Consider the following 56,423-nt stretch of genomic DNA (forward strand, 5'->3'; position numbering starts at 1 on the left):
TGTTTGAACAGTATCGCTAAGATTGATGGTTGTATTATCTACTGTTTGGAGAGGTTGGTCTGTATTTGCTTTTTTACCAGTACAGGCTACAACTCCAAACAAGAATAGGATGCTTATGGTTTTTATCAATTGTTTCATACGCAAATATAAGTATTAATTTTAGATAGGTATATGTGTAATAAAGAAAGTTGTTATTTAGTAGGATCCTATCTTGGGGTAAATTTGTGTACTACTGATGGAAATAAACAATTCTTATTCAGCTCATGTTCTATAAATGTACACTAACTAAAAAAGTAAAATTATGGACAAGTTGCAATTAAAAGGAAAATGGAATCAGTTGAAGGGTGCTGTTAAGCAGGAATGGGCTGATTTAACAGACGATGATTTACTGTATGTTGAAGGTAAAGAGGATGAACTACTGGGTAGAATCCAGGAGAAAACCGGAAAGGCAAAAGAGGAGCTACTTACCTGGCTCGATAAAAAGATAAAGGATCTCGATTAAATGAAATTTGTCTTTTCTCAATGAAAACTAGCTTAATAAAAGAGAGTCTAACTTGTTGGATTCTCTTTTTTATTGGGGTGTATTCCTCCAAAAGTATTTTTTATATGCAACATTTTCATTTATAAAGCCATCTATATATATAACTATGAAAGAGAGTGAAGAGTTAATTGTTGATGATTCTTCCGGACATTCAAATATTCTGAAAGTGAAAATGAATTGCAAATCCGAAAAAATTGTTGTTGCCAGGTTATTGCAAGTATGGTGGTAAATTAAAAAGATACGTAGATTATTTATAAAAAAAAGAATTATAAAACGTATACGGTTACTTTTTTTTATGAAGGTTTGAGTACTCAATATAGTTTCGAGGACATGAAGCTTCAGCAAGATAAGTATCCTGTATTTTTTGAACGAAACGGAGATAAGGTGATTATGGATTGGGTCAGTGGAAATATTGGTTACGCTATTCTTGGTATGGCTGCATCTCCGGAAGAGTATCCAACTGCACAGAGTGCCGACGGGGTGATTGGCAAGTGCCTGAAGCTTTCTACCCGTAGTACCGGAGGAATGGGGGCAATGATGAATATGCCTATGGCGGCCGAAAACCTTTTTATTGGGACTTTCGATACCATGAGTGCGTTAAGTGATCCCCTTAAAGCCACCCAGTTTGGTCTTCCTTTCGATTTACTTAAATCTGAGTTTTGGGTATACGTTTTGATGTTTTCGAATATGATATTTAAATAGTTTTTACTTTTTCAATATATTTATGTAAGTTTGTGGAATCACTGTTAGGGGTGCTCTTTTATTAAAAGAGCTGAGATAATACCCTTGAACCTGATATGTTGTAATCGACATCGGAGGGAAACGGGAAGAAAAAATATGAACTGGTAATATCTATATATTATTATTCAAGCCGTTTCGTTTTATGCGAGACGGCTTTTTTTGTTGATAAACATCTTATTAATGTGGCATTTGTGCTAATAAAAAATGAAACTATGATTGATATATCTGCAATTGGAAGAGACTTGCGCCTGATTAAGGAGAGGTCTCCCTTGGTTCATAATATCACAAACTTTGTGGTGATGAACAATACGGCTAATGCCTTATTGGCTATTGGGGCTTCTCCGGTAATGGCTCATGCTATTGAAGAGGTGGAGGAGATGGCTGGTATCGCATCTTCGCTGGTACTTAATATCGGTACCCTTGAACCCCGCTGGGTGGATGCTATGATGCTTGCCGGAAAGATCGCTTTGAAACGAAATATCCCCATTGTTTTTGATCCGGTGGGAGTAGGTGCTACATCGTATCGGTCCGAGGTATGTAAACAAATCATCAGCGAATGTAAGCCTTCAATAATAAGGGGTAATGCTTCTGAAATAATTGCTTTATGTAATGAGAATGTGAAGACTAAAGGGGTGGATAGTACGGAATCGTCTGATTCGGCCTTGAGTTGGGCTATGCAGCTTGCCAGGGAAGTGAATGCTGTGGTTGTAATAAGCGGACAGACGGACTATATTACGGATGGAGAGCTGGTTGAAATGATATACAACGGGAGTACGATGATGGAAAAAGTTACCGGAATGGGATGTACTGCTACAGCGGTACTGGGGGCTTTTGCTGCTGTAAATCCTTCCATGTTCGATGCGGCCATTCATGGTATGGCTGTTATGGGAATTGCCGGCGAGATTGCGGCTTCTGCATCGAAAGGAAATGGTAGTCTGCAGGTGAATTTCCTGGATGAACTGTATGCAATGGATGAGGAGGTGTTATGCAGAACGTTCAGACAATGAATCATTTTGACTTGAGTTTGTATCTGGTGACCGACCGTTCGCTTGCTTTGAACAGGTCTCTTGAATATGTTGTGAAAGAGGCGGCCGAAGGTGGGGTTACCATGGTTCAGTTGAGGGAGAAGGATTGCTCGTCTAAAGAGTTTCTGAATTTGGCTATTCAGCTCAAAAGATGTTTGAAATCCTTTGCTATCCCGCTTATCATAAACGACCGGTTGGATATTGCACTTGCCTGTGATGCCGACGGACTGCATATTGGCCAGAACGATATTCCCTATGAGATTGCCCGCAGGCTGTTGGGAAAGGATAAAATTATCGGTTTATCTGTCGAAAATGTAAGGGATGTTATCGAAGCCAACAAGCTGGATGTCGATTATATTGGTATTTCTCCGGTTTTCAGTACTCCTACGAAAACTGATACTGCTGAAGCTTTAGGATTGGACGGAGTTCGTGAAATAACAAAATTATCGGAGCATCCCAGTGTGGGCATCGGAGGAATTAATCTGAGTAATGCCCACGAAGTGATTGCTGCCGGGGCGGATGGTATATCTGTGGTGTCTGCAATCATGTCTCACCCAGATCCGAGGCTTTCGGCCTTACAGTTGAAGAATATAGTTGTCAAAAATAAATTAAAATGATACAAATGAAATGGAGTGAGAAGGCCTGGAAGACGATTGAACCGATATATGAAAAGACGGTAACGTTACCTTTTATCCAGGAGTTGACTAACGGTAAGCTGGACAGAGAGAAGTTTATTTTTTATATTCAGCAGGATGCCATGTACCTTTCTGATTACGGAAGTGTAATTACGGGGATTGCATCCAAATTAAAAGATCCGGCACACACGGAATCGTTCATCCGTTTTGCAGGAGATAGTATTGTCGTTGAGAGGGCTTTGCACGAGTCATTTATCCATGGAATTAATGAAAAGGACCGTTTAAAACCATCACCTGCTTGTTTGCTTTACACTTCGTATTTGTGGCGTCAATTAGCTAATGCTCCGATTGAGGTTAGTGTTGCCGCCGTGTTGCCCTGTTTCTGGATATACAAGGCCGTGGGTGATTATATCTTGGCAAATCAGACGAATGAGGAGAATCCATATCAGACCTGGATTAATACGTATGGAGGGGATGATTTTTCCAGATCTGTGAGCCGGGCCATTGAGATATGTGATGAGTTGGCCGAAAGCTGTACCGAGAGCCGGCAAAAAGAGATGTTGGAGGCTTTTGTTGTCTGCTCTAAAATGGAATACCTGTTTTGGGATTCGGCCCATAATTTGGAACAATGGAAAATATAGAAAATAAAAACGATGAAAAAATATAGAATTGCTTTAAGCATTGCCGGAAGTGATCCGAGTGGGGGAGCTGGTATACAGGCGGATCTGAAGACTTTTTCGGCTTGTGGCTGCTATGGTGCAACGGCTATTGTTGCTGTGGTGGACGAAAATACGGTTGGAGTAACGGGGGTTCATCCCGTTCCGGTTTCATTTGTAACGGGACAGATAAAATCTGTTCTGGATGATATCGGAGCAGATGCGATTAAGATTGGAATGCTGCATTCCTCCGAATTGATAGTTGCAGTGAGAGATACGTTATCTAAATATAAGATTCGGAATATTGTATTTGATCCGGTTATGGTGGCTACCTCGGGCGATAAGCTTTTACAGGATGAGGCAATTACGACATTGAAAAATGAGCTGATTCCTTTTGTGAGGGTTATTACGCCCAATATACCGGAGGCCGAAATCTTATTGGGTAAGAAGATTGCCACACAGGAGGATCTGCCTCTGGTCGTAAAATCGTTGTCGGTTGGCGGTACTGTATCTGTATTGCTGAAAGCCGGACATTTATCGAACGAAGAGCTGACGGACGTATTTTATAATGCTGAGACGGATGAAATCATAAAACTAAGTTCAAAAAGAGTACATACGAAGAATACACATGGTACAGGTTGTACATTCTCCTCTGCCATTACTGCTTTTCTGGCTCATGATAAGCCGTTGAATGAGTCGATCCGGCTGGCCAAAGAGTATATAAACCAAACAATTGTAACCGGTGCTGCATACGAAATTGGCAAAGGACACGGCCCGGTACATCATTTTTTTAATTTTTGGGAATAAGAGATAAAGATGATTGACATTAAATAAATCGTAAGGAGCAACTCTCCTTACGATTTTATATGCTGTTTTAGTTTTTTTATGGCCCAATCATAATGGCTGGAAGTGGAAGATACTGCATAGCTTCCCAGACTGGTTGTCCCTGTCCAAGAATAATACTTTTTTGTAAATAATTCCTCATTTGTAAAAGATTCAATTAATTTCAGTACTTCTCTGTGACTTTCTTTTAGAAGTGTAGTAGCACTTTCAAGAGAGGTTTTCTGATGTTTCTCCCAGAATCCGATATTCATTTGAGGATATGTTTTCCAGTTATACGGATCAGGAAGAAAGTTGACCGGCTTTCCTGAAATATTGGATTGAGCCCATTTAATAAACAGTTGATGCCATTCGTAAAGATGAATCAAGACATCCCGCAGATTCTTATCTCGATCTTCGAATGAAAATGTAGCGTGTTGCTTTTCTTCAGACATGGACCCGATGAGTATCCAAAGCTTATCAAACTGGCTATTAGCTGCAATGATCAGTTCCTGTTTATTTGTTGCTCTTGCCATAATACCGTTTTTGTAGGTTGAGTTACAAAAGTACATATTTTAGATGTATAATGCTTATACATTTTCAGAGCCTTTTAAGAATTCAAAGTTTGATTCGTGCCATGATCTTTTTACTAACTTTGCATGTAGTAATTATCGGTTGTATTGGATGGCATTATGAATAAAGAGAAGAGCTGTGTTGAAGTTGTTGCGGCCGTTATTCAGAGTCGTGACAAATATCTTTGTGTGCAACGGGGACTGACAAAGTTTCCTTATACTTCATTCAAGTTTGAATTTCCAGGTGGTAAGGTTGAAGGTAATGAATCTTTGCCGGAGGCCCTGGAAAGAGAGATTAGAGAGGAATTAGAATGTGCAATTATAGTTGGAGAACTGTTGCTTACAGTTGATCACTCGTATCCTGATTTTAATATTCGGATGCATTGTTTCTTGTGTTCTGCATCGGATAAGAAATTTACCCTAAATGAGCACATTAATGCCCGGTGGCTCACCCCGCAAGAAATGATTGACCTGGATTGGGCTGAAGCTGATAAGCCGATAGTGAGGTTGCTGACGAAATGAAAAACCTTGAGGACATAACACCTAGTTTAATTTGGGAACTTTAAGGGGTAATTGATTGTTTTACTAACATATAAAAACATAAATTAAATTAGTATGAAGAAGAAACTATTCAGAAATTGCCACTGGTTTTCGCTTACAATTTGTTTGTCTTCTCTTTTGTTTTGTGCGAATCCCATCGTTGCTCAGAACAGTTTGTCGGAAGATGTATCTGTACAGAACGCCAGGGCTGAGACAGACCGGTATAAGTCTGTATTAAATCTCTCCGACGGGAAATATAAGGATGTGTATGATATTAATCTGAAGTATGCCAAGGAGCAAAACAGTATTCAAAATCTGGATAAGAGCCGTAAATCCACATTGAATGCCATTATGAAGTCTGATAAGAAAAAAGCAAAGGAGCTGAAGACGGTACTTGACAAAGATCAGTATAAAGAATACAGCAAATGGTTGAAGGAAGAAAATGAAAAAAGAAAAGTAGAGATTGCTTCAATTGACGCAAAGGAGAAGGCTGCCAAAGCTGAGCTTAAATCTACAAAAGCAAGAGAAAAAGCTGAAAAGGCAAGAGAAAAGGCCGAAAAAGCAAGGGATAAAGCAAATAAAGCAGTTACCAAACACCGGGAATCAAGATAGGACTTAGGGCTGAATTAGATATCCTAAATAAAAGAGACAGTTAATATAATACTGTCTCTTTTATTTAAGCTATGATACCTGTATCAGAATATTTCGAAATCTACATTATAAGTGATTCCTTTCCTCGTTTTAGAAGGTATTCTATCATAATAGATGTATTCGTAGAAACCACCATCACTAAAGAATATTTTGGTGCGTGAGGGTCTCATGCGGGGGTTGTAATCCAAGTCGTTGAACATGTTATTTATCAATGGATCACAATCGCCTTTTCTTTGTTCAAGCAGATTTAAAAGGGTAAGCTGGCTGAATGGAATTCCTTCTCCCATGCGGGGCAAATATTCATCTGAATCGTCAACAACAAGAACATCACCATAAAATGAAATAGGTACATGTAGCTGGTCGTAACCCGAAATTTCTCCTCCTTGATTTAGGTACTCTGTTATTGCGACAGTAGACACTTCCGTAGAATTGTTGAACCTGATGAAATAATTCCAAACATCTTGTTGGTCAGGTGTTAAACTTTGATAAACAGCTTCTGAATCGACGTGTTCCGTTTTTGAACAGGATAGAAGTAATAAAGAAAAAAGCAAATAAACAGTAATTTTCATTTGATTTATTTGTTGAGATGAAGGATTCATTTTATTTTTAAATTTTGTTAAGAGCCTCTTGTCATTTTGAGGAAACAAAGATACAAATTGATTATCAATTATTGTTTTGATGTGAGGATTTGTTTGCAGTCGCCATTGTCCGACAAAAGCAACAATGTAAGGTTGCTGTTGGATAAGAGCTTGCTGCAATGGGTATAACACTCCTGTAACAGATAAGGGAAGAGCTTTTCTTGTTCTTCTTCAGGTATTATCCATAATTCACGGGCAAGTGTCAGTTGGTGTATCAGTTGTTCCGTTTCTTTGTTACAGCCCGACTGTTGAGCAGCCCGGATCAGGAAGTCTTTGTTCATAGTTACCTTCTTGCTGTGAGTATCCATATATCCTTCTGCCAGTTTTACAGCTTTGCCCAGCATGATGCCCATGCTGATGTGCGGCATTTTCAGTTCATTAGCGATTAAGAGTGTTTCGCCAATAAAATTGCCGAAATGAACAAATGCCTGAGGGGGCAATTCCGGGTAGTGTTCCTTTACGTATCTTTCACTCTTTGCTCCGGAATTGATAACCAGATGTTCTATCCCCAAGGCTTTGGCAACCTCAATTTCCTTGCGTATGGAACGAATAAATGCTTCGGAGGAGAAGGGTTTTACAATTCCGGATGTACCAATAATTGAGATACCTCCAACTACCCCAAGCTTTGGGTTAAACGTACGTTTGGCTATGGTTTCTCCTTCGGGTACCGAAATAGTAACGCTTAATCCGCCACAGTAAAGCGATGTAAGTTCGTTGGTTATCATTTTCCGGGGTGTGGCATTGATAGCAGGTCCTCCGATTTCGAGTCCCAGACCGGGAAGTGTTACTTTTCCCACTCCTTTTCCTGCAAGGAATTGGATTCCTGTCTGTTTGCTATATGCTACTGTTGCGTTGATTGTACAACCGTTGGTAACATCGGGGTCGTCGCCCGCATCTTTAACGACAGAACAAGTGGCCGAATCGTTCCGGACGTCGGTTTGAATAACGGGGAGTGTGATACATTCGCCGGAAGGAAGTGAAATAATAGATGAATTTTGTTCTTTACCAGTCAAAAGGGCCATAAGTGCGGCCTTTGAAGCCGCCGTAGCGCAAGTGCCGGTTGTAAACCCACTGCGTAAGGGAAAGAATCCCGGGGCTGACTTTTCCATGGCTTTACGCAAACCCAGCAGTCCGGTTACGGTTATAAAGCTGTCCGGTAATATAGGCCTTTTAATAGCAAAGATAGGAATCCCAAACTTTCTGGCAGCTTCGGTTTTTTGTATAAAGTATCCGCTTTGGCCACTTTCCTTGGTTAGAATGGCATTGGGGTTAAGTTTTTGTAGAAGATATGACTCGTCTTCTCCGGGAGTGTAGTAAAGAATTCTTTCGGAAGGGAATCCCTGTGCGGTTGCCAGAAGATGAGACTCTTCCCTGTCTAATATCCGGAACCAGCATTCATGGTCTTGCCAGTAGGAGCGAAGTTTCTGTATGGTTTGTACTCCGGTAAGTGCCAATAGCTTTTCAATTTGATACTTTTTGAGTTGAGAGATTGCCTCATCATAAGAAGAACACCAGATAATATCCGGATCGCGAGGAGGATAAACCCGTTCGTATCTGATAACCGGAATATGTAAATTTTCGGCTACTTCACTAACCGTCTGATGTAACAATTCTGCAAAGGGATGAGCTGCATCAATCAGAAGACTGATTTTATGTTTTTCACAAAATCCGGTCATCTGATTTTCATTCATTCCTCCTGTTATACGTATTCCGTTTTTACAAATGATCTCCTGCTTATCTCCCTTTGTGGAGTAATAGAATGGATGTCCGGCCTCGTCAAGGATGCGGACTACCTCTTTGCCTTCGGTTGTTCCTCCCAGTACAAGTATCATTTGCGAAATAGATGATGAAAGTTAGATGAATAGAGTTTGGATAATCCCTCTCGATTGTCGATGGCTTCGCCTACTACAATCATGGTGGTCAAGGTGAGGTTGTTTTCTTTTACAATCTTTACCAGGTTCTGCAACTCACTGCGGTATATCCGTTCGTCTTTCCATGTTAAATGGTAGCAAGCGGCAACAGGGGTCGTAGGTGGATAGTGTTGGAGCAGTTCTTCCTGTACCTGTTCTACCACTCCGGCACTCAGAAAAATACACATGGTACTTTGTGATTTGGCCAGCAAATGTAGTTTTTCTTTTTCTGGCATAGGAGTACGACCTTCTCCTCTGGTGAGAATAATGGTTTGTACCCTCTCCGGGATGGTGAACTGTGATTGGAGTGCTGCTGCTGCTGCTTGAAAAGAGGATATGCCGGGAGTAATATGGTAGCTCATTCCGTAGGTGTCAAAAAAGGCCATCTGTTCTTGTATAGCTCCATAGATACAGGGATCTCCGGTATGTAGGCGTACAACGAATAATCCTTTGTCGTAAAATTGCTTCATTAATTCAAACTGTTCTTCCAGATTAAGGGCGGCCGAACTTCTTACTATGGCTCCTGGTTTAGCACAGTGAGTCAGTTCTTCCGGGACAAGGCTTCCGGCATATAGTATAAGATCGGCTTCTTCCAGCATGCGACGACCTCTGACTGAGATTAATTCCGGATCACCCGGACCGGCTCCTACGATTTCTATATGCCCTTTTCTTAACGAAGTAACGTCTTGAGCCAGGGCAAAGGTAAAATCGTTTCCCTCTTTCAGCATTCCTTTTTGTTTTTCAATTAGAAGAGGGCCGCTTCCTGCACTTTTCCTTGCAGAACTTTCTGCAATGCCATACACTCCGGTTACTTCAAAAACTTTCTCGGAGGGATTGGGGATGTTTATATCCTTTAATTCGTCTGCCTGGTAGATGTGTATTTCAGAGTCCGGGAAGTATGCTTGAAGTTCCTGTAATAGAGGTTCATCTTTTTTCAGTTCAATGGTTGAGATGCTTCGAATGGAAAGGGGACTGAGCTGTTGTTGTATTATTACACTTTCAATGTATTGGCTAATACCTTGTGGAAAACAGTTTTTACGGCATCCGATTCCTACATGAAATACTTGCGGATGAAAATGGAGTGTAGGAATAGCCGGGTTGTACAGGTGGGGGGTAACAGCAATAAGTATGGCAAAGTTCTGCTGAGGAATTTCTTCGTATCTGTAGAATATGCTTACATGATCGGGCTTAGTACGTTCGAGATAACTGGTGCCTTGGTCTCTTACTTCCAGTAAGAGAGCTACCGGGTTTTTGTTAACAAAGGACGCAATCAGTTTATTCATGGTTGCATTATGTACTGTTTCTTTCCATTGGTAAGTTTTACCAAGGGTGTCCAGCGCCCAAAGATCTGTATTATCACTTTGGGTAGTAATAACTGCCTGTCCACCTGTAATGCGTGCGATTTGTTTGGTAAGGCTGTTTGCCCCGCCGATGTGTCCGGACAAGACGGATACAATGTATTTGCCGGTGCTGTCTATATTTACGATGGCAGGATCTGTATGTTTGTCCGTTATAAATGGCGCAAGGGAACGGACGCAAATGCCTAATGATCCTACAAATACAAATGCTTCGAACCTGTTGAAATGTTCCTTTAAAAAAATTGCAATGGATGGAATAGTGTCCGTGAATATTGATTCAAAACTTGAATATAGATTCGATCCTGGAAGATGTTTTGCAATTGTTAGGGAAAGCTGGAGGCTGCTTTCTGAAACTACTAGTATGGCTATACCTGTTTTCATAAGGATTATATTATTGAGTGATTGTCCGTTGTCTTAAACCTGGCGGCCAACACATGGATTGTATTGTAATTATCTATTGTAATGCTTGTTTTTCCTGTAGGTTCCATCTCAGCCTGTTTGATCCCTTCGAGAAAGAGTGTTTCACTGTCCGAAGATACGGCGTTAAAAACGATGATTCCATCAGGGGTGAGAAAACGACTTACTTTCTTGAGTATGGAGTGCATTTCACCGCCGTGTCCACCTATAAAAACAGCATCAGGGAGAGGCAGATCGCTTAGGTCTGCTTCCATGAAATTTCCTATAATGGAAGTGATCCCCGGAGTTCCGAATTTCCGGCTATTGATTTCCATTAGCTCTTTTCCTTCTTCTCTTTGCTCGAAGGCTATTATCTTCAGATGAGGAAATTGCATTTTAGCTTCAATGGAAACGGAGCCTGTGCAAAAGCCGATATCCCATAAAACATGTCGGTGGCGGAGGTCAAGCATGCTTAATGTAAGTAATCTGACGGGCATTTTCGTAATCATTTTTTTACGTCCGTTCAGTAAATGAAAGTCTTCTTCATTGATCCCGAAGGGGCGTGAGCGTAACCCGGTTCGTTCCATGATAAGGCAATTGGGGAAACGAAAAGTCTCGTTTGCCAATTCATCTACGGAAAAAGTCCGGATGCTTTCAGTATTATTGCCGAGATGTTCTCCAACTGTTATCTGATAATTTGTGTAGCCGTAGTGTAGCATGCGGACAGCGATTGCTGCGGGAGTTTTCTCCCGGTCGGTCAGTATGCCTATTTTTCCATGACCTTCAATCAATGCCTGATCCAGGGCATCCCATGGACGCCCTGTTAGTGAGACTATTTGCATGTCGTGATAAGGTAAAACCATACAGTGGGCCAACATCTGTAGTGAATTGAATGCCGGAAACAGAACAATGTCTGCGTCTGGCAATTTGTTCTGTATTGTATTGGCAAAACCATAGAATAAAGGGTCGCCGGAAGCGAAGACCACAATTTCCGGATGTTCCAAATATTGTTGAAATACATGTTCCAACGGTACGGTAATATCTATCCATTGAGTATGAGAAGGAAGAAATCCCTCTACAATCCCGTGGTGACGAATTCCTCCGGAGAATACTTTTCCCGAACGGATTACAGAATGGACTTCGTCAGTAAACTGCGGACTTGGATTGTCGTTGATTCCTATTATATAAAACTTCATAGATTATACGTCCCTCCCCGGACGAAGTTGTTCTGCATCATTATAACTGAGAATAGCATTAACCAATGTGGCGGCCAGATTGCTCCCCCCTTTTCGCCCTTCTACGATGATTTTGGGTATCTCGTGAAATGGTTTTATCCTATGTTTGGATTCTTCTACGTTGACAAAACCTACCGGTGCTGCGATGACCCCTATAGGGGCGGCTTTGTTTTTCCTGATAAGATCGCATAATTCCATCAGGGCGGTAGGGGCATTTCCAAATACAAAGAGCGCATCCGGATGTTCGGCTACGGCAAGTCTGATACCTGCTTGGGTACGGGTAATACCTTTTTCGGCAGCAATTGGTACGATCCGCTGGTCGGACAAATAGCATTTTACTTCAATACCCATCCGCTGTAAAGCTGCCTTGCGTATACCGGCTGCTGCCATGGTAACATCCGTAACAATGGTGACAGATTTACCAGCGTTCAGCTTCTTATATAGCAAGGCAACTGCACCGGGATCAATATAAAGGAGTTGCTCCATTTCAAAATCGGCAGTGGTATGGATGGCATGAAGCAGGGCCCATTTGTGATCCAAAGGGATATTTTTGTTTTGCAATTCTTTTTCGATTGTCTGGAAACTGCGAATCATGATTTCTTGTCCGATGCCAGCCTCGATCGGGGTTTTGTCGCGGAAATATCCACGAGGTGTGACCATTTTGCCGTCAAATGATTTGGTTTGAGAATTGCCTATTATGACAACGGTAAACATATCCACTTGTTCCGGATTAAAGGATTCCAGTGTAGTCATGGAAATTTCTTGTTCTTCTCTGCCAGCCTGACGAACAAATCCGACCGGTGTTAATGGGGATCGGTCTTGCAGAAATAGCTCCCTAAGCCGGTGCAATTGCCAATACCTCCCTTCGCTTCGCGGGTTGTAAACAGCTGTTACAAAGTCGGCCGTAGCTGCTGCCACTATTCTTTTTTCAATCTTTTCCCAAGGAGTCATCAGATCCGAAAGTGAGATGATGCAGAAATCGTGACCTATGGGAGCTCCCAGTATGGCGGCGGCTTTCTGAAAGGCACTTATTCCGGGCAGCACTTCCACCGAAATGTTGCTTTTGCGTTCTTCTTTCATTTCAAAAATTAGAGGAGCCATCCCATAAATCCCTGCATCACCGGAACTTATCACACAAACCGATTTTCCTTCTTCTGCATAATTGAAGGCCTCTTCAGCTCTTGCTTTTTCCCGTTTCATTCCTGTATCAACACAGTGAGTCCCTGGAGTGATAAGAGTGGAAATAAACTGAAAGTAATATTTATATCCTACAACAACATCCGCACTGCTAATGGCTGTCCGAACAGCGGGAGTAATATCAAGTATATCTCCCGGTCCAATTCCGGCTACGACTATTTTTCCTTGTTTCATTTGGATTGTTTCTTCTTATTCATACAAACGTATGGATTATTTATTTAATTTTTTTTGTTTTCGCAGATTCAATCTTCTTATTTTACGTATTACATATCTTGCTCCAAGTACGACTCCGGATACCGAAACAACGGTTCCTCCTAACATAAGTATCCATAGAACGGTTAACCGGAGTAGTGGCCTGGTAACCAGAAATTGGAAGGTAAGACCGTGCATTCCTTTATATAACCAGAAGTCCCACCGTTTACGGTTATTGTAATATCTGTATTGACCGTTTTTGGGATTTACATAGTAGCAGCTATTGTCTGCGTCTGCTATCTCAGATTTGTAAACCGGTAACGGTAGATGGCCTGATTTTGCAAGGTAGTAGGTATCGTATTCTTTTAAGAAAGTTGTTTTTGTACTACCTTTTCCATGGATACTTTCAATTGCCTTTGTTATCTCTTTCTCCTTAAGATTTAAGGGTAGGATTTTGTTAGAAGAGGCATCCAACGTTATTTTTTTACTTGTAGTTACAATATGATATAAAGGTTTGTCGTAGAATCGTCCCCATTCTATTTTCTTAACAGTACCGGAGAGCTGACTTATCACCTCTCTATAGTCCAGTGAATACAGCTCCGGATGAATAGCATCTCCTTCCAGTATCTTTTCAATTGGGTAATGCTCTTTTTTCTTGATTATCCAATTGGGAGTTTCCGTTACCGACATCATACCGCTGAATATCCAGGTCAGGACAAACAGTCCGAATATAAGTCCCGTTATATGATGTAGCAAATACCATCTTTTTTTATAGGGAGATTTGAAACTACATTTGTTTTTCCGGCATTGTACGTATGCATGAATTCCAACGTACAATCCGGCCAAAGTCATTATAATTCCCAATGCGGATAAAAAGATAATTGACTTTGTCCAAAGAGCCTGATCTTGCCGCAGGCTGGTGAAATATACCCAATGAGGAATCGCCCCCATCCAGGACCAGAAACGTTCTTTTTGTGTCGTGTACTGCAGTACTTCTCCTGTTTGTGATGAGATGTATAATTCATGTTTTTTGTTATCAGAAAAGTAAAATTTTATAAATGGAAGTTCTTTTTTAAGTTCTTCAAACGGGGTCCATTGATCAAGTTTGTGCAATGTGTCAATCCTGTTGATTGAGGAGCTGTTCCATTTCTGAGCAATCTGATAGATTCTTTTACTGCTTATATCCTGCAACTGTTCAGTTGAATCGGCAGGTAAGAAATAAACATGTTTGTTGGTTTGAATCCGGAATACAGTCTGATTTAAAAATCGACTTACTTCAATGTTATTAATTTTCTCGTCCGATGGAATGCGGCCTGCTATTGTTTCAATGGGTGGGAGAAGAGAATCCAGTATTTCTGTTTTTTGCAACTTCTCTTTATCCCATACCTTTGGGAAGGTATGATACATCATAACTAACCCTGAAAGAAACCACATTAGAAACAGGATACTGAGGAAAGTCCCCAGTATCCTGTGAATTGTATATATGGATCGGGTTATGATCTGTCTAATTCCCTTCGTTTGCATATCGTTTCTTCTTATCAAGAATCTTTACCATTTTGTAGTTGCAGGCGAAACGTGCATGTTCAATAAATTGATCTTGAATCATAGGAATTTCGCCCAATCCTCTTAAATTGGTATTTACCCTGAATCCCTCTTTTTCAAGTGCACTTTTCCATTCGGTATCAATATCATTAACGGCATGGTCGCCGGCAACAAACATAAAAGGAACCAGCGTAACTTGTTTATTCTGATCAGATTTTAGCCGACGTAATACCGTTTCAAACGAAGGATAACCCTCTATTGTGCCTATATGCATCTGGCTAAATCCTTTATCCTTCAACATATAGTCTAACATGGCATAGCATGCTGTTGCCGGAGTATATGTGCCGTGACCAACAAACAGGGTCGTATTACTTCCCTTATATTCTGCACTGAGAACATCTACCACTTTTTCGTAATCCTCCACTGTGTACAGTAGTGGATTTCCGATACGGATATCTTTGAATTGCGATTCCATGTTTTCGACTTCACGACGTAATGCTTCCATCTCTATCCCTTCGATTATATTGCTTGATTGCACTATAATATGCGTATACCCTTCTTCTTTTAAAGAAAATAATACGTCGGAGGGCGTTTGTTTGATTATGTTCTTTTGCTTCAGTCGGTTAATTACAATCCGGGAAGTGTAAGCCTCACGAATACTAACATCAGGAAATGCTGATTTCATTTTATTGTTTATCACCTCTATTGTACGTTTTCTGGTAAGATCGTGCGTAGTGCCGAAATGAACAACCAATAATGCAGCTTTGTCTCCTGGCTGCATTGTTTCGAACAGATTTGATTCTTCAAAATTATCCCCGTTGCTTGCCTTACATACTAAGCTTATTAATAGGGCAAGGCATATGATTGTATATTTCATTACTTACGAAATTTAAGAAGTAAACTTACATAGAAGGTGCGGCCGGGCGACAGAGTGGCATAATTACTGTTGTAAGGCCGGTCGTCACGATAATTAAAAATGTTTTCGACACCGATACCGGGCTCAAGTATAAAATTTGCCAGGTTGTTGAATGTATGTCGAGTAGATAGATTCCATAGCTGATAACCTGGTGCATTCCCATACGTGCCGGTTTCAAATCGTTCACTTTGAAGTCTGCCTGCGAGATTAACATTTAATGTGTAAAAGTCCCAGACTTTGTTCCAATTGCTGTTTATACTTCCGGAATGCTTTATACTACGAGGTAAACGTGAATCCGTATTCGTGTCTTTTGCATCCGCAAAACTGTACGAACCACCCAGTGAAATTCCATATCCCAGATAGCTGTTTATTGAAATATCGACTCCTTTTACTCGAGCCTTATCAACATTCTGGTATTCCATACGTTTGGTTATACTGTTAGCAATGTCTGTTTCGGTAAGGGCAACTTGTTTACTGGTGATAAGATTGTCTAAATTGTTAATGTAGGCAGTCGCAGAAATCGAAAACAGCCTGCTCAAGAATTCGCCGTTTAATGCATAATAATTGCTTTTTTCGGGCTTAAGGTTAATGTTTCCGGCACTCAGCGTTCCGTTTTTCTCTTTGTTGTAATAGAGTTCTTCCAACGAAGGAGCTCTGAACCCACTGGAGTGGGTTGCTCTGAAATTAAATGCTCCGGGTGAATACATAAGTGACAGCTTGGGAGTAAACCTATTCTTGAATGTTTCATGGTAAATATATCTCAACCCAACGATCGCCTGAAAATTCTGTAAAAATTTGATTTCATCTTGTGTATACAAAGCCATCGTGTACGCTTGTTTGTCTCCCGCAAGTGCTTCCGGATTCTTCAGTTTGTCAGTAACGTATTCGGAACCTATTGTGATTTTATTGAAGTCTCCAGCCATAAATACACTTTTTAGATTGGCATTGTAATAGTGTTGGCGTTTACTTAATGCCGATGTTCCATTCTTTATGGTAATATTTCCCTTTTTATCTTTTACATCCTTGATATATTCTTTGGTCCCTTCAAAATTGTCATTGTACAAATCCAGACTGATATAGGATGCATTTCCTAAAAGAAACTTACTTCCAAGTGCCAGGCTATAATCATTGTATGCCAGGTTATAGTCGTATTCCGAGACTGGACGGTCGTTCTCTTTATTATACATACTGCCCCGGGCATAGAACGATAGAGCTTTCGTTGCAGAATAGGTGAAGTGCTGGGTCAGAATATTGGAGTAAAATTTATCAGAAGCTTTCTTGTTTGTTTCAGTCAGCTTCTCGTTTCCCTTTGAGTCGTATGTGATGGCTTGATTGTTTAGCTGCCAGCCATCCGATTGTCGTCTGTTGTAGGTTGTAAATGAACCGAATTTTCCGGTGTTGATATCCAGATTGATTGTCTGATCGAATTGATTTTCTTCAGCAAAGCGGGTTTCGGAGGTAACATTGACCAGGTTTTTAGGTTGATCGGTAATTATGTTTATGACACCACCCATTGCTTCCGATCCGTAAAGAGATGAAGCTGCTCCTTTCAGTATTTCAATTCGTTTGACATTGCTAAGATTAATACGGGAAAGATCAACATTTCCGGATACATCTCCGGCAAGCTTCTGTCCGTTAATAAGAACCAGAATATGCTTATTCCCCAGACCGTTTAATGTCATATAACTGGCCATAGCCGTGGTGGAAAATGAAAAAGAGGGATTCAGCATGTTTAATGCATCTTTGAAATTTGTAATACCAGCCCTTTTTAAATCATTCCCGTTGATTATTTCCACAGGGACAGGGCTGTCTTGTATCCTGCGATGGGTTCCGGTTCCAGTAATTACAACATGATCCAGATTTATGCCTGAATTTTCCATTTCAATAAGCATGTTCAATTGTGTTCCGTGGATTTTCTTTTCTACAGGAATGTAATTCAGGCAACTGGCCCGAAGTGTGAATGATTCATCGGGAACATTTTTAAGTATAAATTCACCTTTACTATTGGTTGCGCAACCAATGGTGGTTTGTTCGAGCCGGACGTTAACTCCTTCAATGGGTTTTCCGTTTTTTACGTTAACAACTTTTCCGCTTAACGTGACTTGCGCTAACGAACAAATTACAACACACCCCCACAACAGGGTTGTTAGTAAACCTTTTCTTTTCATGTTTGAGAAATAATAGTTAATAAATGGTATCCTTTAACCCGAGGACGCGGAATTTATTTATCGACTGGCAGGTTTCCTGACTATGTCCAGAAAGCGACCTTCCCATTTCTCTCGAAACAGTGGTGTGAGCTTGCTTTCTTTTATTACTTTCAACTTTTGAAAGTAAGGACTTTACAGTAGCGGGTACTGTTCCGGATTCAAACCGGATTCCCTTTTATACAAATCGCAGAATGCGATCGTATCACCAAATCAGGGGCAAAGTTAAGATGTTTATTTATATTTGCACAATAAAATTAAGATTTAATTATTTATGAAACCTCAATTGTTGGTAGGGGCTGCCTCTTCAGGAAGCGGTAAAACTACTTTTACTCTCGGACTGTTAAGGGCATTGAAGAATCGGAGTTTGAAGGCGCAACCCTTTAAATGCGGTCCCGACTACATTGATACTAAATATCATTTGCTAGCCGCAGGTGAAGAGTCGGTTAATCTTGATTTATTTTTATCCTCTGAATCGCATATCCGAAATTTATATGCTAAATATGGTACCAATGCGGATGTCTGTATTACAGAGGGAGTTATGGGCCTTTATGACGGATACGACGGTATGAAGGGTAGCAGCGCTAAATTGGCAGAGTTGCTTGGAATCCCTGTTGTGTTGATTCTAAATGCCAAATCAATGGCTTATTCGGCAGCTCCTGTTTTATTTGGTTATAAACATTTTAATAAAAACATAAACATTGCAGGAGTTGTCTTTAACCGGGTGTCTTCAGAGACTCATTATGCTTATTTACAACAAGCCTGTAAGGATACAGGGGTTGAGTGTTTGGGCTACATCCCGAACAAAAAAGAGCTTGAAGTTCCTTCCAGACACTTAGGCTTGTCAATTGACAATTCTTTTTGTATGGATGATTTCGCAAACAGAGCGGCAGAGATTATAGAGGAGTTTGTTGATTTGGATCGTTTGCTTAAAATATCAAACATGCCTTTTTGCCTGCCTGATAAGTCTGAGCAGAACGAGTTGGATATAAGAGGTGACATTAAGATTGCAGTTGCTTACGACAATGCTTTTAATTTTATTTACAGAGAAAATCTGGCTCAATTAAAACGGTTGGGAGAAGTTGTCTTTTTTAGTCCTCTTGATGATGCTAAATTACCTTCTGCCGATTTGGTATATCTGCCAGGAGGTTATCCGGAATTGTATTTGGACAAGCTGACAGAAAATAAAACAATGCTTCACTCCATAAAAGCCTATGCAGAGAATGGAGGTAATCTTTTAGCCGAATGCGGAGGAATGATGTATTTAAGTAAGGTGATTGTTGGAATGGATGGCAACCTTTATTCGATGGTTGGTGTTTTTGACCAGGAAGCTACCATGCAAGATATGAAACTTACCCTTGGTTACCGTACATTTACATATAATGGAATTGAGAATATACGGGGACATGAATTTCATTATTCTCGGATTAAAGATCCTCAAACGGATTCTATATCAGATATTTCTATATATAATGCGAAGGGAGTGAGAACAAAAACAAATTTATTTCGTTATAAGAATACAATAGCAGGTTATACTCATCTATATTGGGGCGAGCTCGATTTGATGAATCTGTGGAATCATAAATGTTAGTTATATGAAGATTTATACAAAAGGAGGCGATAAAGGTCGTACTGGTATTTTTGGCGGCGAGAGGGTGGATAAGGATGATATCCGGATTGAAGCCAATGGCTGCTTGGATGAATTAAATTCAACCATAGGGGTTGTGAGATCGCTTTTGCCGGAAAACCACGAATGGCATTCGTTCTTGTTTACTATCCAGGTGGAGCTCATGGTTGCTATGTCTGAAGTTGCTACACCGTCGGCCTTGAGGGATAAAAATCCCAATAAGATAAAGGAGGATATGGATCTTTACTGTGAAAAGGAGATCGATCGGATTACGGCTGCCATTTCTGAAAGTGAATATTTTATTCTTCCCGGAGGTACACCGGTCTCAGCTCATTGCCAACTTGCCCGCACGGTTGCCCGTAGAGCAGAAAGACGATTGTGGACATTACATAAGCAAGATCCGCTTCCCGAAACCGTACTTCGCTTTGTAAACAGATTATCTGATTTGTTTTTTACGATGGCCAGGTATGATATGTATGTGAATGGTAGTGCTGAAGAACGCTGGAAACTATTTTTATACAAGAGATAAATAAATCACAGGGGTGTTGATGTACTTGACAGGTTACAACACCCCTGTAAATGTATATAATCAATCGCCTAATGGTTTGTCGATTGTACCACCCCAGTTGGTGCTGACTGGATATAATGTAAATGTATCGTTGCTTAACCTTGATTCGTATAACTTTCCCGAATATCGTACCATTTTATTGCTTTCTGGTGTTACGGAAGCAATGTGATAGTCTCTGAGTAATTGCCCGGCATGGTTGGTCGACTTTATCTTTGCCGACATCGGTTTTCCGGTTTCGGGAATAAATGTGAGCAAGGAATGGCTCTGATTTATTTTTCCAATATCTTCAGGAGAAAAAAGATGGGTAAAGGCTTTTGTGTCTGAGGATGCAGTTGCGATTCCGGTCAGTATGTTGAGCTTGTCGGGATATCCGGAGAGTTTGATTTCAAATTGCTTGAGACCCGAATGAACACTGTCGGTTGCAAAGAACTCAAGTTTCCCAACGATTCGTTCAATATTTATATCCTGTATAATCTCTTCTCCCGATCCTACTTCAAGTGTTATCTGTTTGTAAAATGTATCGGTTGTTTCCTGAAAAGTAAGTATGTTATTGTTCAGGGAATCGGTTACGGAGCTATGTGCAAGCAGACAGATTTTGTAGCTCCCCATGGGTAGTTGATCGTAAATGATTCCAAAATCCTGAGAGCCGGTACTACTGTAATGCTGTTTCCTGAAGGGAACGGTAGTGTTGTCTGCCTTATAGACTACATATTCAATTTTGGTGCAGATTGATTCCAATGTCCCTGGTGCAGGTTCGGTAATTTCGTCTGCTTTAGTTTGTGGTTCCGGAATGATTCCCGTTGGATAACCTTTGGTCGTAACGTATGGCAATACCTCTTTGCTGAGTTGGACGCTAAATTGAACAGGATAGGTTTTGGAGTCCGGTTTTTCTTCTTCAATTAAAGGATTGCTGCAGTTGCAGAACAAAATCAGACACGCAAGAATAGAAAATTCTGTTTTACTCATCATAGTTGAGGTTTTAATGGTTAACACTGTGGTTTGAGTCGGATTAATATATTCCGACTTCCAGTCCACAAAGAAAACCTTATTATTTGATATTAAAAATAAATAATGAATAAATAATAGCATCACTCATTTTTTTTCTTAGATTTGTTCCATAACTTTTGTAAAAACCATAGTACGATATTGTTATGAAACAAAAAATTAAAATGGGAATGATAGGTGGAGGCAACGGTTCTTTTATTGGAGCTGTACACCGTATTGCGGCTAATCTGGATGGACAGATAGACCTGGTGTGTGGATGCTTTAGTGGCACACCCTCTGTTTCAGTCGCTTCCGGACGTAGCCTTTTCTTGCCGGAAGACCGGATTTACAATTCTTATCAGGAGATGATCGAAGAGGAAGCCAAGCTTCCGGAAGCTGAACGGATGGATTTCGTTTCTATCGTTACACCCAATCATGTGCATTTCGAACCGGCTATGATGGCCTTGAAGCATGGATTCCATGTTGTACTGGACAAGCCGGTTACCTATACGCTGGAGGAGGCTAAGGCATTACGAGAACAGGTGAAAGTTTCCGGAAAATTATTTGCACTTACACATACCTATACGGGTTACCCCATGGTGAAAGAGGCTCGGACAAGGGTTTTGCGTGGTGATATAGGAAAAGTGCGCCGTATTTATGTGGAATATCCCCAAGGCTGGTTGTATAGTGATTGTGCTGGTGTAAATAAGCAGGCTGCATGGCGAGTAGATCCTAAGCGATCGGGTAAAGCAGGGTGTATGGGTGATATCGGCACACATGCTTTTAATTTAGTTGAATATATTACCGGGCTTAAAGCAATAGAATTATGTGCGGAGCTGAATACGTTTGTTCCCGGACGTTTATTGGATGATGACGGAGCAATGCTGATCAGATACGAAGGGGATGCAAAAGGTGTGCTGACTGCATCGCAAATTGCTGTTGGTGAAGAAAACGCGCTAAAAATTCGTATCTACGGAACAAAAGGTGGTTTGGAGTGGTGTCAGGAAGAGCCCAATACCATGTGGATGAAGTGGCCTGATCGTCCGAGAGAAATGATTCGGACATCGAATGGGTATATGTCTGAGATGGCTGCTCATAATTCGCGTACCCCGGGTGGTCATCCGGAGGGATACATTGAGGCTTTCGCAAATATTTACAGAAATTTTGCACTAACGTTGCAGGCAATGAAAGAGGGAAAAGAACCTTCTTCCTTATGTCTGGATTTCCCTTCAGTACAGGAAGGGGTGAGGGGTATGCAGTTTATTGAAACTGTGGTAGCTTCCAGTAACAGTGATAAGAAATGGGTGAAAATGGTTGATTAAATATTTATAGTATGGCTAGACCGGTTACGTTATATACTTTGCAATGGGGAGACTTACCTTTGCAGACAGTTTGTGAGAAGGCTAAGGCTTTTGGTTACGACGGGTTGGAATTAGGCTTGCCCGATCATTTGGATGTTCGTCGATCTGACAAAGAATATTATATGCAGATTAAAGATTTGTTATCGTTTTATGGAATGCAATTATACACGATTTCTACCCATCTGATAGGTCAGGCCGTGTGCGATCGGATTGATGAGCGCCATAAAAGTATCCTGCCCGATTATATTTGGGGTGATGGTGACCCGGAAGGTGTTAGTCAGAGAGCAGCCGAAGAGCTGATTCGTACGGCACATGCCGCCAAAGCCCTTGGTGTTGATACGGTGGTAGGTTTTACAGGAAGTTCCATCTGGCATTATTTGTATTCGTTTCCTCCGGTAACGGAAGAGATGGTGAATGAGGGATATGCCGATTTTGCACGAAGATTTACTCCTATATTAGATGCTTATCAGGAGTTAGGGGTTCGTTTTGCGTTGGAAGTACATCCTACTGAAATAGCTTTCGATACAGTTACAGCGAAAAGAGCTTTGGAAGCTGTTAATTATCACCCTTCGTTCGGGTTCAACTATGATCCAAGTCATTTAGGTTATCAGGGGGTTGATTATGTTGATTTCATATATCAGTTCCCGGAAAGGATTTTCCATGTGCACATGAAAGATGTTTACTGGAGTGATACCCCTAAGCAGGTGGGTGTTTTTGGTGGTTATGTAACCTTTGGAGATCCACGTCGTTTTTGGAACTTCAGAAGCTTGGGAAGAGGAAAAATTAAATTTGAGGAGATTATCCGGGCACTTAATCATATTGGATATTCCGGTCCGCTTTCGGTGGAATGGGAAGATAGTGCCATGGACAGGGAACAAGGAGCAGAAGAATCGTGCCGTTTAGTGAAGCACTTTGACTTTATGCCTTCGTCAAGAGCGTTTGATGCAGGTTTTGAAAAGAAATAAGAGAATAATATAGTACAGTTGTTATTTGGGTGGCCCGGACTGCTAATAAAAAGTCTGGGCTATCTTGTTGTATCTCCCTATATTATGATTAACTTTGCAGCCTAAATAGAAAGAAATTAATAAACGCATGAAAAAGATTAGAGCAGCCATTGTGGGATATGGCAATATTGGAAAATATGTTTTAGAGGCTTTGGAAGCTGCACCCGATTTTGAGGTTGCAGGCGTTGTTCGTCGCAATCCATCAGAGGTTCCGGTCGAGCTTAAGGAATATAAGGTGGTTAGTAAAATCACCGAACTTGAAAAGGTAGATGTTGCTGTGCTTTGTACCCCAACCCGTAGCGTAGAATCTTATGCGAAGGAAATTCTTTCATTGGGTATCAATACGGTGGACAGCTACGATATTCATGGAGGAATTGTTGCTCTGCGCCGCTCTCTTAATGCTGTAGCAAAAGCTCACAATGCTGTATCTGTGATTTCTGCAGGATGGGATCCGGGAAGCGACTCGGTTGTTCGTGCACTACTTGAGGCGATGGTGCCTAAAGGCATTACATATACGAACTTTGGCCCAGGTATGAGTATGGGACATACTGTTGCAGTAAAAGCCATTGAAGGTGTAAAGGCCGCGTTAAGTATGACTATTCCAACAGGAACCGGTATTCACCGCAGAATGGTGTATATTGAAGTTAAAGATGGATATGATTTTGCTAAGGTTGCTGCAGCAATTAAAGCCGACGAATATTTTGCCCACGACGAGACACATGTAATGCAGGTGGAATGTGTGGATAATTTGCTGGATATGGGTCATGGAGTTCAGCTTACGCGTAAAGGAGTATCTGGAAAGACACAGAATCAGTTGGTTGATTTCAATATGAAAATCAACAACCCGGCGCTTACAGCTCAGATTTTAGTGTCTGTTGCCCGTGCTTCGTTTAAGCAACAGCCGGGTGCTTACACCATGATTGAATTGCCGGTGATCGATATGCTTTATGGCGATAAGGAAGATTTAATAAGAAGACTGGTATAATACCAGTCTTCCTTACGGATAAAATATAAATACTATGTTATCATTTATTACCTGGACAGCAGATCCTGCTATCTTTTCCATTGGTTCACGAGAAATACGTTGGTACGGACTTGCTTTTGCATTCGGTTTCCTAATTGGTTACAAGATTGTGGAACGTATGTGGAAAAATGAGAAACTGGATCCTGCCTGGTTGGATCAGTTGTTGATCTATACCATGATTGGAACGGTAGTTGGTGCTCGTTTAGGTCATTGCCTTTTGTATGCCCCTCAGTATTATTTATCCAATCCTATCGAGATATTAAAGATTTGGGAGGGTGGTCTGGCCAGTCACGGAGGCACATTGGGTATTATGATTGCTATCTATTTCTATTCGAAGAAGATCAGTCATAAAAGTATCATGTGGGCTTTTGATAAGCTGGTGGTACCTACCGGACTTGTAGCTGCAATGATTCGTCTGGGTAATTTAATGAATCATGAGATTTATGGTCATGCAACGGATGCTCCCTGGGGATTCCGTTTTATTGACAACTTGCATCAATGGAAAATGGGGGCTGCTCCGGTATTTACAGCACCAAGTCATCCAACCCAACTTTATGAGGCGTTGTGTTATCTGATAACATTCGCTCTTTGTATGTGGTTGTACTTCCGAAAAGAGGCTTTCAAAAAAGAGGGTCTTCTCTTTGGTATTTTTATGATTTGTATATTTGCTTCCCGCTTTTTTATTGAGTTTTTAAAGAATGATCAGGAAGAATTTGAAGCTTCTATGTTGATTAATATGGGACAAGTGCTCAGCATTCCTTTCGTTTTGGCAGGATGCTGGTTCGTTTATCGGGCACTGCAAAAAAAGAATTAAACTATGTATAAACTGACAAGTATTGCGGATAAGGTATATTACGTAGGAGTAAACGACCGTCAGAAGGCCCTCTTTGAGAACCTGTGGCCGCTGCCGTACGGAGTCTCTTATAACTCGTATTTGATAGTAGATGAAAAAACAGTTCTGATAGATACAGTGGATGTATGCTATTCGGATGCTTTTCTCAGAAAAATTGCAGATGCGCTGGAAGGTAAATCTTTGGATTACCTGATTGTGAATCATATGGAGCCGGATCATGCCGGCAGCATTAGATTACTCCGTCAGCAATATCCTGATGTGCAGATTATCGGGAACAAAACCACCTTCGGCATGTTGGAAGGATATCATGGTATTACTACAGGCTTGTACGAAGTGAAGGAGGGAGATACGCTATCATTGGGTAAACGTCAGCTGATGTTTGTTATGGCCCCGATGGTTCATTGGCCTGAAGTTATGTTTACGTATGAAACAACGGATAAAATATTATTTTCTGCAGATGCATTCGGTACTTTCGGAGCGCTTTCAGGAGCTGTTATTGATGAGGATATGAATGTTGACAGATTTTGGGATGAGATGGTTCGCTATTATGCCAATATCGTTGGAAAATATGGTAATCCGGTTCAGCGGGCTTTAAAGAAACTTGACACAATTGAAGTAAACACCATTTGTTCTACGCATGGACCTGTTTGGCGGAAATATAAAGATAAAGCAATCGAGATTTATGATAAGATGAGTCGCTACGAAGGCGAAGATGGCGTTTGTATCATATATGGCAGCATGTACGGAAATACGGAACAGATGGCTGAAGCGATTGCCGCCTCATTGGCTGAGAACGGAGTCAAGAATATTGTAATGCACAATGTATCCAAATCGCATGCATCGAATGTGCTGATGGATGTATTTAAGTACAAAGGACTGATTGTGGGAAGTCCTACATACAGTAATGCTCTTTTCCCCGAAGTAGATTCGATTTTGTCAAAGATTGAAATCCGGGAAGTTAAGAAACGCTGTTTTGGCTATTTTGGTAATTTTACATGGTCTGGTGCCGCTTGTAAAAGATTAGCTGCTTTTGGTGAAAAAATGAACTGGGAATTTATAGGAGCTACCGCCGAAGAGAAGATGAGTCTGAAAGAAGACATGTATGAACAGTGTATTACTTTAGGTAAAGCAATGGCAAACGCATTGAATGAATCTAAACAATCGATTTAAATATAAAAAACTATGAGATTAATTATTGAGCCTAATTACGATCAATTGTCGAAATGGGCTGCTAACTATGTTGCTTCGCGTATTCAAAAAGCCAATCCAACGGCTGAAAAACCTTTTGTCCTCGGATTGCCAACAGGTTCTTCACCCCTTGGTATGTACAAAAATCTTATTGAATTGAACAAAAAGGGAGTTGTCTCTTTCAAGCATGTGATCACATTCAATATGGATGAATACGTAGGATTGCCAAAGGAACATTCGGAAAGTTATCATTCCTTTATGTGGAATAACTTTTTCAGTCATATTGACATCAATCCCGAAAATACAAACCTTTTGAATGGTAATGCTGCCGATCTGGAAGCTGAATGTGCTGCTTATGAAGCTAAGATGAAAGCTGTTGGTGGGGTAGATTTGTTTTTAGGTGGTATCGGTCCTGATGGTCACATCGCATTTAACGAACCAGGGTCATCTCTGTCGTCTCGTACCCGCATCAAGACTTTGACAACGGATACGATTATTGCCAATTCGAGATTTTTTGACAACGACGTAAATAAAGTTCCCAAGACTGCGGTTACTGTGGGTGTGGGTACTGTTTTAGATGCAAAAGAGGTTTTGATTATGGTGAATGGACACAACAAAGCTCGTGCATTGGCTCAGGTGGTTGAAGGTTCTATCAATCAGATGTGGACTATCACAGCACTGCAGCTACATCCGAAGGGAATTATCGTTTGCGATGAATCAGCCTGTGCAGAGTTGAAAGTTGGTACCTATAATTACTTTAAGGATATTGAAAAGGATCATCTTTGTCCGGATTCTTTAATTTAATTGTTTAAATGATATTGGCAGGCTCCACTTTATTTATTGAATGTGTGGAGTCCTGTTTTTGAGCAAGTACTTGTGAAAAAACATGTACTTGCTTTTTTATTTATCGAACGGAATATTTTATATTTTGCACGCTGATTATAATAATAACAATAGGTGATATTATGAAAAAGAAACTTTGTATACTGCTTTCTTCCTTGATGGTTTCGTGTGTTGTGTTCTCGTCTCCCGATGGTCGCGACCTTGTTCCTGAAGGTACATTTACGTCGGGTATCGAAGGCCCCGCAGTAGATGCCGCAGGTAATTTATATGCTGTCAATTATGCAACTAAGGGTACAATCGGACTAATCAAGTCTTCGGGTGAACACGGCCTATTTGTTACCTTACCCGACGGATCGGTTGGAAATGGAATTCGTTTTAATGCTGAAGGGATGATGTTTGTGGCGGATTATACCAATCATAACATACTTTGTGTTGATCCGAAAACAAAAGTTATTTCAGTTTTCGCTCATGAACCGGCTATGAATCAACCCAATGATATATCTATTGCTCCTAATGGGTCGATTTATGCAAGTGACCCCGCCTGGTCTGATAACACTGGTAAATTATGGAGAATATCGACGAAGGGCGAAGTGGTATTGTTGGAAGATTCCATGGGAACGACCAATGGAGTGGAAGTGAGTCCCGACGGACGTTTATTATATGTGAATGAATCAGTGCAGCGGAACGTTTGGGTATACGATATTGAGCCGAACGGAAATCTATCCAACAAGCGTCTTTTTCATCGTTTTGCCGATTATGGAATGGATGGAATGCGTTGCGATGTAAATGGCAATCTTTATATATGCAGGTACGACAAAGGAACTGTCGTAGTTCTCTCGCCTGAGGGAAAAATCCTGTATGAGTATTCCTGTAAAGGGAAGAAGCCGTCGAATATCACTTTTGGAGGTAAAGAATTGAGGCAAATTTATATCACATTGCAAGATAGAGGATGTATTGAAGTTTTTGATGCGTTGAACCCTGGCGCTTCACTTTTTGTGAATCCCCGACCAGCTTTCTAAATAAAGAGGCTTTATAATATACGCTTTTGCGTACTTTTGCGTTATAAACAAACATTTAACTGGTTAGACGCAAAATGATTGAATATTTAAGAGGTGATATAATTGAGCTTACTCCAGCCCGAATGGTTATGGAGTGTGGTGGTGTAGGGTATGAATTGAATATCTCATTAACGACTTATAGTGCATATAGCGCTCAGCATCAGGGGAAAATATATGTTTACGAAGTAATTCGTGAAGATGCCCACCTGCTGTTTGGCTTTTCTGGTAAAGAAGAACGCGAATTGTTTTTGTTGTTGACAAGTGTTTCGGGTGTTGGTCCGAATACGGCACGTATGATTTTGTCTTCGCTACCTCCCTCTGAGTTAGTACAGGTCATTGCTTCCAAGAATGAAGCTGCACTTACTGCTGTAAAGGGTATCGGACTAAAAACCGCTCAGCGTATTTTGGTCGATCTCAAAAATAAAGTCAAATTACAGGGTGTTGTTGCTGATTCAGCAGTGTCTGGTTCCGGCAACGGTCAGATTGCCGAAGAGGCGATTGCTGCGCTGGTAATGCTGGGCTTTCAGAAGGCTGCATCTCAAAAGGCAGTTACTACCATATTGAAGAGGTCTCCTTCTCTTGAAGTGGAAAAAGTTATTAAAGACGCACTTAGAATGCTTTGATGAAAAGGGGGGCTCACTACATATTACTTGTATGTGTTCTGTTATTCGGGACTGGTCTGTATTCGTTGAATGCGGACTATCTGATCTTTACCTCAGAGGTGCCCGAACTAACAGAACTAGAGCCTCAGGTAGTTTTTGAAGGAGATTCTGTTGATCCCCGTTATCCGGTGGCTAAAACAGTGCCTGAAGCCTATGAAGATCTCATAAAAAAGTCTCCCATGGATTTGCGTAATCCGGACAATGTAAAAACTTCGATAGAATACGATCTAAAGACAAATACGTATATCGTTACGACTAAGTTGGGCGACATGCAACTAAGTACACCCATCTCTTTGACTCCCGAAGAGTATCAGGATTATAGCTTGCAGGAATCTCTGCGGGCTTATTTCAGACAAAAAAACGAGGAGAGTTACCGCGAAGAGATAAATAAGGAGCTTAAAATAACGGATATCGGATTTGATCTTGGAGCCGCAGAAAAAATATTTGGTAAAGGAGGCGTAAGAGTAAAGACTCAAGGGACTGCCGAAATTAAAATGGGCCTTAAAAGTAACAAAACTGATAATCCGTCGCTACCGCAACGTTCCAGAAACCGTACCTTTTTTAATTTTGAAGAACAAGTGCAGCTTAATGTACAGGCTACTGTAGGCGAAAAAGTGAATTTTGGAATGAATTATAATACGGAGACCACATTCGATTATGATTCCAAAAAACTTAAGCTGGCGTATGAGGGTACTGAAGATGAAATCATAAAGGTGATGGAAGCCGGTAATGTTAGCATGAACACTTCAAACTCATTGATCAGAGGCGGTGCAGCTTTGTTTGGAATAAAAACGGAACTTCAGTTTGGAAAGCTACGGGTCGGGGCCATTTTTTCTCAACAAGAATCGGAGTCGCAGACTGTTTCTTCAAAAGGTGGTGTACAAACCAAACCCTATGAATTTGCTGCCGATCAGTACGATGAAAATCGTCATTTTTTTCTTTCTCATTTCTTTAGAGATACTTATGATGCTGCTTTGTCAAAATTGCCATATATAAATTCAGGAATCAGTATTAGTAGAGTGGAGGTCTGGATTACTAATAAACGAAGTAATTACGATCAGTCCAGAAATATTGTCGCTTTTTCTGATCTGGCCGAAAACAGTCACATCAGCAATCCACAATTCAATCCTGCCGGTTCGCTTCCTATTCCTTATAATGGTGCAAATACATTGTATCAGCAGGTTGTTACCGGTTATCCGGATGCCAGAAATATTAATACGGTTTCACAGGCTTTCGCCGGTTTTATTGAGGGGGGGATTGATTATGAAAAGGTGGAAAGTGCAAGGAGACTGGATCCTTCTGAATTTACTTTGAATAAGCAATTAGGATATGTTTCCCTCAAAACACAGTTGCAACCAGATGAAGTGTTAGCCGTTGCCTACGAATATACCTACCGCGGTTCTGTATATCAGGTGGGAGAATTCTCTACAGACAATTCAGTCAATACCACTAACAGCCTCTATGTGAAGTTGCTTAAAGGAACCGCAATGTCTCCCGGCTCTCCATTTTGGGATCTGATGATGAAAAATGTATACTCTCTGGGGGCGTATGCTTTAAATAAAGAAAAATTCAGATTAGACATTCTTTATCAGAGTGATACCACTGGGGTATATTTACGTTATTTGTCGGAGGGAAATATTAAAGACGAGTTATTGTTGCGGGTGATGAACCTGGACAGACTTGATGCAAAGAATGAGACTTATCCGGATGGAATTTTCGATTATCTGGAGGGGTATACGGTGCTGTCTGAGAATGGTCGTGTATTCTTTCCGGTTGTGGAGCCTTTTGGAAGCCATTTAAGAAAAAAGATTGGTAATGATGTGATTGCCGATAAATATGTTTTTCAGGAATTGTATGACTCTACCTTGACAGTGGCGAGGCAGTTGACAGAGAAAAATAAGTTCCTCATCAAAGGCGAATACAAAGCTTCATCAAGTTCTGAAATTCAGCTCGGAGCAAGCAATGTAGCCAGAGGTTCTGTTAGGGTAACGGCAGCAGGTGTAACATTGCAGGAGAATGTGGATTATACAGTGGATTATACATCAGGGATAGTCACCATTTTAAATGAGAATATTATTTCAAGCGGTACAGGAGTGAGTGTTTCACTCGAAAACCAGTCGGCCTACAGCATGCAACGTAAAACCATGATGGGGGTTGATCTAAATTATGAGTTTAACAAAAACTTTAATCTGGGAGCAACTATCATGCATTTGTCGGAATTGCCTTTAACAACCAAAACGGCATTTGGGGACGAGTCTATAAAAAATACGTTATGGGGACTTAACACCTCATTTAGAACCGAATCGCAATGGCTTACTAATCTGTTTGATAAGTTGCCTTTGCTTACTCTTACAAAGCCTTCACAGATTTCTTTGAAAGCAGAATTTGCGAATCTGATCCCGGGCCATTACGAAAACAAGTACACAGGTGGATATTCTTATCTGGATGATTTTGAATCGACACAGACTGGGATTGACCTGTTGAATCCCTATCCCTGGACTTTATCGAGTGTGCCTTACAATGATGGTGCAAATAGCCTCTTCCCTGAAGCATCCCTCACTAATAATATAGATTATGGAAAAAACCGGGCCTTACTCGCGTGGTATTATATAGATGGATTATTTACCCGTAAAAATTCATCTATTGCTCCCAATCATATAAAAAATGATTTGGACCAGCTGTCCAATCACTATGTGAGAGAAGTAAAGACACAAGAGCTGTTCCCGAATAAAGATCTTTCATACAATGAGAATAATACATTGCCGGTACTTAACTTAGCCTATTACCCTACTGAACGGGGGCCTTACAATCTAGATGCAGACCGAATCAATGCAGATGGTTCTCTTGCAATGCCAGATAAAAGATGGGGTGGAATTATGCGTAAAATAGAGCAGAGTGACTTTGAGGCTGCTAATATTGAATACATTGAATTCTGGATGATGGATCCGTTTATATACAATGCAAATGGCAAGGGAGGAGATCTTTATTTTAATCTTGGCGAGATTTCGGAAGATATACTGAGGGATGAAAAAAAGTTTTTCGAAAACGGACTACCAATTGATGGCGATTTAAGCTCTGTGGAAGAGACTGTATGGGGGAGAGTTCCTAAACGTCAGTCAACCGTATACGCATTTGACAATACGCAAGGTGCCCGTAAACTGCAGGATGTGGGATTTAATGGTTTGTCGTCGGCTGATGAGAAACAATTTTCAACGTATCAGGATTACTTGTCAAAATTGCAGTCGCGACTCTCAGGGGAAACTCTGGCCCAAATGATGGAAGATCCTTTTTCTCCATTGAATGACCCGGCAGGAGACGATTATCACTATTTCAGAGGATCAGATTATGATGTAAAAGAAGTAGGTATTCTGGAGCGATATAAACGTTATAACGGTGTAGAGGGAAACTCTACAGCATCGGAGGATTCTCCGGAAAAGTATGATATATCAGCCCGCACAATTCCCGATGTTGAAGATATAAATCAGGATAACACGTTAAATGAATTTGAGAAATATTATCAATATAAGGTGTCGTTACGCCCTAAAGATTTAGTGGTAGGTAGTAACTATATTGTGGATAGAAGAGAGGTTACGGTTAATTTGCGTAATGGAAAAGAAGAGACTATTCATTGGTATCAATTTAAGATTCCTGTAAAGAATTATAACCAGAAAGTGGGATCCATAAATGATTTCAAAACCATACGTTTTATGCGTATGTTTATGACTGATTTTAGTGAAACAACAATTCTGCGTTTCGGATCTTTTGATTTGGTCCGTGGTGAATGGCGCAATTATACGCAAGATCTTTCTAATCCGAAGCTGCCTCCTGTTATTAATGCCTCTCTGGATGTGGCGACTGTTAATATTGAGGAAAACAGCGAACGTACTCCGGTTAATTATGTGCTACCCCCGGGGGTGAGCCGGATGCTTGATCCCGGTCAGCCTCAATTACGTCAGCAGAATGAGCAGGCATTATCTATGAAGATAACAAACCTTGCACCCGCTGATGCACGGGCCGTTTATAAAAATACCTATTATGATTTGAGGCAATACAAACGCTTGCAGCTGTTTGTCCATGCAGAAAAATTTATTAATGATGTGACTAATTTGTCCAATGGCGAAATGTCTGTCTTTATCCGCTTAGGTTCTGATTATAAAAATAATTATTATGAGTATGAAGTCCCGTTGTTACTTACCCCCCATGGTAACTACAGTACATACAATGAGACTGATCAATTTACAGTATGGCCGCAAGGAAATACGTTGAATTTTGATTTTGAGGTGCTGACCAATCTGAAACTGAATAGGAATAAGGCGAAAAGGGAAGGGAACGAGAATGTAACATTCTATACGCCTTATTCTGAGTATGATCCGGCTTCTCCGCTTAATAAGATAACCGTAGTGGGTAATCCTTCCTTGTCGGAGGTCAAGACAATCATGATTGGGGTACGTAATAATTCCAAAGATATTAAGAGTGGTGAATTTTGGGTGAATGAGTTGCGACTTACAGATTTTAATGAAGACGGAGGGTGGGCAGCAAATGCTAATTTACAAATTGCGCTTTCGGATTTTGGTACATTGAATATGGGGGGGCGTGTGGAGACTGCCGGCTTTGGCGGTTTGGATCAATCCATTGCAGAACGCAGGCTTGATGATTATTCCCAATACAATATGGCCGCCAATGTGGAGCTTGGGAAGTTGTTCCCGGAGAAAACGAAAGTAAGTATACCGTTGTATTATGCATATTCAAAGGAGACCACAAACCCAAAGTATAATCCATTGGATCAGGATATCGTATTACAAGATGCTTTGAATTCGGCAACTACCAAACATGATCGTGATTCTATACTTAATTTTTCGCAAGATAGAACCATTATTAAAAGTGTGGCTCTTAACAATGTTAAAGTTGACGTGCGCAGCAAGACTCCCATGCCATACGATCCGGCAAACTTCTCAGTGGGTTACTCATTCAATGAATCTACAATGAAAAATCCCGAAACACAGTATGAAACATCCAAAGATTATCGGGCAAACTTTAGTTACTCGTATTCTCCTTACGTAAAACCGTTTATTCCCTTTAAAAATGTAAAAGAGAAAGGAAGTACACGCTATTTAAAAGAATTTGGACTTAATTATCTCCCGTCAAACATCTCATTCCAATCGGCCATGATGAGAAATTATTATGAGCAAAAGCTTAGGAATTTAGATGATCTGGGCGCTCAGAATAATTTACCTGTTTCATTTAGTTCAACCTTTTATTGGGATAGAGCTTTTAGCTTGCGATGGGATTTTACAAAGAATCTGAATGTTAATTTTACATCGGGCACAAACGCCCGTATCGAAGAGCCCAATGTGCAGGTTAATAAAGAGTTGAATCCTGATCAGTACAAGGTTTGGAAAGATTCTGTGAAACAAAGTATTTCTGACATGGGTAAACCTATGAAGTATGATCAGACTTTTACTGCGACTTACACATTGCCTTTTGCTTTAATCCCTGTTATGGACTGGACAAGTGGTTCTTTATCTTATAATGCATCTTATAATTGGGAGCGGGGAGCCGAAATAGATTCGTTGACAGAAATAGGCAATACGATTACGAATCAGCGTCAGTTTGATATTTCAGGTCGTTTTAATTTGGTTTCACTCTATAATAAGAATAAATTCCTAGCTAAGGTGAACCAGAAATTTACCCCTACCACCCGTGTGGCATCTGCCAGCTCAAGGAATAGAAGAACTCCGCCGGCACCGTTGAAAGTGGAGAAAGATATTAAATTGAGTCCGGATAGTACGGTTAAAATAAGACATAGTCTGGCATCAAAGAAAGTGCGTGTTTCTGCGCGTGGAGCAGATGGGAAAGTTTATGCAATCAAATTTAAAGCAATAAGTGCCGGCGAAATTGAAATACTGAATCTCGACACGACAGCAATTAAAGTGTCAATACTTCCCGGTCCCGATTTGTCAAACGAATTATGGTATAAGGTTGCGGAACATGGAACGCGTTTCTTAATGATGTTACGCAGTCTGAACATTCAGTATGCAATTACAGATGGGATGATGTTACCCGGATTTCGTCCTGAAATAGGAGATTTTATCGGGCAGAGTAATACCGTGGGAGGAACTGCACCCGGATTAGGGTTTGCTTTCGGATCAGTAAGGCGTAGCTATATTGATGAGGCTGATGAAAATGACTGGCTTATTAAAAATGAAGATAATGTTTCGCCAGCAATTATCAATCATGCACGTAATTTCACCTTGAGGGCAACACTTGAGCCTATTTCTGGCCTTAAAATTGATTTAAATGCCAATAGGGTTGATACCCGCAATACCGAAATAAAGTATATGTATCAAGGTATGCCTGAAACTTATGGTGGTAACTTTACTATGACTACCATAGCTGCTTCAACCGCTTTTAAACGATCGAAAGCCATTGATGGATATAATTCTGAAACATTCAATACTTTTTTAGCAAACAGAGAGGTCATAGCTTCCAGGTTGGGGGCTGTTTATAACGGTCTGTCTTATCCGGATAAAGGCTTTCTGTCAGGGTCTGCATTGGCTGGTCAGCCCTATAATTCTGAGCTGGGTAATGTAGGTTTAAACTCATCCGATGTTTTAATACCTGCTTTCCTCGCAGCTTATACAGGAAAGAATGCAACAAATGTTTCTCTTTCGCCCTTCCCTTCTCTTTCGAGTTTACTTCCAAACTGGAGGGTAACATATGATGGACTCATAAGAGTTGGTGAACTTAGAAAGTACTTTAAAAGTGTTTTATTAAACCATCAGTACCGTTGTTCCTATAGTGTTGGAGCTTTCTCTTCTTTCTTGAATTGGGTTGATGCCGGACAGGATGACCTGGGCTTTATTAGGGATGTTCTTACCAACAATCCGTTACCCTCATCTCCTTATGAAATTTCGGCTGTAAGTATTACGGAGGGATTTAGCCCTTTGATCGGAGTGGATGTAACTTTTCAAAATAATGTTACTGCTCGTTCTGAGTACCGTACTACCAGGAATCTAAGCCTGAATATCTCGTCCTATCAATTAGTGGAGGCAGTTTCTAATGAATATGTAATAGGACTAGGTTATAAACTTACCGAGTTTAATAAAGTTCTGAAAATGAAACAAACCAAGGATTTTAGCAATGACCTTACGGTTCGCCTGGATTTTTCTTATCGGAAGTCGCAATCCCTCATTCGTAAGATTGAGGATAATTTTACACAACCAACCTCGGGAAATATAGCAAAAACGCTTCAATTATCTGCTGATTATGGTTTAAGTAAAACCCTTAGTCTAAGAGCGTTTTATGATTTACAAATCAATGAACCATTGGTTTCATCGGCATCTTATCCTACATCCAATTCAAATTATGGCATCAGCTTGCGCTTTTCACTTGCTCAATAGTCTATAAATGGGCTGGTTTTAGGAGTTTTATCAGATTATGCTAGGGCTTTTCTTTCAATTGTAGTATGTTAATGTCTATTAAATAATGTGAATGCTTATAGAGTTTGCTGTTATAGAACAGAAACTATTGCGTAACTTTGTGCCGTTTTTAGCGGCAATAATACGAAATAAAGTGGCTAACTTGTTTGGTTTCACGGAAATAATGCGTAAATTTGCTGCCTGAAATTGAAATATATAGATATATAATAATAACACATTCAAAGTTTAAAAAGAAGAAAAATGCCTACAATTCAGCAATTAGTTAGAAAAGGAAGGGAAACTTTGGTAGTTAAAGGTAAATCTCCAGCATTGGATTCATGTCCTCAAAGACGTGGTGTATGCGTGAGAGTTTACACAACAACACCGAAAAAACCGAATTCTGCAATGCGTAAAGTTGCCAGAGTTCGTTTAACAAATGGTAAAGAAGTTAACTCTTACATTCCGGGAGAAGGACACAATTTGCAAGAGCACTCAATCGTATTGGTACGTGGTGGTCGTGTGAAAGACCTTCCAGGTGTGCGTTATCACATTGTTCGTGGTACCTTGGATACAGCTGGCGTTAACGGACGTACACAAAGACGTTCTAAATACGGAGCTAAACGTCCTAAGGCCGGAGCAAAGGGAGCATCCGCAGCACCTGTTAAAGGAAAGAAGAAGTAATTATTACATCCCTTCAAACTGAGAATTTAAATTTTAGTATTAAAGCTGGTTTGAGTTTATTTGGATAGGCTACAGGTTGAGTAAATGGTTCGGCGGAACCGTTGAAGACAAATTAAGGCAACCAAGAACAAGAACAAAATTTTTGAAAACAAATGAGAAAAGCAAAACCAAAGAAAAGACAGATCCTTCCGGATCCTGTTTTCGGTGATGTTAAGGTTACGAGATTCGTTAACCATTTAATGTATGATGGCAAGAAAAATACTGCCTTCGAAATTTTCTATTCCGCTCTGGAAATCGTTAAGAATAAATTACCTAACGAAGAAAAGTCTGCTCTCGAAATTTGGAAAGCTGCACTCGACAATATTACTCCTCAAGTCGAAGTGAAATCCCGCCGTGTTGGTGGTGCTACTTTCCAGGTACCTACTGAAATCCGCCCCGATCGTAAAGAATCCATTTCTATGAAAAATCTTATCCTGTATTCTCGTAAGAGAGGTGGTAAGACTATGGCTGACAAGTTGTCTGCAGAAATTGTTGACGCTTTCAACAACCAAGGTGGTTCTTTCAAGAGAAAAGAAGATATGCACCGTATGGCTGAAGCTAACCGTGCATTTGCTCATTTCAGATTTTAAATAAGCAAAAAGAAAAACAATGGCTAAAGCTGCAGATCAATTATTAAAATATACAAGAAATATCGGTATCATGGCGCATATCGATGCCGGAAAGACTACGACCTCTGAGCGTATTCTTTTCTACACCGGTTTAACTCACAAGATCGGTGAGGTGCACGATGGCGCTGCAACAATGGACTGGATGGAGCAGGAGCAGGAGCGTGGTATTACTATCACTTCTGCTGCAACTACTACTTTCTGGAATTACCTGAATGAAAAATATAAAATCAACCTGATTGACACCCCGGGACACGTTGACTTTACTGTAGAAGTAGAGCGTTCGTTGCGTATTCTTGACGGTGCCGTTGCTGCTTTTTGTGCAGTAGGTGGTGTTGAGCCTCAGTCTGAAACTGTTTGGCGTCAGGCGGATAAATACAATGTTCCGAGAATTGGTTACGTAAATAAGATGGACCGTTCAGGAGCTAACTTCTATGAAGTTGTAAATCAGGTTAAAACTGTACTTGGCGCAAATCCATGTCCTATTCAAATCCCTATCGGTGCAGAAGAAACTTTCAAAGGTGTAATTGACCTTGTAAAAATGCAAGCAATTCTTTGGCATGACGAAACAATGGGTGCTGAATATGAGATAGATCCAATACCAGCAGATTTACTTGCGGAAGCTGAAGAGTGGAGAGACAAGATGCTTGAAGTACTTGCTGAATGCGACGACACTTTAATGGAAAAATATTTTGAAGATCCTTCAACTATCACTGAAGATGAGATTGTAAATGCAATCCGTAAAGGAACAATTGCTATGCAGATCAATCCGATGATTTGTGGTTCTTCATTCAAGAATAAGGGCGTACAGACATTGCTTGATGCTGTTTGTGCATATTTACCAAGTCCTGCTGATACTCCTGCAATCGAAGGAACAGATCCTGATGATTCAGAAAAAATAATTGTAAGACACCCAACCAGCGATGAGCCTCTTTGTGCTTTGGCATTTAAGATTGCTACAGACCCATATGTTGGACGTCTTTGTTTCTTCCGTGTTTATTCTGGAGAACTTCCTGCCGGATCTTATGTTTATAATGTTCGTTCAGGCAAGAAAGAGCGTATTTCTCGTTTGTTCCAGATGCACTCAAATAAGCAGAATCCGAAGGATGTTATCGGTTGTGGTGATATCGGTGCAGGTGTAGGATTTAAAGATATCCGTACCGGAGATACGCTGTGTGACGAAAACAATCTGATCTCATTGGAGTCAATGGATTTCCCTGAACCAGTTATCGGTATCGCTGTTGAGCCAAAAACTCAGAAAGATATGGATAAGTTGGGTATGGGATTGGCTAAATTGGCCGAAGAAGATCCTACTTTCCGTGTTCAAACCAACGAAGAAACAGGTCAGACTGTAATTAGTGGTATGGGTGAGCTTCACCTTGATATCATTGTTGACCGTTTGAGAAGAGAATTCAAGGTTGAATGTAATCAGGGTCGTCCTCAGGTTACTTATAAAGAGGCTATCACAAAATCAGTTCAACTTCGCGAAGTTTACAAGAAGCAGTCTGGTGGTCGTGGTAAATTTGCTGATATCATTGTTCGTGTTGAACCAGTTGATGCAGGCTTCGAAGGCGAATTGCAATTTGTTGACGAAGTTAAGGGTGGTAACATTCCAAAGGAATTCATCCCATCTATTCAAAAAGGTTTCTTGAAAGCTATGAAGAATGGTGTACTTGCAGGCTATCCATTGGATCAGTTGAAAGTTACTGTTATTGATGGTTCATTCCACCCGGTTGACTCAGATCAGCTTTCGTTCGAAATTTGTGCTATCCAGGCATTCAAGAGTGCAGCAGAAAAAGCTTCACCAGCTTTGATGGAACCAATCATGAAGATGGAAGTTGTAACTCCGGAAGAAAATATGGGTGATGTTATCTCCGACTTGAACAAACGTCGTGGTCAGGTTGAAGGTATGGAATCAAGCCGTACAGGTGCTCGTATCGTTAAAGCTAAAGTTCCTTTGGCAGAAACATTCGGATATGTAACATCTTTGCGTACGATTACATCAGGTCGTGCTACTTCTTCAATGCATTTTTCACATTATGCTGAGGTATCTTCTTCAATTGCTAAGCAAGTTTTGACAGAGGTTCAAGGTCGTGTGGATTTGATCAAATAATTTAGAAACATATAAATAGATATGAGCCAAAAGATCAGAATTAAATTAAAGTCTTACGACTATTCTCTAGTAGACAAATCTGCTGAGAAGATTGTAAAGACGGTAAAGGCTACCGGTGCTGTTGTAAGCGGCCCTATACCTCTGCCTACGCATAAGCGTATTTTTACTGTGAACCGCTCGACTTTCGTAAACAAGAAGTCTCGTGAGCAGTTCGAACTCTCTTCTTATAAGAGATTAATTGACATCTATAGCTCAACTGCTAAAACAGTTGATGCATTGATGAAGCTGGAGTTGCCCAGCGGTGTAGAAGTTGAAATTAAAGTGTGAGTATTTAAAAATTAAGTGAAATGCCAGGATTATTAGGAAAAAAAATCGGAATGACATCCGTTTTCAGTGCCGAGGGAAAAAATCTTCCATGCACTGTTATCGAAGTGGGTCCTTGTGTTGTTACGCAAGTTAAAACGCTCGAAAAAGATGGCTATGAAGCTGTACAGTTGGGTTTCCAGGATCAAAAGGAAAAACACACAACACAGCCTGAAATGGGACATTTTAAGAAAGCAGGCGTAACTCCCAAGAGATACTTGGCCGAGTTCAAGAATTTTGAAACCTCTTATAATTTAGGAGATGTAATCTCTGTAGATTATTTAGAAAATGCAGGTTTCGTAGATGTTATCGGAACATCTAAGGGTAAAGGTTTCCAAGGTGTTGTTAAACGTCATGGTTTCGGTGGTGTAGGTCAGTCTACTCACGGTCAGCATAACCGTCTTCGTGCACCGGGTAGTGTTGGAGCATGTTCTTATCCTGCTAAAGTGTTCAAAGGAACTCGTATGGCTGGTCAAATGGGTAACGAACGTGTAACTGTTCAAAACCTTCAAGTGATCAAGGTGATGCCTGAACACAATCTTTTACTAGTTAAAGGATCTGTACCAGGAGCAAAAGGTTCAATCGTATTAATTGAGAAGTAATGGAACTGAGCGTATTAAATATTAAAGGCGAAGATACCGGAAGAAAGGTAACTTTGAATGATGCTATTTTCGGCATTGAGCCCAACGATCATGCTATTTATCTGGATGTAAAACAGCATTTAGCAAACAAACGTCAGGGAACACACAAGTCGAAAGAGAGAAGTGAACTCTCAGGTAGTACCCGTAAGCTTATCAAACAAAAAGGTGGTGGCGGCGCTCGTCGTGGTGATATTAACTCTCCTTTATTGGTTGGTGGTGCACGTGTTTTTGGTCCTAAACCCAGAGACTACGAGTTTAAATTGAACAAGAAGGTAAAAGGTCTTGCACGTAAATCTGCCTTGGCTTACAAAGCGCAAGCTAATGCAATCGTTGTAGTTGAAGATTTTGCTATGGAAGCTCCTAAGACAAAAGAATTTACTGCAATTACTAAAAATCTGAAAGTGGCTGATAGAAAGTTACTTTTAGTTTTAGCGGAGAGAAATAATTTTGTATATTTGTCGGCTCGTAATATCGAGAAGACAAATGTGATAACTGCTTCAGAAATAAACACATATGCAGTGCTTAACGCTACAAGTTTAGTGCTGACAGAAAGTTCTGTGGCTGTTATTGATAATTTATTTAAAGCATAAGGAGTAAAATAATGGGAATTATTATTAAACCTATAGTAACAGAGAAACAAACAGCGATTACTGAAAAGATGGCTAATCGCTATGGTTTTCGTGTTTCTCCTGATGCCAACAAGTTAGAGATAAAGAAAGCGATCGAAGATATGTACAACGTAACCGTAGTTGATGTTAACACCATCAACTATGCGGGTAAGTTGAAAAGTCGTTACACTAAATCAGGTGTAATTAACGGAAAGCAGGCATCTTTTAAGAAAGCAATCGTAACGTTGAAAGAAGGAGAAACAATCGATTTCTTTAGTAATATCTAAGAAGAAAAATGGGAATACGTAAATTAAAGCCCACAACACCGGGGCAGAGACACAAAGTTATTGGTGCATTTGATAAAATCACTGCAAGTACACCAGAGAAGTCTCTTGTAACAGGTAAAAGAAGTACTGGTGGTCGTAACAATACCGGTAAGATGACAATGCGTTATCTTGGAGGTGGTCACAAACAAAAGTACAGATTTATTGATTTCAAGAGAAGCAAAGATGGCATTCCTGCAACAGTTAAGTCAATCGAGTACGATCCCAATCGTACATCACGTATTGCACTGTTGTATTATGTAGACGGAGCAAAGAGCTATATCATCGCTCCTAATGGTCTGGAAGTTGGCCAAACAGTGGTTTCAGGTAGCGATGCTGCTCCTGAAGTAGGTAATACGCTGCCTCTGCAGAATATTCCTATTGGTACGATTGTTCACAATATTGAATTACGTCCCGGACAAGGGGCTAAGTTAGTTCGCTCGGCTGGTGCTTTTGCGCAGTTAACTTCGAGAGAAGGTACCTATGCGATCATTAGAATGCCTTCAGGCGAAACTCGCAAAATTCTTGCAGCTTGTAAAGCTACCATCGGTAGTGTTGGCAATTCAGACCATGGGCTTGAAAAATCAGGTAAGGCCGGTCGTTCTAGATGGCTTGGTCGTCGTCCTCGTAACCGTGGGGTTGTAATGAACCCAGTTGATCACCCAATGGGTGGTGGTGAAGGACGTGCATCAGGAGGACATCCTAGATCACGTAAAGGCTTATATGCAAAGGGCTTGAAGACAAGAGCTCCTAAAAAGCATTCTTCAAAGTATATAATTGAAAGAAGAAAGAAGTAAACTGATTAATTAAGTAAACTATGAGTCGTTCGCTAAAAAAAGGCCCGTATATCAATATCAAGCTTGAAAAAAAGGTTTTGACTATGAATGAGTCAGGCAAGAAAGCTGTGGTTAAGACATGGGCAAGAGCTTCAATGATTTCGCCTGATTTTGTAGGCCATACTATTGCAGTTCATAATGGAAATAAATTTATTCCTGTTTTTGTTACCGAAAACATGGTTGGTCACAAGTTGGGAGAATTTTCTCCAACTCGTACTTTCCGTGGTCACTCCGGTGGTAAGAAAAAGTAATATCGGTAGTAACAGGAATTCAGGAATCTGAAAATTAAAAGAATCAATAAAATGGGTGCTAGAAAAAGAATATCAGCCGAAGCAAGAAAAGAAGCCCAAAAAACCATGTATTTCGCAAAATTGCGAAATGTGCCAACTTCTCCCCGCAAGATGCGTCTAGTAGTAGACATGATCCGCGGTATGGAAGTTTTCAGAGCACTTGGTGTTTTGAAGTTTTCTAATAAGGAAGCTTCTGCAAGAGTAGAAAAATTGCTACGTTCAGCGATTGCAAATTGGGAGCAAAAGAATGAGCGCAAAGCAGAAACAGGAGAACTGTTCGTGTCTTCAATACAGGTAGATTCTGCTACAATGTTGAAGAGAATGCGTCCAGCTCCTCAAGGAAGAGGTTATCGTGTTCGTAAACGTTCGAACCATGTTACCTTGTTTGTTGATACACGTAGTACAAACGATAGTCAAAATTAATTGTAGATGGGACAAAAAGTTAATCCGATTAGTAATCGTTTAGGAATCATCCGTGGATGGGATTCCAACTGGTATGGCGGAAATAATTATGGTGAAACACTGTTGGAAGACAGCAAGATCCGTAAATATATGAATGCCCGTCTGGCTAAGGCTAGTGTATCACGTATTGTTATTGAACGTACACTGAAGTTGATCACAATTACAGTTTGCACATCACGTCCGGGTATTATCATCGGTAAAGGTGGTCAGGAAGTTGATAAGTTGAAAGAGGAGTTGAAGAAAATTACTGACAAAGAAGTTCAGATTAACATCTTTGAAGTAAAAAGACCCGAATTGGACGCAGTGATCGTAGCAAACAATATTGCACGTCAGCTTGAAGGTAAAATTGCATATCGTCGTGCTATTAAGATGGCTATCGCCTCTACCATGAGAATGGGTGCCGAAGGTATTAAAGTGCAAATCTCTGGTCGTTTGAATGGTGCTGAAATGGCCCGTTCAGAAATGTATAAAGAAGGAAGAACTCCGTTGCACACTTTTAGAGCAGATATTGATTATGCTTTAGGTGAAGCGTTGACAAAGGTTGGTTTGATTGGTATTAAAGTTTGGATCTGTCGTGGTGAAGTTTATGGTAAGAGAGATCTTGCTCCTTCATTTACTGCTTCTAAAGATTCAGGTCGCAGAAATGACAGCAATACCTCAGGCAACAGAGATAAGAACTTCAAGAGAAAGAAAGCTAATCGTTAAACGTTAGAATAAACAAGAGATGTTACAACCTAAAAAAACAAAGTTCAGAAGACAACAAAAAGGTCGCATGAAGGGCGAAGCTCAGCGTGGAAACCAGTTGTCATTCGGATCATTTGGTATAAAGTCATTGGAGTCCAAGTGGATTACAGGTCGTCAGATCGAAGCTGCCCGTATTGCTGTAACTCGTTACATGCAACGTCAGGGCCAGGTTTGGGTACGTATTTTCCCAGATAAACCAATTACTAAGAAGCCTGCAGAAGTACGTATGGGTAAAGGTAAAGGTTCGCCAGAAGGATTTGTGGCACCTGTTACACCAGGACGTCTTATTTTCGAGATTGAAGGGGTTCCTTTCGATGTAGCTAAAGAAGCATTGCGCCTTGCAGCTCAAAAGCTTCCGGTTACTACAAAATTTGTAGTAAGACGTGATTATGACTTTCAAAATCAAAATGCGTAATTGTTATGAAGATAGCAGAAATTAAAGAATTAAGCACAAAGGAGTTGATTGAAAGAGTAGATGCTGAAGTAGCAGCTTACGATCAGAAGAGAATCAATCATACTATTACTCCTGTTGATAATCCTGCTCAGATTAAACAACAACGCAGGACGATTGCGCGCATGAAGTCTGAATTGCGCTACAGAGAACTTAATAATAAATAATTGAGCCTGATGGAAACAAGAAATTTAAGAAAAGAAAGAACAGGCGTAGTAGTTAGCAACAAGATGGAAAAAAGCATCACTGTTGCTGTTAAATGGAAGGAAAAACACCCCATTTACGGAAAGTTCGTTAACAAGACGAAGAAGTACCACGCTCATGACGAAAATAACGAATGTTCAATCGGCGATACTGTAAAGGTTATGGAAACTCGTCCATTGAGCAAGACAAAAAGATGGAGATTAGTACAAATAATCGAAAGAGCGAAGTAAGATGATACAACAAGAATCAAGACTAGTAGTTTGTGATAACAGTGGCGCAAAAGAAGCTCTTTGTATCCGTGTTTTGGGTGGTACAAGAAAGCGTTATGCCTCTGTTGGTGACGTGATTGTAGTGGCAATCAAAAGCGTTATACCTTCAAGTGATGTAAAGAAAGGTGCAGTTTCAAAAGCTATCATCGTTCGTACAAAGAAGGAAATTCGTCGCCAGGATGGTTCATACATCCGCTTTGATGACAACGCATGTGTTTTGTTAAATGCCGGTGGTGATATTCGCGGAAGTCGTATTTTTGGTCCGGTAGCTAGAGAGCTTCGTGCAGCTAATATGAAAATTGTTTCACTTGCTCCGGAAGTACTTTAATTCAGTAAAACTGTAAGTAATGAGTAAATTACATATTAAAAAAGGCGATATAGTATTTGTTAATACTGGCGAAGACAAAGGTAAGACTGGTCGCGTGCTACAAGTTCTTGTAGCAGATCAGCGCGCCGTTGTAGAAGGTGTTAATATGGTGTCAAAGCATACCAAGCCTAATGCAAAGAATCCGCAAGGAGGAATTGAAAAGAAAGAAGCACCCATTCATATTTCGAATTTGAATGTAGTAGATCCAAAGTCTGGTAAAGCTACACGTATCGGTCGTAAGTTGAATGCTGAAGGCTCTTTAGTTCGTTATTCAAAAAAATCAGGGGAGGAAATTAAATAATGAGCAATACTGCCAATCTTAAAAAAGAATATCAGGATCGTGTTGTTCCTGCTTTGATGAAGGAATTTGAATACAAATCTGTAATGCAGGTTCCTGTTTTGAAGAAGATTGTTATCAACCAGGGCTTAGGTATGGCTTCTGCTGATAAGAAGATTATTGATATCGCTATCAGCGAACTGACTACTATTACAGGTCAGAAAGCGGTTGCTACTGTATCAAAGAAAGATATTTCTAACTTTAAACTTCGTAAGAAAATGCCTATCGGTGTAATGGTAACATTACGTCGTGAGCAGATGTATGAGTTCCTTGAAAGACTTGTACGTATTGCTTTGCCACGTATCCGTGACTTCAAGGGTATCGAAAGCAAGTTTGATGGAAGAGGTAATTATACATTGGGTATTCAGGAGCAAATTATTTTCCCTGAAATAAATATCGATAGTATTACCAAAATATTGGGAATGAATATTACCTTTGTAACTTCTGCGAAAACAGATGAAGAAGGGTATGCTCTGTTGAGAGAATTTGGGTTGCCTTTTAAAAATATTAAAAAAGATTAAGTAGTTATGGCTAAAGAATCAATGAAGGCCCGCGAGGTTAAAAGAGCGAAGCTTGTTGCGAAATATGCCGCTAAAAGAGCTGAACTTAAGGCTGCTGGCGACTATGAAGGTTTGCAAGCTTTACCCAAAAATGCTTCACCTGTACGTTTGCACAACCGTTGCAAACTAACAGGACGTCCGAAAGGCTATGTACGCCAGTTCGGCATTTCGCGTATTCAATTCCGCGAAATGGCATCAAATGGTTTAATCCCTGGTGTAAAGAAAGCAAGTTGGTAAGAATTTTTTTAGTTTAAATATTGTCCGGGAGTCCGGATCAATTTAATTATTTATTATATGACAGATCCTATTGCAGATTATTTGACAAGATTGCGTAATGCAATCAAAGCCAAGCACAGAGTCGTAGAAGTGCCGGCGTCAAATTTAAAAAAAGAGATCACTAAGATTCTTTTTGACAAGGGCTACATTCTTAATTTTAAGTTTGTAGAAGAAGGTCCTCAAGGCACAATTAAAATTGCCTTGAAGTATGACCCCGTAAACAAAGTAAATGCTATTAAGAAACTCGAAAGAGTTTCTTCTCCGGGTTTACGTAGGTACACTGGTTACAAGGAAATGCCAAGAGTATTGAATGGTTTAGGTATTGCTGTTCTTTCTACTTCTAAAGGTGTTATGACAGACAAAGAAGCCCGCGATCTTAAGATTGGTGGTGAAGTTTTATGTTATGTTTATTAATTTAGGAGGAAAGTAGAATGTCAAGAATAGGAAAATTACCAATCCACGTACCAGCCGGTGTTACTGTTACTATCAAGGATTCTGTAGTGACTGTTAAAGGTCCTAAAGGTGAGCTTGTTCAAGCTGTTAACCCTGCTATCGAAGTATCTTTCGAAGCTGGTGTCCTAACGTTAACAAGACCGACCGAAAGTAAAGAACATCGTGCTATGCACGGTCTGTATCGTTCATTAATCAACAACATGGTTCTGGGTGTATCCGAAGGTTACAAAAAAGAACTTGAACTTGTAGGTGTTGGTTATCGTGTATCTAACGCAGGCCAGTTGTTAGACCTTTCATTAGGTTTCACTCACAATATTTACTTACAGTTACCTGCAGAAATTAAGGTTGAAACCAAATCAGAGAGAAATAAGAATCCTCTTATTATCCTTGAATCGGCTGACAAACAATTACTAGGTCAAGTATGTGCAAAGATTCGCTCATTCCGTATGCCAGAGCCATATAAGGGTAAAGGTATCAAGTTTGTAGGTGAAGAAATCCGCAGAAAGTCTGGAAAGTCAGCAGGTAAGTAATTTACGTAAACTGAAATTATTATGACAACGAAGGTAGATAGAAGATTAAAGATAAAACGAAGCGTACGCAGCAAGATCTCTGGAACTGCAGAGCGTCCACGCTTGACTGTGTTTAGAAGCAACAAGCAGATCTATGCACAGGTAATTGACGATACAACAGGCCGTACACTGGCTGCTGCTTCATCTTTGAAGATCGAAGACAAAGCTCCTAAGAAGGAGATTGCAGCTAAGGTAGGCGAGCAAATTGCCAAGAGCGCTCAGGAAGCTGGTGTTCAGGCAGTTGTTTTTGACCGTAATGGTTACCTGTATCATGGGAGAATTAAAGAATTAGCAGATGCTGCTCGTAACGGCGGCCTTAAATTTTAATTAAGATGGCAGGAGTTAATAATAGAGTAAAATCGACCAACGACTTAGAGTTGAAGGATAGATTAGTTGCAATTAACCGTGTTACAAAAGTAACCAAAGGTGGACGTACTTTTAGTTTTGCTGCTATTGTAGTAGTTGGAAACGAAGATGGTATCGTTGGCTGGGGCTTAGGTAAGGCTGGTGAAGTAACGACAGCGATTGCTAAAGGTGTAGAAGCTGCTAAGAAAAATTTAATCAAGGTTCCAGTTCACAAGGGTACTATTCCTCACGAACAACTTGCTAAATTTGGTGGTGCAGAAGTTCTTATCAAACCGGCATCTCATGGTACCGGAGTTAAGGCTGGTGGTGCTATGCGTGCAGTACTTGAGAGTGTTGGTATTACCGACGTTTTGGCTAAATCAAAAGGATCTTCAAACCCTCACAACCTTGTGAAAGCAACTATTGCTGCACTTGGCGAGTTGAGAAGTCCGTTTACTGTAGCTCAGAACAGAGGTATCTCAGTTGAAAAAGTGTTCAGAGGTTAAATAAGGGAGGTATAATTATGGCGACTATAAAGATTAAACAAGTAAAAAGCAGAATTAAATGCCCTAAAGTACAGAAACTGACACTTGATGCACTAGGCCTTAGAAAATTGAACCGCGTTGTAGAACACGAAGCTACTCCGGCAATTCTTGGTATGGTAGAGAAAGTGAAACATTTGGTTTCTGTAGAAAAGTAATAATTGGTTTAAAAAAAATAAATTATACAAAATGAATTTATCAAATTTAAAACCTGCTGAAGGATCTACCAAGGTAAGAAAAAGAATCGGGCGTGGTCCGGGTTCAGGATTAGGTGGTACTTCAACACGCGGACACAAAGGAGCTAAATCTCGTTCTGGTTATTCCAGAAAGGTTGGTTTCGAAGGAGGTCAAATGCCTATTCAGAGACGTTTACCTAAATTTGGCTTCAAGAATATTAACCGTGTAGAATATAAGGCGATCAACCTGGATACTTTGCAACAATTGGCAGAAGCTCAACAGCTTGTTAAAATTGGTGTGGAAGAACTAATTGCCGCTGGTTTTATTTCTAAATCACAGTTGGTTAAAATTCTTGGAAAAGGTGAATTAACTGCAAAGATTGATGTTGAAGCACACGCTTTCTCAAAAACTGCAGAAACAGCCATCCAAGCCTTAGGTGGAAATGTTGTTAAAATCTAAGCTATGAGAGCAATAGATACAATAAAAAATATCTGGAAGATAGAGGATCTGAGAAATCGGATCCTCACCACTCTTTTATTAGTAATGGTATATCGTTTTGGTACGTATGTTGTTATTCCAGGTGTTGATCCCAAAGCATTAACCGCTTTGCAGGAGCAGACAAGGGGCGGATTATTAGCACTTCTTGATATGTTTTCAGGAGGTGCCTTTGCCAATGCATCTATTTTTGCATTAGGTATCATGCCATATATCTCCGCTTCCATTGTTATGCAGTTGTTAGCCATCGCAGTTCCCTCTTTCCAGAAACTTCAACGTGAAGGCGAGAGTGGCCGTCGGAAAATTAATCAGTGGACCCGTTACCTAACAGTAGCTATCCTTTTGTTCCAAGGTCCTACGTATCTTGTGAACCTAAGTGTACAGCTTAAAGCTGTAGGCGCCGCTTTACCAGCTGGTTTCTTTTTTACTATTTATAGTACTATTATTCTTGCTGCAGGAAGTATGTTTGTCTTGTGGCTGGGAGAGAAAATCACAGATAAAGGTGTAGGTAATGGTATTTCATTCATTATCCTCGTTGGTATTATAGCTCGTCTTCCTCACTCATTGTTCCAGGAATTTATCTCCAGAACAACTGAAAAGACAGGAGGACTTGTAATGTTCTTATTTGAAATGTTGTTCCTTTTGCTTGTTATTGCAGGTGCTATTTTATTGGTACAAGGTACTCGTAAAGTTCCCGTACAGTATGCAAAAAGAATTATCGGTAATAAACAATATGGTGGTGCAAGACAGTATATCCCTTTAAAGGTTAATGCTGCAAACGTTATGCCAATCATCTTCGCACAGGCAATTATGTTTATTCCAATTTCAATTGTTGGTTTTGCAAGCAATCAGGAATCAAGTGGTTTCTTGGCTGCTTTTATGGATAATACAGGATTTTGGTACAACTTTGTATTTGCAGTGTTGATCATTCTCTTTACGTATTTCTATACGGCAATCACCATCAATCCAACGCAAATGGCTGATGATTTGAAGAGAAATAATGGGTTTATTCCAGGCGTTAAACCGGGTAAACATACTAAAGACTATCTTGATACCATTATGGACCGTATTACTTTACCTGGCGCATTTTTCCTTGCATTGGTAGCTATCATGCCTGCTTTTGCGAGATTGGCAGGTGTAAGTATGGAATTCTCCCAATTCTTTGGAGGAACATCTTTGTTGATTTTGGTTGGTGTTGTGTTAGATACACTACAGCAAGTTGAAAGTCATTTGTTGATGCGTCATTACGACGGATTATTAAAATCAGGAAGAATTAAAGGACGTTCAGGCTCAGTAGCCGCTTATTAGTAAATGATCTATTTAAAGACAGACGAAGAAATTGAGTTGATGCGTGTGGCCAATCAACTGGTAGGTAAGACACTTGGTGAATTAGCCAAGCATGTTGCCCCCGGGGTCACAACGCTGCAACTTGATAAGATAGCCGAGGAATTCATTAGGGATAATGGTGCAACTCCGGCATTTCTTGGATACGGAGGATTTCCAAATTCGATCTGCGCTTCGGTTAACGAACATGTTGTACATGGTATCCCTTCATCAAAAGTTATTTTGAGAGATGGAGATATTATTTCGATTGACTGCGGTACGCATATCAACGGATTTACAGGAGATTCGGCTTACACATTTTGTGTAGGAGAAGTATCCCCCGAGGTAAGACACTTGTTGAAAACAACGAAAGAATCCCTTTATAAAGGAATTGAAACGGCTGTTGATGGCAAACGTGTAGGTGATATTGCAAATGCTATTCAGACGTATTGTGAAACCCGTAATTATTCTGTTGTACGTGAATTGGTAGGACATGGATGCGGGAGGAACATGCACGAAGAACCGGAAGTTCCAAATTATGGACGTCGTGGTTGCGGACCACTTTTAAGAAGTGGAATGTGTATCTGCATAGAACCTATGATTAATCTTGGGAGTAAAAATGTTGTTTTTGAAAATGATGGATGGACCGTACGGACGAAAGACCGTAAACCATCGGCTCATTTCGAACATTGCATCGCAATTCGTCCTGACGGACCTGATATTTTGTCTTCGTTTAAATTTATTGAAGAAGTACTAGGAGATAACGCAATTTAATCTAATTGAATTTATATGGCTAAACAGTCAGCAATCGAACAGGATGGAGTTATTATTGAAGCATTGTCTAATGCAATGTTTCGAGTAGAATTGGAGAACGGACATGAAATTACTGCTCATATCTCAGGAAAGATGCGTATGCATTACATTAAAATTCTTCCCGGTGATAAAGTAAGAGTTGAAATGTCTCCGTATGATTTATCGAAAGGTAGAATTGCTTTTAGGTACAAATAAAAAAAACAAGATATGAAAGTAAGAGCATCTTTAAAGAAGCGCACCGCAGAATGCAAAATTGTAAGAAGAAAAGGTCGCTTGTATGTAATTAACAAGAAAAACCCGAAGTTTAAACAACGTCAGGGATAATTTATTAATTTTGCACAATAATTTTAGTAAGTAATATGGCTATAAGAATAGTTGGTGTAGACTTGCCACAAAATAAAAGAGGCGAAATTGCTTTGACTTATATTTACGGAATAGGTCGTAGTCGTTCAAACTATATTTTAGATAAAGCAGGCATTAATCGTGATATCAAGGTAAAAGATTGGACAGACGAACAGGCTGCCCAGATCCGTGAAATAATTGGAGCTGAATGTAAGGTAGAAGGGGATCTACGTTCTGAAGTTCAGTTAAATATCAAACGACTGATGGATATCGGTTGTTATAGAGGTGTACGTCACCGTATTGGTTTGCCATTACGTGGCCAGAGCACAAAAAACAATGCTCGTACACGTAAGGGTAAAAAGAAAACTGTTGCAAACAAGAAAAAAGCTACTAAATAATAAGAGTTAATATGGCAAAAAAAACAGTCGCAGCAAAGAAGAGAAACGTAAAAGTGGATGCTTTTGGACAAGCACATATTCATTCTTCTTTCAACAACATCATTGTATCGCTTGCAAACAGCGATGGCCAAGTAATTAGCTGGTCTTCTGCCGGTAAAATGGGTTTCAGAAGTTCAAAGAAAAACACTCCTTATGCTGCTCAGATGGCTGCACAGGATTGTGCTAAGGTAGCTTTCGATCTTGGATTAAGAAAGGTAAAAGTATTTGTTAAGGGACCGGGTAACGGACGTGAGTCTGCTATCAGAACTATACACGGTGCAGGTATTGAAGTGACAGAAATTGTTGATGTTACTCCATTGCCACACAACGGATGTCGTCCTCCTAAAAAGAGAAGAGTTTAATTAACAATAGTTTCCTGCACATGGATCCGGAATTGTGATAAGATTGCACATTATCCCTCTCTGCAGTCGCGGCTGCACGATTCCAGATTCATACAGAACATTTAAAACAATAGAAAAATGGCAAGATATACTGGTCCAAAATCAAGAATTGCCCGTAAATTCGGTGAGGCTATTTTCGGAGCTGACAAGGTTCTTTCAAAAAAGAACTATCCTCCGGGACAACATGGTAACTCCAGACGTAAAAAGACTTCTGAATACGGAATTCAGCTTCGTGAGAAGCAAAAAGCAAAATATACCTACGGTGTATTAGAGAAACAATTTAGAATCATGTTCGAAAAGGCTTCACGTAGTAAAGGTATTACCGGTGAAGTTCTGTTACAGTTGTTGGAAGTACGTTTAGATAACCTGGTATTCCGTCTTGGTTTGGCGCCTACGAGAGATGCTGCTCGTCAGTTGGTTTCTCACCGTCACATCGTTGTGGATGGCAAGGTTGTTAACATTCCTTCTTATTCTGTAAAACCTGGTCAGGTAATTGGTGTAAGAGAAAAAGCTAAATCTTTGGAGGTAATTACCGATGCATTGGCTGGTTTCAATCACAGCAAATATCCTTGGATAGAATGGGATCAGACTACTTTAAGCGGAAAATTACTGCATACGCCTGAAAGAGCTGATATACCAGAAAACATTACTGAGCAGTTGATCGTAGAATTGTATTCTAAATAATAATTGATTCCATGGCGATATTAGCATTTCAAAAACCCGATAAAGTATTAATGTTGGAAGCGGACAACTTCTTCGGAAAGTTTGAATTTCGTCCGTTGGAACCCGGCTATGGTATTACTGTAGGTAATGCCTTGCGCCGTATTCTTTTGTCGTCACTTGAAGGTTTTGCTATTACATCAATAAAAATAGAAGGAGTAGAACATGAATTTGGTACTGTTCCCGGTGTTTTGGAAGATGTAACAAACATCATTTTGAATCTTAAACAAGTAAGATTCAAACATATTGTAGACGACGTAGAGAATGAAAAAGTAAGTATTACTGTTTCGGGTTCTGAAGAGTTCAAAGCCGGAGATATAGGTAAGCAACTTAATGGATTCGAGGTGTTGAACCCCGAATTGGTTATTTGCCATCTAGATTCGAGCGCAAGTTTACAAATTGAATTAACCATCAATAAAGGTCGCGGTTATGTACCGGCAGACGAAAACAGAGATCCGAATGCAGACATCAACGTTATTGCTATCGACTCTATTTTTACACCTATACGTAATGTAAAATATTCAATTGAAAACTTTCGTGTTGAGCAAAAGACGGACTACGAAAAACTGGTTCTTGAAATAGCCACTGATGGTTCTATTCATCCGAAGGAAGCGTTGAAAGAAGCTGCTAAGATTCTGATTCATCATTTTATGTTGTTCTCAGATGAAAAGATTGCTACCGAAACAGTTGATACAGATGGTAATGAAGAGTTCGACGAAGAAGTTCTTCATATGCGTCAGCTACTAAAGAGCAAATTAGCAGACATGGATCTTTCCGTTCGCGCATTGAATTGCTTGAAAGCTGCAGATGTTGAAACGTTAGGTGAGTTGGTTAAATTCAACAAAAATGATTTGTTGAAGTTCCGTAACTTCGGAAAGAAATCACTTACAGAACTAGATGAACTGCTTGAAGGCTTGAACCTTTCATTCGGTATGGATATCACGAAATATAAATTAGATAAAGAGTAAAGCGATGAGACATAATAAAAAAATCAATCACTTAGGTCGTACAAATACTCACCGTGAGGCGATGCTTTCTAATATGGCTTCTTCTTTGATTAAGCATAAGAGAATCTTTACCACGACAGCAAAAGCCAAGGCACTTCGTAAGTATGTTGAACCACTTATTACAAAGTGTAAAGACGACAGCACACACTCACGTCGTGTTGTTTTCAGCACACTACAGGACAAATATGCTGTAACCGAGTTGTTCCAGGAAGTATCTAAAAAAATTGGTGACCGTCCAGGTGGTTATACAAGAATCATTAAGACTGGTAATCGTTTGGGTGACAATGCAGCTATGTGCTTCATTGAACTTGTAGACTACAACGAAAACATGTTGAAAGAAAATGTAGCTAAAAAAGCTGCTAAAACACGTCGTTCAAGAAAGAAAGCTACTACAGCTGAAGCAACTGTTGCTGAAGCTAACGAAGCATCTGCTGAATAAGTATTCAAGTATACATAATATGAAAAGGGGTAATCCATCGGATTATCCCTTTTTTGTTCCTTATATCTTTGCTTATTCAAAGATATATGTTTGGCTTCCGAAAGATATATCTTTGAATCTTGAAAGCTATATCTTTGGACTTAAAATGATATAACATTTAATACAAAATGTATATACTTTTTAAACCAAATGTAGTGACTCACACAAATAAAACCATCTATTATACACTTTGCTATAATATCTCCTGTCTTACATGTCCAATATACCATCTTTCTTTGAATTCTGCCAACATTCCACCCCCTGCCTTTGTTATATTACAGTAGAATAAGTATAACTAATTTCAAAATAGTAAAGTATGAATATTGCAAAAATTATCGGACGTGAAGTATTGGACTCCCGTGGTAATCCTACTGTAGAAGTTGATGTTTGGTTGGAATCCGGCGCTTTTGGTCGCGCTGCTGTCCCTTCGGGTGCTTCTACCGGCGAAAACGAAGCCATCGAACTACGTGATGGAGACAAAAAACGTTACGGTGGTAAAGGAGTTCTCAAGGCTGTAGAAAATGTAAACAAAGTAATTGCTCCTGCTCTTTTGGGTTATAATGCTCTTCTTCAGGTAGCCATCGACAGAAAACTTATTGAATTGGATGGAACCAAAACGAAATCTAATTTAGGTGCCAATGCAATGCTTGGTGTTTCATTGGCTGTTGCAAAGGCTGCTGCCAATTACCTTGATTTGCCATTGTATCGTTATATCGGAGGTACCAATGCCTATGTATTGCCGGTTCCGATGATGAACATTATCAATGGTGGTTCGCACTCCGATTCTCCTATTGCATTTCAGGAATTTATGATTCGCCCTGTAGGAGCTTCAAGTTTCCGCGAAGGGTTACGTATGGGTGCCGAAGTATTCCATGCTCTTAAGAAAGTTCTTCACGATAGAGGTTTAAGTACAGCTGTTGGTGATGAAGGTGGTTTTGCGCCTGTTCTGGAAGGTACGGAAGATGCTCTCAACTCTATTCTTTCTGCTATCAAGGCTGCCGGTTACGAACCAGGAAAGGATGTAACGATTGCTTTGGACTGCGCTTCTTCCGAATTTTATAAAGACGGTATTTACGACTATTCAAAGTTTGAAGGTGCTAAAGGTGCCAAAAGAACAGCAGACGAGCAAGTTGCTTACCTGTCTGAATTGGTTTCTAAATATCCTATCGACTCTATCGAGGACGGTATGGATGAAGGCGACTGGGACGGATGGAAGAAGCTTACAACAGCTCTTGGCAGCAAATGTCAGCTGGTAGGAGACGACTTGTTTGTAACTAACGTAGACTTCCTTAAGAAGGGAATTGAAACAGGTTGTGGTAATTCCATCCTTATCAAAGTAAACCAGATCGGTACACTTACAGAGACTCTGGATGCGATCGAAATGGCTCACCGTAATGGTTACACTTCAGTTACTTCTCACCGTTCCGGCGAGACTGAAGATGCTACAATTGCAGATATTGCCGTTGCAACCAATTCAGGTCAGATCAAAACAGGTTCATTAAGTCGTTCGGATCGTATGGCTAAGTACAACCAGCTTCTTCGTATTGAGGAAGAATTAGGTAGCCGTGCGGTTTATGGTTATGCCAAATTGAAAAAGTCTTGCTGCTAAATTGTAAAAATTTATTTTAAATATCTGAAGAGGGGTTTCTTGGAAAAGAGATCCCTCTTTTTTTGTATCTTTTTCTCAATAAACATCTTACATCATATTGTTAGTCTCTTGAAAATTCCATTTTTGGAATATCCTTGCATAAACTCAATACAATGTAATACAAG

64 protein-coding genes and 2 riboswitches (1 of these 66 cut by a window edge) are annotated in these 56,423 nt (G+C 40.2%); of the genes, 53 read left to right on the forward strand and 11 right to left on the reverse strand.

Going from position 1 to position 56,423, the window contains the following annotated elements; translation table 11 throughout:
* On the reverse strand, positions 1-138 hold the beginning of the coding sequence (locus tag F5613_RS13550; RefSeq protein WP_179400156.1) for a hypothetical protein. Its footprint begins 465 nt before the window's first position; 138 of the gene's 603 nt are visible here — the first part of the coding sequence; the start codon lies at positions 136-138; its stop codon lies off the left edge, out of view.
* A gap of 163 nt (positions 139-301) precedes the next feature.
* On the opposite strand from F5613_RS13550, the gene F5613_RS13555 reads away from it, so the two are divergent.
* From F5613_RS13555 to thiD, 6 genes are all read left to right on the forward strand, one after another.
* Complete coding sequence (locus F5613_RS13555; protein ID WP_068182149.1) at positions 302-502, forward strand: CsbD family protein; 201 nt, start codon at positions 302-304, stop codon at positions 500-502.
* A 369-nt stretch (positions 503-871) separates the two neighbouring features.
* Positions 872-1,243 (forward strand): PCMD domain-containing protein, encoded by a 372-nt coding sequence (locus tag F5613_RS13560; protein ID WP_179400157.1) that lies wholly within the window; start codon positions 872-874, stop codon positions 1,241-1,243.
* Positions 1,244-1,279: 36 nt separating this feature from the next.
* Positions 1,280-1,379, forward strand: a riboswitch (TPP riboswitch).
* 115 nt (positions 1,380-1,494) lie between these two features.
* Positions 1,495-2,289, forward strand: coding sequence for a hydroxyethylthiazole kinase (thiM, locus tag F5613_RS13565; protein WP_218858938.1), 795 nt, complete (start codon positions 1,495-1,497; stop codon positions 2,287-2,289).
* On the forward strand, positions 2,286-2,924 hold the full coding sequence (gene thiE, locus F5613_RS13570; RefSeq protein WP_179400158.1) for a thiamine phosphate synthase: 639 nt from the start codon (positions 2,286-2,288) through the stop codon (positions 2,922-2,924). Before thiM ends, thiE begins: the two co-directional genes overlap by 4 nt.
* Positions 2,921-3,583, forward strand: coding sequence for a thiaminase II (gene tenA / locus F5613_RS13575; protein WP_246303417.1), 663 nt, complete (start codon positions 2,921-2,923; stop codon positions 3,581-3,583). The genes thiE and tenA overlap by 4 nt, the downstream gene beginning before the upstream one ends.
* Positions 3,584-3,595: 12 nt before the next feature.
* Positions 3,596-4,405 carry a bifunctional hydroxymethylpyrimidine kinase/phosphomethylpyrimidine kinase gene (gene thiD, locus F5613_RS13580; protein WP_179400159.1) on the forward strand — a complete coding sequence of 270 codons (810 nt, stop codon included), beginning with the start codon at positions 3,596-3,598 and terminating at the stop codon, positions 4,403-4,405.
* Positions 4,406-4,452: 47 nt separating this feature from the next.
* Here thiD and F5613_RS13585 read toward each other — a convergent pair whose 3' ends face one another.
* Positions 4,453-4,953, reverse strand: coding sequence for a ClbS/DfsB family four-helix bundle protein (locus F5613_RS13585; RefSeq protein WP_179400160.1), 501 nt, complete (start codon positions 4,951-4,953; stop codon positions 4,453-4,455).
* A 156-nt stretch (positions 4,954-5,109) separates the two neighbouring features.
* Between F5613_RS13585 and F5613_RS13590 the strand changes: the two genes are divergently transcribed.
* Both F5613_RS13590 and F5613_RS13595 read left to right on the forward strand, forming a co-directional pair.
* The gene (locus tag F5613_RS13590; protein ID WP_179400161.1) at positions 5,110-5,511 is read left to right on the forward strand and encodes a (deoxy)nucleoside triphosphate pyrophosphohydrolase; all 402 of its coding nucleotides are present in this window, start codon (positions 5,110-5,112) and stop codon (positions 5,509-5,511) included.
* A gap of 93 nt (positions 5,512-5,604) precedes the next feature.
* The gene (locus F5613_RS13595; protein WP_179400162.1) at positions 5,605-6,141 is read left to right on the forward strand and encodes a hypothetical protein; all 537 of its coding nucleotides are present in this window, start codon (positions 5,605-5,607) and stop codon (positions 6,139-6,141) included.
* Between the two features lie 83 nt (positions 6,142-6,224).
* On the opposite strand, the gene F5613_RS13600 is transcribed toward F5613_RS13595, so the two are convergent.
* The 8 genes from F5613_RS13600 to F5613_RS13635 form a co-directional block, all read right to left on the reverse strand.
* A complete protein-coding gene (locus F5613_RS13600) occupies positions 6,225-6,599 on the reverse strand; it encodes a hypothetical protein (RefSeq protein WP_179400163.1) in 375 nt (124 codons plus the stop codon).
* A gap of 248 nt (positions 6,600-6,847) precedes the next feature.
* Positions 6,848-8,650, reverse strand: a complete 1,803-nt coding sequence (gene cbiD / locus F5613_RS13605; protein ID WP_179400164.1) for a cobalt-precorrin-5B (C(1))-methyltransferase CbiD — start codon at positions 8,648-8,650, stop codon at positions 6,848-6,850.
* The gene (gene cobM, locus F5613_RS13610) at positions 8,647-10,467 is read right to left on the reverse strand and encodes a precorrin-4 C(11)-methyltransferase (protein WP_179400165.1); all 1,821 of its coding nucleotides are present in this window, start codon (positions 10,465-10,467) and stop codon (positions 8,647-8,649) included. The genes cbiD and cobM overlap by 4 nt, the downstream gene beginning before the upstream one ends.
* 5 nt (positions 10,468-10,472) lie before the next feature.
* Positions 10,473-11,678 carry a precorrin-6y C5,15-methyltransferase (decarboxylating) subunit CbiE gene (gene cbiE, locus F5613_RS13615; protein ID WP_179400166.1) on the reverse strand — a complete coding sequence of 402 codons (1,206 nt, stop codon included), beginning with the start codon at positions 11,676-11,678 and terminating at the stop codon, positions 10,473-10,475.
* Between the two features lie 3 nt (positions 11,679-11,681).
* Entirely contained in the window at positions 11,682-13,088 is a 1,407-nt protein-coding gene (cobJ, locus tag F5613_RS13620; RefSeq protein WP_179400167.1) for a precorrin-3B C(17)-methyltransferase, read from the reverse strand.
* A gap of 36 nt (positions 13,089-13,124) precedes the next feature.
* Entirely contained in the window at positions 13,125-14,516 is a 1,392-nt protein-coding gene (locus tag F5613_RS13625; RefSeq protein ID WP_394353474.1) for a PepSY domain-containing protein, read from the reverse strand.
* 94 nt (positions 14,517-14,610) lie between these two features.
* Positions 14,611-15,525 carry a sirohydrochlorin cobaltochelatase gene (locus tag F5613_RS13630; RefSeq protein ID WP_068182194.1) on the reverse strand — a complete coding sequence of 305 codons (915 nt, stop codon included), beginning with the start codon at positions 15,523-15,525 and terminating at the stop codon, positions 14,611-14,613.
* Entirely contained in the window at positions 15,525-17,732 is a 2,208-nt protein-coding gene (locus F5613_RS13635) for a TonB-dependent receptor (protein ID WP_179400169.1), read from the reverse strand. The genes F5613_RS13630 and F5613_RS13635 overlap by 1 nt, the downstream gene beginning before the upstream one ends.
* A 49-nt stretch (positions 17,733-17,781) precedes the next feature.
* Positions 17,782-17,996, reverse strand: a riboswitch (cobalamin riboswitch).
* Positions 17,997-18,042: 46 nt separating this feature from the next.
* Here F5613_RS13635 and F5613_RS13640 point away from each other — a divergent pair.
* Both F5613_RS13640 and F5613_RS13645 read left to right on the forward strand, forming a co-directional pair.
* Positions 18,043-19,359 (forward strand): cobyrinate a,c-diamide synthase, encoded by a 1,317-nt coding sequence (locus F5613_RS13640; protein ID WP_068182198.1) that lies wholly within the window; start codon positions 18,043-18,045, stop codon positions 19,357-19,359.
* Positions 19,360-19,363: 4 nt separating this feature from the next.
* Entirely contained in the window at positions 19,364-19,924 is a 561-nt protein-coding gene (locus F5613_RS13645; protein ID WP_068182200.1) for a cob(I)yrinic acid a,c-diamide adenosyltransferase, read from the forward strand.
* Between the two features lie 60 nt (positions 19,925-19,984).
* Here the strand turns inward: F5613_RS13645 and F5613_RS13650 are convergent, their stop codons facing one another.
* Positions 19,985-20,932 (reverse strand): hypothetical protein, encoded by a 948-nt coding sequence (locus F5613_RS13650; protein ID WP_179400170.1) that lies wholly within the window; start codon positions 20,930-20,932, stop codon positions 19,985-19,987.
* Positions 20,933-21,114: 182 nt separating this feature from the next.
* On the opposite strand from F5613_RS13650, the gene F5613_RS13655 reads away from it, so the two are divergent.
* From F5613_RS13655 to eno, 43 genes are all read left to right on the forward strand, one after another.
* Positions 21,115-22,269 (forward strand): Gfo/Idh/MocA family protein, encoded by a 1,155-nt coding sequence (locus tag F5613_RS13655; protein WP_068182206.1) that lies wholly within the window; start codon positions 21,115-21,117, stop codon positions 22,267-22,269.
* Between the two features lie 11 nt (positions 22,270-22,280).
* Positions 22,281-23,273, forward strand: coding sequence for a sugar phosphate isomerase/epimerase family protein (locus F5613_RS13660; RefSeq protein ID WP_068182210.1), 993 nt, complete (start codon positions 22,281-22,283; stop codon positions 23,271-23,273).
* Between the two features lie 127 nt (positions 23,274-23,400).
* The gene (locus tag F5613_RS13665) at positions 23,401-24,297 is read left to right on the forward strand and encodes a diaminopimelate dehydrogenase (RefSeq protein ID WP_179400171.1); all 897 of its coding nucleotides are present in this window, start codon (positions 23,401-23,403) and stop codon (positions 24,295-24,297) included.
* A gap of 34 nt (positions 24,298-24,331) precedes the next feature.
* Complete coding sequence (lgt, locus tag F5613_RS13670; protein ID WP_068182215.1) at positions 24,332-25,150, forward strand: prolipoprotein diacylglyceryl transferase; 819 nt, start codon at positions 24,332-24,334, stop codon at positions 25,148-25,150.
* Between the two features lie 3 nt (positions 25,151-25,153).
* Entirely contained in the window at positions 25,154-26,359 is a 1,206-nt protein-coding gene (locus F5613_RS13675) for an FprA family A-type flavoprotein (protein WP_179400172.1), read from the forward strand.
* 12 nt (positions 26,360-26,371) lie between these two features.
* Entirely contained in the window at positions 26,372-27,181 is an 810-nt protein-coding gene (gene nagB, locus F5613_RS13680) for a glucosamine-6-phosphate deaminase (RefSeq protein WP_068182219.1), read from the forward strand.
* 161 nt (positions 27,182-27,342) lie between these two features.
* The gene (locus F5613_RS13685) at positions 27,343-28,239 is read left to right on the forward strand and encodes an SMP-30/gluconolactonase/LRE family protein (RefSeq protein ID WP_179400173.1); all 897 of its coding nucleotides are present in this window, start codon (positions 27,343-27,345) and stop codon (positions 28,237-28,239) included.
* Positions 28,240-28,313: 74 nt separating this feature from the next.
* Positions 28,314-28,901, forward strand: coding sequence for a Holliday junction branch migration protein RuvA (ruvA, locus tag F5613_RS13690; protein ID WP_179400174.1), 588 nt, complete (start codon positions 28,314-28,316; stop codon positions 28,899-28,901).
* On the forward strand, positions 28,901-36,340 hold the full coding sequence (gene sov / locus F5613_RS13695) for a T9SS outer membrane translocon Sov/SprA (RefSeq protein WP_179400175.1): 7,440 nt from the start codon (positions 28,901-28,903) through the stop codon (positions 36,338-36,340). The genes ruvA and sov overlap by 1 nt, the downstream gene beginning before the upstream one ends.
* 279 nt (positions 36,341-36,619) lie before the next feature.
* Entirely contained in the window at positions 36,620-37,039 is a 420-nt protein-coding gene (gene rpsL / locus F5613_RS13700) for a 30S ribosomal protein S12 (protein ID WP_179400176.1), read from the forward strand.
* Between the two features lie 152 nt (positions 37,040-37,191).
* On the forward strand, positions 37,192-37,668 hold the full coding sequence (gene rpsG, locus F5613_RS13705; protein ID WP_079682553.1) for a 30S ribosomal protein S7: 477 nt from the start codon (positions 37,192-37,194) through the stop codon (positions 37,666-37,668).
* A 19-nt stretch (positions 37,669-37,687) separates the two neighbouring features.
* Complete coding sequence (fusA, locus tag F5613_RS13710; protein WP_179400177.1) at positions 37,688-39,817, forward strand: elongation factor G; 2,130 nt, start codon at positions 37,688-37,690, stop codon at positions 39,815-39,817.
* A gap of 21 nt (positions 39,818-39,838) precedes the next feature.
* Positions 39,839-40,144 carry a 30S ribosomal protein S10 gene (rpsJ, locus tag F5613_RS13715; protein WP_005634728.1) on the forward strand — a complete coding sequence of 102 codons (306 nt, stop codon included), beginning with the start codon at positions 39,839-39,841 and terminating at the stop codon, positions 40,142-40,144.
* A gap of 20 nt (positions 40,145-40,164) precedes the next feature.
* Positions 40,165-40,782, forward strand: coding sequence for a 50S ribosomal protein L3 (gene rplC, locus F5613_RS13720; RefSeq protein WP_068182243.1), 618 nt, complete (start codon positions 40,165-40,167; stop codon positions 40,780-40,782).
* Positions 40,782-41,411, forward strand: coding sequence for a 50S ribosomal protein L4 (gene rplD, locus F5613_RS13725; protein ID WP_179400178.1), 630 nt, complete (start codon positions 40,782-40,784; stop codon positions 41,409-41,411). The genes rplC and rplD overlap by 1 nt, the downstream gene beginning before the upstream one ends.
* An 11-nt stretch (positions 41,412-41,422) precedes the next feature.
* Positions 41,423-41,716, forward strand: coding sequence for a 50S ribosomal protein L23 (gene rplW / locus F5613_RS13730; RefSeq protein WP_068182259.1), 294 nt, complete (start codon positions 41,423-41,425; stop codon positions 41,714-41,716).
* An 8-nt stretch (positions 41,717-41,724) separates the two neighbouring features.
* Positions 41,725-42,549, forward strand: a complete 825-nt coding sequence (gene rplB / locus F5613_RS13735; RefSeq protein WP_068182262.1) for a 50S ribosomal protein L2 — start codon at positions 41,725-41,727, stop codon at positions 42,547-42,549.
* Positions 42,550-42,569: 20 nt separating this feature from the next.
* Positions 42,570-42,839, forward strand: a complete 270-nt coding sequence (rpsS, locus tag F5613_RS13740; protein ID WP_068182264.1) for a 30S ribosomal protein S19 — start codon at positions 42,570-42,572, stop codon at positions 42,837-42,839.
* A gap of 51 nt (positions 42,840-42,890) precedes the next feature.
* A complete protein-coding gene (rplV, locus tag F5613_RS13745) occupies positions 42,891-43,301 on the forward strand; it encodes a 50S ribosomal protein L22 (protein ID WP_068182271.1) in 411 nt (136 codons plus the stop codon).
* Positions 43,302-43,307: 6 nt separating this feature from the next.
* Entirely contained in the window at positions 43,308-44,045 is a 738-nt protein-coding gene (gene rpsC / locus F5613_RS13750) for a 30S ribosomal protein S3 (RefSeq protein WP_068182273.1), read from the forward strand.
* A 19-nt stretch (positions 44,046-44,064) separates the two neighbouring features.
* Positions 44,065-44,499 carry a 50S ribosomal protein L16 gene (rplP, locus tag F5613_RS13755; protein ID WP_068182276.1) on the forward strand — a complete coding sequence of 145 codons (435 nt, stop codon included), beginning with the start codon at positions 44,065-44,067 and terminating at the stop codon, positions 44,497-44,499.
* A 5-nt stretch (positions 44,500-44,504) separates the two neighbouring features.
* Complete coding sequence (gene rpmC, locus F5613_RS13760; RefSeq protein WP_079682550.1) at positions 44,505-44,702, forward strand: 50S ribosomal protein L29; 198 nt, start codon at positions 44,505-44,507, stop codon at positions 44,700-44,702.
* A 9-nt stretch (positions 44,703-44,711) separates the two neighbouring features.
* Positions 44,712-44,969, forward strand: coding sequence for a 30S ribosomal protein S17 (rpsQ, locus tag F5613_RS13765; RefSeq protein WP_079682549.1), 258 nt, complete (start codon positions 44,712-44,714; stop codon positions 44,967-44,969).
* A gap of 1 nt (position 44,970) precedes the next feature.
* The gene (rplN, locus tag F5613_RS13770; RefSeq protein ID WP_068182289.1) at positions 44,971-45,336 is read left to right on the forward strand and encodes a 50S ribosomal protein L14; all 366 of its coding nucleotides are present in this window, start codon (positions 44,971-44,973) and stop codon (positions 45,334-45,336) included.
* 19 nt (positions 45,337-45,355) lie between these two features.
* A complete protein-coding gene (gene rplX, locus F5613_RS13775) occupies positions 45,356-45,676 on the forward strand; it encodes a 50S ribosomal protein L24 (RefSeq protein WP_079682548.1) in 321 nt (106 codons plus the stop codon).
* Positions 45,676-46,233, forward strand: coding sequence for a 50S ribosomal protein L5 (rplE, locus tag F5613_RS13780; RefSeq protein WP_079682547.1), 558 nt, complete (start codon positions 45,676-45,678; stop codon positions 46,231-46,233). The genes rplX and rplE overlap by 1 nt, the downstream gene beginning before the upstream one ends.
* Positions 46,234-46,239: 6 nt before the next feature.
* A complete protein-coding gene (gene rpsN, locus F5613_RS13785) occupies positions 46,240-46,509 on the forward strand; it encodes a 30S ribosomal protein S14 (RefSeq protein ID WP_068182300.1) in 270 nt (89 codons plus the stop codon).
* Positions 46,510-46,566: 57 nt separating this feature from the next.
* Complete coding sequence (gene rpsH, locus F5613_RS13790; RefSeq protein ID WP_079682546.1) at positions 46,567-46,962, forward strand: 30S ribosomal protein S8; 396 nt, start codon at positions 46,567-46,569, stop codon at positions 46,960-46,962.
* Between the two features lie 17 nt (positions 46,963-46,979).
* Complete coding sequence (gene rplF, locus F5613_RS13795; RefSeq protein ID WP_079682545.1) at positions 46,980-47,531, forward strand: 50S ribosomal protein L6; 552 nt, start codon at positions 46,980-46,982, stop codon at positions 47,529-47,531.
* Between the two features lie 21 nt (positions 47,532-47,552).
* Positions 47,553-47,897, forward strand: a complete 345-nt coding sequence (gene rplR, locus F5613_RS13800) for a 50S ribosomal protein L18 (protein WP_179400179.1) — start codon at positions 47,553-47,555, stop codon at positions 47,895-47,897.
* 5 nt (positions 47,898-47,902) lie between these two features.
* Complete coding sequence (gene rpsE, locus F5613_RS13805) at positions 47,903-48,421, forward strand: 30S ribosomal protein S5 (protein ID WP_068182319.1); 519 nt, start codon at positions 47,903-47,905, stop codon at positions 48,419-48,421.
* Between the two features lie 17 nt (positions 48,422-48,438).
* Entirely contained in the window at positions 48,439-48,615 is a 177-nt protein-coding gene (gene rpmD, locus F5613_RS13810; protein ID WP_068182320.1) for a 50S ribosomal protein L30, read from the forward strand.
* Positions 48,616-48,646: 31 nt separating this feature from the next.
* The gene (rplO, locus tag F5613_RS13815) at positions 48,647-49,093 is read left to right on the forward strand and encodes a 50S ribosomal protein L15 (RefSeq protein WP_068182322.1); all 447 of its coding nucleotides are present in this window, start codon (positions 48,647-48,649) and stop codon (positions 49,091-49,093) included.
* Positions 49,094-49,096: 3 nt separating this feature from the next.
* Entirely contained in the window at positions 49,097-50,437 is a 1,341-nt protein-coding gene (gene secY / locus F5613_RS13820) for a preprotein translocase subunit SecY (protein ID WP_179400180.1), read from the forward strand.
* A gap of 3 nt (positions 50,438-50,440) precedes the next feature.
* The gene (map, locus tag F5613_RS13825; protein ID WP_179400181.1) at positions 50,441-51,226 is read left to right on the forward strand and encodes a type I methionyl aminopeptidase; all 786 of its coding nucleotides are present in this window, start codon (positions 50,441-50,443) and stop codon (positions 51,224-51,226) included.
* A gap of 15 nt (positions 51,227-51,241) precedes the next feature.
* Entirely contained in the window at positions 51,242-51,460 is a 219-nt protein-coding gene (gene infA, locus F5613_RS13830) for a translation initiation factor IF-1 (protein WP_068182331.1), read from the forward strand.
* A gap of 12 nt (positions 51,461-51,472) precedes the next feature.
* Positions 51,473-51,589, forward strand: coding sequence for a type B 50S ribosomal protein L36 (gene ykgO, locus F5613_RS13835; protein WP_005468190.1), 117 nt, complete (start codon positions 51,473-51,475; stop codon positions 51,587-51,589).
* A gap of 35 nt (positions 51,590-51,624) precedes the next feature.
* The gene (gene rpsM, locus F5613_RS13840) at positions 51,625-52,005 is read left to right on the forward strand and encodes a 30S ribosomal protein S13 (protein WP_068182334.1); all 381 of its coding nucleotides are present in this window, start codon (positions 51,625-51,627) and stop codon (positions 52,003-52,005) included.
* An 11-nt stretch (positions 52,006-52,016) separates the two neighbouring features.
* On the forward strand, positions 52,017-52,406 hold the full coding sequence (gene rpsK, locus F5613_RS13845; protein ID WP_068182339.1) for a 30S ribosomal protein S11: 390 nt from the start codon (positions 52,017-52,019) through the stop codon (positions 52,404-52,406).
* Positions 52,407-52,523: 117 nt separating this feature from the next.
* Positions 52,524-53,129 (forward strand): 30S ribosomal protein S4, encoded by a 606-nt coding sequence (gene rpsD / locus F5613_RS13850; protein ID WP_068182341.1) that lies wholly within the window; start codon positions 52,524-52,526, stop codon positions 53,127-53,129.
* An 11-nt stretch (positions 53,130-53,140) separates the two neighbouring features.
* Positions 53,141-54,133 carry a DNA-directed RNA polymerase subunit alpha gene (locus F5613_RS13855; protein WP_079682537.1) on the forward strand — a complete coding sequence of 331 codons (993 nt, stop codon included), beginning with the start codon at positions 53,141-53,143 and terminating at the stop codon, positions 54,131-54,133.
* 4 nt (positions 54,134-54,137) lie between these two features.
* On the forward strand, positions 54,138-54,611 hold the full coding sequence (gene rplQ / locus F5613_RS13860; RefSeq protein ID WP_179400182.1) for a 50S ribosomal protein L17: 474 nt from the start codon (positions 54,138-54,140) through the stop codon (positions 54,609-54,611).
* Positions 54,612-54,966: 355 nt separating this feature from the next.
* On the forward strand, positions 54,967-56,259 hold the full coding sequence (eno, locus tag F5613_RS13865; RefSeq protein ID WP_079682535.1) for a phosphopyruvate hydratase: 1,293 nt from the start codon (positions 54,967-54,969) through the stop codon (positions 56,257-56,259).
* Positions 56,260-56,423: the final 164 nt, after the last annotated feature.

It is taken from the genome of Macellibacteroides fermentans, from assembly GCF_013409575.1.
GTDB lineage: Bacteria > Bacteroidota > Bacteroidia > Bacteroidales > Tannerellaceae > Macellibacteroides > Macellibacteroides fermentans.

Coding starts and splice junctions, on each gene's coding strand:
- rplW (WP_068182259.1), top strand. CDS start 41,423: ATGGGAATTATTATTAAACCTATAGTAACAGAGAAACAAACAGCGATT.
- F5613_RS13675 (WP_179400172.1), top strand. CDS start 25,154: ATGTATAAACTGACAAGTATTGCGGATAAGGTATATTACGTAGGAGTA.
- rplX (WP_079682548.1), top strand. CDS start 45,356: ATGAGTAAATTACATATTAAAAAAGGCGATATAGTATTTGTTAATACT.
- F5613_RS13585 (WP_179400160.1), bottom strand. CDS start 4,953: ATGGCAAGAGCAACAAATAAACAGGAACTGATCATTGCAGCTAATAGC.
- secY (WP_179400180.1), top strand. CDS start 49,097: ATGAGAGCAATAGATACAATAAAAAATATCTGGAAGATAGAGGATCTG.
- F5613_RS13660 (WP_068182210.1), top strand. CDS start 22,281: ATGGCTAGACCGGTTACGTTATATACTTTGCAATGGGGAGACTTACCT.
- rpsQ (WP_079682549.1), top strand. CDS start 44,712: ATGGAAACAAGAAATTTAAGAAAAGAAAGAACAGGCGTAGTAGTTAGC.
- rplQ (WP_179400182.1), top strand. CDS start 54,138: ATGAGACATAATAAAAAAATCAATCACTTAGGTCGTACAAATACTCAC.
- cbiE (WP_179400166.1), bottom strand. CDS start 11,678: ATGAAGTTTTATATAATAGGAATCAACGACAATCCAAGTCCGCAGTTT.
- rpsG (WP_079682553.1), top strand. CDS start 37,192: ATGAGAAAAGCAAAACCAAAGAAAAGACAGATCCTTCCGGATCCTGTT.
- F5613_RS13640 (WP_068182198.1), top strand. CDS start 18,043: ATGAAACCTCAATTGTTGGTAGGGGCTGCCTCTTCAGGAAGCGGTAAA.
- F5613_RS13560 (WP_179400157.1), top strand. CDS start 872: ATGAAGCTTCAGCAAGATAAGTATCCTGTATTTTTTGAACGAAACGGA.
- ruvA (WP_179400174.1), top strand. CDS start 28,314: ATGATTGAATATTTAAGAGGTGATATAATTGAGCTTACTCCAGCCCGA.
- rpsS (WP_068182264.1), top strand. CDS start 42,570: ATGAGTCGTTCGCTAAAAAAAGGCCCGTATATCAATATCAAGCTTGAA.
- thiE (WP_179400158.1), top strand. CDS start 2,286: ATGAATCATTTTGACTTGAGTTTGTATCTGGTGACCGACCGTTCGCTT.
- thiD (WP_179400159.1), top strand. CDS start 3,596: ATGAAAAAATATAGAATTGCTTTAAGCATTGCCGGAAGTGATCCGAGT.
- ykgO (WP_005468190.1), top strand. CDS start 51,473: ATGAAAGTAAGAGCATCTTTAAAGAAGCGCACCGCAGAATGCAAAATT.
- rpsD (WP_068182341.1), top strand. CDS start 52,524: ATGGCAAGATATACTGGTCCAAAATCAAGAATTGCCCGTAAATTCGGT.
- cobJ (WP_179400167.1), bottom strand. CDS start 13,088: ATGAAACAAGGAAAAATAGTCGTAGCCGGAATTGGACCGGGAGATATA.
- tenA (WP_246303417.1), top strand. CDS start 2,921: ATGATACAAATGAAATGGAGTGAGAAGGCCTGGAAGACGATTGAACCG.
- rpsK (WP_068182339.1), top strand. CDS start 52,017: ATGGCAAAAAAAACAGTCGCAGCAAAGAAGAGAAACGTAAAAGTGGAT.
- rplC (WP_068182243.1), top strand. CDS start 40,165: ATGCCAGGATTATTAGGAAAAAAAATCGGAATGACATCCGTTTTCAGT.
- F5613_RS13645 (WP_068182200.1), top strand. CDS start 19,364: ATGAAGATTTATACAAAAGGAGGCGATAAAGGTCGTACTGGTATTTTT.
- sov (WP_179400175.1), top strand. CDS start 28,901: ATGAAAAGGGGGGCTCACTACATATTACTTGTATGTGTTCTGTTATTC.
- rplP (WP_068182276.1), top strand. CDS start 44,065: ATGTTACAACCTAAAAAAACAAAGTTCAGAAGACAACAAAAAGGTCGC.
- thiM (WP_218858938.1), top strand. CDS start 1,495: ATGATTGATATATCTGCAATTGGAAGAGACTTGCGCCTGATTAAGGAG.
- lgt (WP_068182215.1), top strand. CDS start 24,332: ATGTTATCATTTATTACCTGGACAGCAGATCCTGCTATCTTTTCCATT.
- infA (WP_068182331.1), top strand. CDS start 51,242: ATGGCTAAACAGTCAGCAATCGAACAGGATGGAGTTATTATTGAAGCA.
- rplR (WP_179400179.1), top strand. CDS start 47,553: ATGACAACGAAGGTAGATAGAAGATTAAAGATAAAACGAAGCGTACGC.
- rplF (WP_079682545.1), top strand. CDS start 46,980: ATGTCAAGAATAGGAAAATTACCAATCCACGTACCAGCCGGTGTTACT.
- rpmC (WP_079682550.1), top strand. CDS start 44,505: ATGAAGATAGCAGAAATTAAAGAATTAAGCACAAAGGAGTTGATTGAA.
- eno (WP_079682535.1), top strand. CDS start 54,967: ATGAATATTGCAAAAATTATCGGACGTGAAGTATTGGACTCCCGTGGT.
- rplO (WP_068182322.1), top strand. CDS start 48,647: ATGAATTTATCAAATTTAAAACCTGCTGAAGGATCTACCAAGGTAAGA.
- map (WP_179400181.1), top strand. CDS start 50,441: ATGATCTATTTAAAGACAGACGAAGAAATTGAGTTGATGCGTGTGGCC.
- rpsJ (WP_005634728.1), top strand. CDS start 39,839: ATGAGCCAAAAGATCAGAATTAAATTAAAGTCTTACGACTATTCTCTA.
- F5613_RS13665 (WP_179400171.1), top strand. CDS start 23,401: ATGAAAAAGATTAGAGCAGCCATTGTGGGATATGGCAATATTGGAAAA.
- F5613_RS13855 (WP_079682537.1), top strand. CDS start 53,141: ATGGCGATATTAGCATTTCAAAAACCCGATAAAGTATTAATGTTGGAA.
- F5613_RS13625 (WP_394353474.1), bottom strand. CDS start 14,516: ATGATGTATCATACCTTCCCAAAGGTATGGGATAAAGAGAAGTTGCAA.
- F5613_RS13630 (WP_068182194.1), bottom strand. CDS start 15,525: ATGAAATATACAATCATATGCCTTGCCCTATTAATAAGCTTAGTATGT.
- rpsC (WP_068182273.1), top strand. CDS start 43,308: ATGGGACAAAAAGTTAATCCGATTAGTAATCGTTTAGGAATCATCCGT.
- rpsM (WP_068182334.1), top strand. CDS start 51,625: ATGGCTATAAGAATAGTTGGTGTAGACTTGCCACAAAATAAAAGAGGC.
- rplV (WP_068182271.1), top strand. CDS start 42,891: ATGGGTGCTAGAAAAAGAATATCAGCCGAAGCAAGAAAAGAAGCCCAA.
- F5613_RS13590 (WP_179400161.1), top strand. CDS start 5,110: ATGAATAAAGAGAAGAGCTGTGTTGAAGTTGTTGCGGCCGTTATTCAG.
- rplN (WP_068182289.1), top strand. CDS start 44,971: ATGATACAACAAGAATCAAGACTAGTAGTTTGTGATAACAGTGGCGCA.
- F5613_RS13655 (WP_068182206.1), top strand. CDS start 21,115: ATGAAACAAAAAATTAAAATGGGAATGATAGGTGGAGGCAACGGTTCT.
- rplE (WP_079682547.1), top strand. CDS start 45,676: ATGAGCAATACTGCCAATCTTAAAAAAGAATATCAGGATCGTGTTGTT.
- fusA (WP_179400177.1), top strand. CDS start 37,688: ATGGCTAAAGCTGCAGATCAATTATTAAAATATACAAGAAATATCGGT.
- rplB (WP_068182262.1), top strand. CDS start 41,725: ATGGGAATACGTAAATTAAAGCCCACAACACCGGGGCAGAGACACAAA.
- F5613_RS13555 (WP_068182149.1), top strand. CDS start 302: ATGGACAAGTTGCAATTAAAAGGAAAATGGAATCAGTTGAAGGGTGCT.
- rpsE (WP_068182319.1), top strand. CDS start 47,903: ATGGCAGGAGTTAATAATAGAGTAAAATCGACCAACGACTTAGAGTTG.
- rpsL (WP_179400176.1), top strand. CDS start 36,620: ATGCCTACAATTCAGCAATTAGTTAGAAAAGGAAGGGAAACTTTGGTA.
- F5613_RS13595 (WP_179400162.1), top strand. CDS start 5,605: ATGAAGAAGAAACTATTCAGAAATTGCCACTGGTTTTCGCTTACAATT.
- rpsH (WP_079682546.1), top strand. CDS start 46,567: ATGACAGATCCTATTGCAGATTATTTGACAAGATTGCGTAATGCAATC.
- F5613_RS13650 (WP_179400170.1), bottom strand. CDS start 20,932: ATGATGAGTAAAACAGAATTTTCTATTCTTGCGTGTCTGATTTTGTTC.
- cobM (WP_179400165.1), bottom strand. CDS start 10,467: ATGAAAACAGGTATAGCCATACTAGTAGTTTCAGAAAGCAGCCTCCAG.
- rpsN (WP_068182300.1), top strand. CDS start 46,240: ATGGCTAAAGAATCAATGAAGGCCCGCGAGGTTAAAAGAGCGAAGCTT.
- F5613_RS13685 (WP_179400173.1), top strand. CDS start 27,343: ATGAAAAAGAAACTTTGTATACTGCTTTCTTCCTTGATGGTTTCGTGT.
- rplD (WP_179400178.1), top strand. CDS start 40,782: ATGGAACTGAGCGTATTAAATATTAAAGGCGAAGATACCGGAAGAAAG.
- rpmD (WP_068182320.1), top strand. CDS start 48,439: ATGGCGACTATAAAGATTAAACAAGTAAAAAGCAGAATTAAATGCCCT.
- cbiD (WP_179400164.1), bottom strand. CDS start 8,650: ATGATACTTGTACTGGGAGGAACAACCGAAGGCAAAGAGGTAGTCCGC.
- nagB (WP_068182219.1), top strand. CDS start 26,372: ATGAGATTAATTATTGAGCCTAATTACGATCAATTGTCGAAATGGGCT.
- F5613_RS13635 (WP_179400169.1), bottom strand. CDS start 17,732: ATGAAAAGAAAAGGTTTACTAACAACCCTGTTGTGGGGGTGTGTTGTA.